The 55,789-nt window shown below is 65.0% G+C and carries 59 protein-coding genes, 1 tRNA gene and 1 riboswitch (2 of these 61 only partly in view); of the genes, 36 read left to right on the forward strand and 24 right to left on the reverse strand.

Annotated elements, in window-relative coordinates:
- From RBB31_RS09700 to RBB31_RS09740, 9 genes are all read left to right on the forward strand, one after another.
- Positions 1–498, forward strand: partial view of a haloacid dehalogenase type II gene (locus RBB31_RS09700; protein ID WP_306129086.1) — the 3' portion only. It extends 186 nt beyond the left edge of the window; the window shows 498 of its 684 coding nt (coding positions 187–684); its start codon lies beyond the left edge, outside the window; it ends in the stop codon at positions 496–498.
- Positions 498–1,343: an alpha/beta fold hydrolase gene (locus RBB31_RS09705; RefSeq protein ID WP_306129087.1), complete on the forward strand. Its 846-nt coding sequence runs from the start codon at positions 498–500 to the stop codon at positions 1,341–1,343. The genes RBB31_RS09700 and RBB31_RS09705 overlap by 1 nt, the downstream gene beginning before the upstream one ends.
- Entirely contained in the window at positions 1,340–2,326 is a 987-nt protein-coding gene (locus RBB31_RS09710; protein ID WP_306129088.1) for a threonine/serine dehydratase, read from the forward strand. Before RBB31_RS09705 ends, RBB31_RS09710 begins: the two co-directional genes overlap by 4 nt.
- A complete protein-coding gene (locus RBB31_RS09715; RefSeq protein ID WP_306129089.1) occupies positions 2,323–2,787 on the forward strand; it encodes a macro domain-containing protein in 465 nt (154 codons plus the stop codon). Before RBB31_RS09710 ends, RBB31_RS09715 begins: the two co-directional genes overlap by 4 nt.
- A gap of 129 nt (positions 2,788–2,916) precedes the next feature.
- The gene (locus RBB31_RS09720; RefSeq protein ID WP_306129090.1) at positions 2,917–4,122 is read left to right on the forward strand and encodes an endonuclease/exonuclease/phosphatase family protein; all 1,206 of its coding nucleotides are present in this window, start codon (positions 2,917–2,919) and stop codon (positions 4,120–4,122) included.
- An 8-nt stretch (positions 4,123–4,130) separates the two neighbouring features.
- Positions 4,131–4,919 carry a 3-oxoadipate enol-lactonase gene (gene pcaD, locus RBB31_RS09725; RefSeq protein ID WP_306129091.1) on the forward strand — a complete coding sequence of 263 codons (789 nt, stop codon included), beginning with the start codon at positions 4,131–4,133 and terminating at the stop codon, positions 4,917–4,919.
- A gap of 79 nt (positions 4,920–4,998) precedes the next feature.
- Positions 4,999–6,237 (forward strand): TCR/Tet family MFS transporter, encoded by a 1,239-nt coding sequence (locus RBB31_RS09730; protein ID WP_306129092.1) that lies wholly within the window; start codon positions 4,999–5,001, stop codon positions 6,235–6,237.
- Between the two features lie 53 nt (positions 6,238–6,290).
- On the forward strand, positions 6,291–7,376 hold the full coding sequence (locus tag RBB31_RS09735) for a zinc-binding dehydrogenase (RefSeq protein WP_306129093.1): 1,086 nt from the start codon (positions 6,291–6,293) through the stop codon (positions 7,374–7,376).
- Positions 7,377–7,632: 256 nt separating this feature from the next.
- Entirely contained in the window at positions 7,633–8,865 is a 1,233-nt protein-coding gene (locus RBB31_RS09740; protein ID WP_306129094.1) for a mandelate racemase/muconate lactonizing enzyme family protein, read from the forward strand.
- A gap of 78 nt (positions 8,866–8,943) precedes the next feature.
- Here the strand turns inward: RBB31_RS09740 and RBB31_RS09745 are convergent, their stop codons facing one another.
- The 10 genes from RBB31_RS09745 to RBB31_RS09790 all read right to left on the reverse strand — a co-directional run bounded on the left by RBB31_RS09745 (position 8,944) and on the right by RBB31_RS09790 (position 17,994).
- Positions 8,944–10,236, reverse strand: coding sequence for a S8 family serine peptidase (locus tag RBB31_RS09745; RefSeq protein ID WP_306129095.1), 1,293 nt, complete (start codon positions 10,234–10,236; stop codon positions 8,944–8,946).
- 1 nt (position 10,237) lies between these two features.
- On the reverse strand, positions 10,238–10,864 hold the full coding sequence (locus tag RBB31_RS09750; protein WP_306129096.1) for a hypothetical protein: 627 nt from the start codon (positions 10,862–10,864) through the stop codon (positions 10,238–10,240).
- A complete protein-coding gene (locus RBB31_RS09755; RefSeq protein ID WP_306129097.1) occupies positions 10,861–11,412 on the reverse strand; it encodes an RNA polymerase sigma factor in 552 nt (183 codons plus the stop codon). Before RBB31_RS09755 ends, RBB31_RS09750 begins: the two co-directional genes overlap by 4 nt.
- Before the next feature lie 137 nt (positions 11,413–11,549).
- A complete protein-coding gene (locus RBB31_RS09760; protein ID WP_306129098.1) occupies positions 11,550–12,479 on the reverse strand; it encodes an AEC family transporter in 930 nt (309 codons plus the stop codon).
- A 4-nt stretch (positions 12,480–12,483) separates the two neighbouring features.
- Complete coding sequence (locus RBB31_RS09765) at positions 12,484–13,281, reverse strand: MBL fold metallo-hydrolase (protein ID WP_306129160.1); 798 nt, start codon at positions 13,279–13,281, stop codon at positions 12,484–12,486.
- Positions 13,281–14,087 (reverse strand): TatD family hydrolase, encoded by an 807-nt coding sequence (locus tag RBB31_RS09770; RefSeq protein ID WP_306129099.1) that lies wholly within the window; start codon positions 14,085–14,087, stop codon positions 13,281–13,283. The genes RBB31_RS09765 and RBB31_RS09770 overlap by 1 nt, the downstream gene beginning before the upstream one ends.
- A 22-nt stretch (positions 14,088–14,109) precedes the next feature.
- Positions 14,110–15,267: a DNA polymerase III subunit delta' gene (locus tag RBB31_RS09775; RefSeq protein WP_306129161.1), complete on the reverse strand. Its 1,158-nt coding sequence runs from the start codon at positions 15,265–15,267 to the stop codon at positions 14,110–14,112.
- Entirely contained in the window at positions 15,267–15,878 is a 612-nt protein-coding gene (gene tmk, locus RBB31_RS09780; protein WP_306129100.1) for a dTMP kinase, read from the reverse strand. The genes RBB31_RS09775 and tmk overlap by 1 nt, the downstream gene beginning before the upstream one ends.
- Complete coding sequence (locus RBB31_RS09785; protein WP_306129101.1) at positions 15,875–17,041, reverse strand: D-alanyl-D-alanine carboxypeptidase family protein; 1,167 nt, start codon at positions 17,039–17,041, stop codon at positions 15,875–15,877. The genes tmk and RBB31_RS09785 overlap by 4 nt, the downstream gene beginning before the upstream one ends.
- 14 nt (positions 17,042–17,055) lie before the next feature.
- On the reverse strand, positions 17,056–17,994 hold the full coding sequence (locus RBB31_RS09790; RefSeq protein ID WP_306129102.1) for an SPOR domain-containing protein: 939 nt from the start codon (positions 17,992–17,994) through the stop codon (positions 17,056–17,058).
- A 202-nt stretch (positions 17,995–18,196) separates the two neighbouring features.
- Between RBB31_RS09790 and RBB31_RS09795 the strand changes: the two genes are divergently transcribed.
- Positions 18,197–18,286: transfer RNA gene (locus RBB31_RS09795), tRNA-Ser, on the forward strand.
- A 122-nt stretch (positions 18,287–18,408) separates the two neighbouring features.
- Here the strand turns inward: RBB31_RS09795 and RBB31_RS09800 are convergent.
- The 7 genes from RBB31_RS09800 to RBB31_RS09830 all read right to left on the reverse strand — a co-directional run bounded on the left by RBB31_RS09800 (position 18,409) and on the right by RBB31_RS09830 (position 25,861).
- Positions 18,409–19,482, reverse strand: coding sequence for a c-type cytochrome (locus tag RBB31_RS09800; protein WP_306129103.1), 1,074 nt, complete (start codon positions 19,480–19,482; stop codon positions 18,409–18,411).
- On the reverse strand, positions 19,479–20,045 hold the full coding sequence (locus tag RBB31_RS09805) for a cytochrome c oxidase assembly protein (protein ID WP_306129104.1): 567 nt from the start codon (positions 20,043–20,045) through the stop codon (positions 19,479–19,481). The genes RBB31_RS09800 and RBB31_RS09805 overlap by 4 nt, the downstream gene beginning before the upstream one ends.
- Positions 20,042–20,413 carry a hypothetical protein gene (locus tag RBB31_RS09810; protein ID WP_306129105.1) on the reverse strand — a complete coding sequence of 124 codons (372 nt, stop codon included), beginning with the start codon at positions 20,411–20,413 and terminating at the stop codon, positions 20,042–20,044. Before RBB31_RS09810 ends, RBB31_RS09805 begins: the two co-directional genes overlap by 4 nt.
- Before the next feature lie 10 nt (positions 20,414–20,423).
- Complete coding sequence (gene ctaD, locus RBB31_RS09815; RefSeq protein ID WP_306129162.1) at positions 20,424–22,934, reverse strand: cytochrome c oxidase subunit I; 2,511 nt, start codon at positions 22,932–22,934, stop codon at positions 20,424–20,426.
- 95 nt (positions 22,935–23,029) lie between these two features.
- Entirely contained in the window at positions 23,030–24,007 is a 978-nt protein-coding gene (coxB, locus tag RBB31_RS09820) for a cytochrome c oxidase subunit II (protein ID WP_306129106.1), read from the reverse strand.
- Complete coding sequence (locus RBB31_RS09825; protein ID WP_306129107.1) at positions 24,004–24,600, reverse strand: exopolysaccharide biosynthesis protein; 597 nt, start codon at positions 24,598–24,600, stop codon at positions 24,004–24,006. Before RBB31_RS09825 ends, coxB begins: the two co-directional genes overlap by 4 nt.
- 247 nt (positions 24,601–24,847) lie before the next feature.
- Positions 24,848–25,861 carry a peptidoglycan-binding protein gene (locus RBB31_RS09830; protein ID WP_306129108.1) on the reverse strand — a complete coding sequence of 338 codons (1,014 nt, stop codon included), beginning with the start codon at positions 25,859–25,861 and terminating at the stop codon, positions 24,848–24,850.
- 241 nt (positions 25,862–26,102) lie between these two features.
- A riboswitch (TPP riboswitch) is annotated at positions 26,103–26,203 on the forward strand.
- A 96-nt stretch (positions 26,204–26,299) separates the two neighbouring features.
- Between RBB31_RS09830 and RBB31_RS09835 the strand changes: the two genes are divergently transcribed.
- The 10 genes from RBB31_RS09835 (at position 26,300) to RBB31_RS09880 (ending at position 35,157) form a co-directional block, all read left to right on the forward strand.
- Complete coding sequence (locus tag RBB31_RS09835; protein ID WP_306129109.1) at positions 26,300–27,295, forward strand: FAD-dependent oxidoreductase; 996 nt, start codon at positions 26,300–26,302, stop codon at positions 27,293–27,295.
- Complete coding sequence (thiS, locus tag RBB31_RS09840; RefSeq protein WP_306129110.1) at positions 27,279–27,476, forward strand: sulfur carrier protein ThiS; 198 nt, start codon at positions 27,279–27,281, stop codon at positions 27,474–27,476. Before RBB31_RS09835 ends, thiS begins: the two co-directional genes overlap by 17 nt.
- A 3-nt stretch (positions 27,477–27,479) precedes the next feature.
- On the forward strand, positions 27,480–28,253 hold the full coding sequence (locus tag RBB31_RS09845) for a thiazole synthase (protein ID WP_306129111.1): 774 nt from the start codon (positions 27,480–27,482) through the stop codon (positions 28,251–28,253).
- The gene (locus tag RBB31_RS09850; protein WP_306129112.1) at positions 28,250–28,846 is read left to right on the forward strand and encodes a thiamine phosphate synthase; all 597 of its coding nucleotides are present in this window, start codon (positions 28,250–28,252) and stop codon (positions 28,844–28,846) included. The genes RBB31_RS09845 and RBB31_RS09850 overlap by 4 nt, the downstream gene beginning before the upstream one ends.
- Positions 28,843–29,826: a HesA/MoeB/ThiF family protein gene (locus RBB31_RS09855; RefSeq protein ID WP_306129113.1), complete on the forward strand. Its 984-nt coding sequence runs from the start codon at positions 28,843–28,845 to the stop codon at positions 29,824–29,826. The genes RBB31_RS09850 and RBB31_RS09855 overlap by 4 nt, the downstream gene beginning before the upstream one ends.
- 144 nt (positions 29,827–29,970) lie before the next feature.
- Entirely contained in the window at positions 29,971–30,927 is a 957-nt protein-coding gene (locus RBB31_RS09860) for a PleD family two-component system response regulator (RefSeq protein WP_306129114.1), read from the forward strand.
- Positions 30,924–31,292: an Hpt domain-containing protein gene (locus RBB31_RS09865; protein ID WP_306129115.1), complete on the forward strand. Its 369-nt coding sequence runs from the start codon at positions 30,924–30,926 to the stop codon at positions 31,290–31,292. The genes RBB31_RS09860 and RBB31_RS09865 overlap by 4 nt, the downstream gene beginning before the upstream one ends.
- 129 nt (positions 31,293–31,421) lie before the next feature.
- Positions 31,422–33,431 carry an ATP-binding protein gene (locus tag RBB31_RS09870; protein ID WP_306129116.1) on the forward strand — a complete coding sequence of 670 codons (2,010 nt, stop codon included), beginning with the start codon at positions 31,422–31,424 and terminating at the stop codon, positions 33,429–33,431.
- A 125-nt stretch (positions 33,432–33,556) separates the two neighbouring features.
- On the forward strand, positions 33,557–34,711 hold the full coding sequence (locus RBB31_RS09875; RefSeq protein ID WP_306129117.1) for a cell wall metabolism sensor histidine kinase WalK: 1,155 nt from the start codon (positions 33,557–33,559) through the stop codon (positions 34,709–34,711).
- A gap of 2 nt (positions 34,712–34,713) precedes the next feature.
- Positions 34,714–35,157 carry a response regulator gene (locus RBB31_RS09880; protein ID WP_306129118.1) on the forward strand — a complete coding sequence of 148 codons (444 nt, stop codon included), beginning with the start codon at positions 34,714–34,716 and terminating at the stop codon, positions 35,155–35,157.
- A gap of 42 nt (positions 35,158–35,199) precedes the next feature.
- On the opposite strand, the gene RBB31_RS09885 is transcribed toward RBB31_RS09880, so the two are convergent.
- Complete coding sequence (locus RBB31_RS09885; RefSeq protein ID WP_306129119.1) at positions 35,200–35,682, reverse strand: MarR family winged helix-turn-helix transcriptional regulator; 483 nt, start codon at positions 35,680–35,682, stop codon at positions 35,200–35,202.
- A 246-nt stretch (positions 35,683–35,928) separates the two neighbouring features.
- On the opposite strand from RBB31_RS09885, the gene ectA reads away from it, so the two are divergent.
- From ectA to RBB31_RS09905, 4 genes are read left to right on the forward strand one after another with little or no spacing between them, the layout of a single operon-like run.
- A complete protein-coding gene (ectA, locus tag RBB31_RS09890; protein WP_306129120.1) occupies positions 35,929–36,453 on the forward strand; it encodes a diaminobutyrate acetyltransferase in 525 nt (174 codons plus the stop codon).
- Between the two features lie 54 nt (positions 36,454–36,507).
- The gene (gene ectB / locus RBB31_RS09895) at positions 36,508–37,797 is read left to right on the forward strand and encodes a diaminobutyrate--2-oxoglutarate transaminase (protein ID WP_306129121.1); all 1,290 of its coding nucleotides are present in this window, start codon (positions 36,508–36,510) and stop codon (positions 37,795–37,797) included.
- A 5-nt stretch (positions 37,798–37,802) separates the two neighbouring features.
- Positions 37,803–38,204, forward strand: a complete 402-nt coding sequence (locus RBB31_RS09900; RefSeq protein WP_306129122.1) for an ectoine synthase — start codon at positions 37,803–37,805, stop codon at positions 38,202–38,204.
- Between the two features lie 4 nt (positions 38,205–38,208).
- Positions 38,209–39,642: an aspartate kinase gene (locus RBB31_RS09905; RefSeq protein WP_306129123.1), complete on the forward strand. Its 1,434-nt coding sequence runs from the start codon at positions 38,209–38,211 to the stop codon at positions 39,640–39,642.
- Positions 39,643–39,724: 82 nt separating this feature from the next.
- Here RBB31_RS09905 and RBB31_RS09910 read toward each other — a convergent pair whose 3' ends face one another.
- Positions 39,725–40,534 carry a quinoprotein dehydrogenase-associated SoxYZ-like carrier gene (locus RBB31_RS09910; protein WP_306129124.1) on the reverse strand — a complete coding sequence of 270 codons (810 nt, stop codon included), beginning with the start codon at positions 40,532–40,534 and terminating at the stop codon, positions 39,725–39,727.
- A gap of 106 nt (positions 40,535–40,640) precedes the next feature.
- On the opposite strand from RBB31_RS09910, the gene RBB31_RS09915 reads away from it, so the two are divergent.
- Complete coding sequence (locus RBB31_RS09915; protein WP_306129125.1) at positions 40,641–41,672, forward strand: quinoprotein relay system zinc metallohydrolase 2; 1,032 nt, start codon at positions 40,641–40,643, stop codon at positions 41,670–41,672.
- 3 nt (positions 41,673–41,675) lie between these two features.
- Here the strand turns inward: RBB31_RS09915 and RBB31_RS09920 are convergent, their stop codons facing one another.
- Positions 41,676–42,290, reverse strand: a complete 615-nt coding sequence (locus RBB31_RS09920) for a hypothetical protein (protein ID WP_306129126.1) — start codon at positions 42,288–42,290, stop codon at positions 41,676–41,678.
- Between the two features lie 165 nt (positions 42,291–42,455).
- Between RBB31_RS09920 and RBB31_RS09925 the strand changes: the two genes are divergently transcribed.
- The 8 genes from RBB31_RS09925 to RBB31_RS09960 all read left to right on the forward strand — a co-directional run bounded on the left by RBB31_RS09925 (position 42,456) and on the right by RBB31_RS09960 (position 50,449).
- A complete protein-coding gene (locus RBB31_RS09925; RefSeq protein ID WP_306129127.1) occupies positions 42,456–43,583 on the forward strand; it encodes an S-(hydroxymethyl)glutathione dehydrogenase/class III alcohol dehydrogenase in 1,128 nt (375 codons plus the stop codon).
- Between the two features lies 1 nt (position 43,584).
- Positions 43,585–44,418 carry an S-formylglutathione hydrolase gene (gene fghA / locus RBB31_RS09930; protein WP_306129128.1) on the forward strand — a complete coding sequence of 278 codons (834 nt, stop codon included), beginning with the start codon at positions 43,585–43,587 and terminating at the stop codon, positions 44,416–44,418.
- Positions 44,419–44,455: 37 nt separating this feature from the next.
- Positions 44,456–44,848: a cytochrome c family protein gene (locus tag RBB31_RS09935; protein WP_169189896.1), complete on the forward strand. Its 393-nt coding sequence runs from the start codon at positions 44,456–44,458 to the stop codon at positions 44,846–44,848.
- Between the two features lie 120 nt (positions 44,849–44,968).
- Complete coding sequence (locus RBB31_RS09940) at positions 44,969–46,768, forward strand: methanol/ethanol family PQQ-dependent dehydrogenase (protein WP_306129129.1); 1,800 nt, start codon at positions 44,969–44,971, stop codon at positions 46,766–46,768.
- A 107-nt stretch (positions 46,769–46,875) separates the two neighbouring features.
- Entirely contained in the window at positions 46,876–47,403 is a 528-nt protein-coding gene (locus tag RBB31_RS09945) for a c-type cytochrome, methanol metabolism-related (RefSeq protein WP_306129130.1), read from the forward strand.
- Complete coding sequence (locus RBB31_RS09950; RefSeq protein WP_371931314.1) at positions 47,387–48,256, forward strand: substrate-binding domain-containing protein; 870 nt, start codon at positions 47,387–47,389, stop codon at positions 48,254–48,256. Before RBB31_RS09945 ends, RBB31_RS09950 begins: the two co-directional genes overlap by 17 nt.
- Entirely contained in the window at positions 48,253–48,798 is a 546-nt protein-coding gene (locus tag RBB31_RS09955) for a PQQ-dependent catabolism-associated CXXCW motif protein (RefSeq protein ID WP_371931315.1), read from the forward strand. The genes RBB31_RS09950 and RBB31_RS09955 overlap by 4 nt, the downstream gene beginning before the upstream one ends.
- 100 nt (positions 48,799–48,898) lie before the next feature.
- Entirely contained in the window at positions 48,899–50,449 is a 1,551-nt protein-coding gene (locus tag RBB31_RS09960) for a hypothetical protein (RefSeq protein WP_306129131.1), read from the forward strand.
- 46 nt (positions 50,450–50,495) lie between these two features.
- On the opposite strand, the gene RBB31_RS09965 is transcribed toward RBB31_RS09960, so the two are convergent.
- The 4 genes from RBB31_RS09965 to RBB31_RS09980 are packed head-to-tail and all read right to left on the reverse strand — an operon-like array spanning position 50,496 to position 53,263.
- Positions 50,496–51,305 (reverse strand): quinoprotein dehydrogenase-associated SoxYZ-like carrier, encoded by an 810-nt coding sequence (locus tag RBB31_RS09965; protein ID WP_306129132.1) that lies wholly within the window; start codon positions 51,303–51,305, stop codon positions 50,496–50,498.
- Positions 51,302–52,234 carry a beta-propeller fold lactonase family protein gene (locus RBB31_RS09970; RefSeq protein WP_371931316.1) on the reverse strand — a complete coding sequence of 311 codons (933 nt, stop codon included), beginning with the start codon at positions 52,232–52,234 and terminating at the stop codon, positions 51,302–51,304. Before RBB31_RS09970 ends, RBB31_RS09965 begins: the two co-directional genes overlap by 4 nt.
- Positions 52,218–52,760, reverse strand: a complete 543-nt coding sequence (locus tag RBB31_RS09975; protein ID WP_306129133.1) for an SRPBCC family protein — start codon at positions 52,758–52,760, stop codon at positions 52,218–52,220. The genes RBB31_RS09970 and RBB31_RS09975 overlap by 17 nt, the downstream gene beginning before the upstream one ends.
- Entirely contained in the window at positions 52,757–53,263 is a 507-nt protein-coding gene (locus RBB31_RS09980) for a DUF3280 domain-containing protein (protein WP_306129134.1), read from the reverse strand. Before RBB31_RS09980 ends, RBB31_RS09975 begins: the two co-directional genes overlap by 4 nt.
- 121 nt (positions 53,264–53,384) lie before the next feature.
- Between RBB31_RS09980 and RBB31_RS09985 the strand changes: the two genes are divergently transcribed.
- The 3 genes in view from RBB31_RS09985 to RBB31_RS09995 are tightly spaced (at most 17 nt apart) and all read left to right on the forward strand, a layout consistent with a single transcriptional unit that may run on beyond the window.
- Positions 53,385–54,590, forward strand: a complete 1,206-nt coding sequence (locus tag RBB31_RS09985) for an ABC transporter substrate-binding protein (protein WP_371931317.1) — start codon at positions 53,385–53,387, stop codon at positions 54,588–54,590.
- 9 nt (positions 54,591–54,599) lie between these two features.
- Entirely contained in the window at positions 54,600–55,574 is a 975-nt protein-coding gene (locus tag RBB31_RS09990; protein WP_306129135.1) for a YVTN family beta-propeller repeat protein, read from the forward strand.
- Between the two features lie 17 nt (positions 55,575–55,591).
- On the forward strand, positions 55,592–55,789 hold the beginning of the coding sequence (locus RBB31_RS09995) for a hypothetical protein (RefSeq protein WP_103764963.1). It continues 252 nt past the right edge of the window; 198 of the gene's 450 nt are visible here — the first part of the coding sequence; its start codon is at positions 55,592–55,594; the stop codon falls past the right edge of the window.

Below are 55,789 nucleotides of genomic sequence, written 5' to 3' on the forward strand. Positions count from 1 at the left end.
GATTTCTGGACAGTCACGCAAGACGGCCTCGACTGGGCGCTCGAGGCCGAGGGGCTGTCGGGCGACGCCGACCTGCGCGAGCGCCTCCTGCAACTCTACTGGGAGCTTGAAGCCTACCCGGAAGTCCCCGCCATGCTCCACGCGCTCAAATCCAAGGGCATGAGCACCGCGATCCTGTCCAACGGCTCGCCCGACATGCTGGACGGCGCGGTGAAATCGGCGGGCATCGGCGATGTGCTCGATGACGTGCTCTCGGTCGAAAGCGTCGGCATCTTCAAACCCCACGCCAGCGTCTACGACCTCGTAGGCGACCGCTTCGGCTGCGCCCGGTCCGAGGTCCTTTTCGTCTCCTCCAACGGCTGGGACGCCGCGGCCGCGGCGGGCTACGGCTTCACCACCGCCTGGGTCAACCGCGCCGGCGCCCCGATGGACCGCCTGCCCGCCACCCCGGGCCACGTGCTGACAGACCTCACCGGCATCCCGGAGCTTGCCCGATAATGCCGCACTTCACCACCTCCGACGGCCTCTCGCTGCACTACACCGACAAGGGCCCGGAAAAGCAAACGGGCACGCCGATCCTCTGCCTCGCTGGTCTCACGCGCAACGTCACCGACTTCACCTACCTCGTGCCGCACCTGTCGGATCACCGCGTCATCCGCCTCGACTATCGCGGGCGCGGCCTGTCGGACCATGCCGAGGATTTCATGACCTACAACATCCTGCGTGAAGGCCAGGATGCCATCGAACTCCTCGACCACCTGGGCATCGAGCGGACAATCCTCATCGGCACCTCGCGCGGCGGCCTCATCGCCATGGCCCTCTCGCACAGCCATCCCGACCGCCTCGCCGGCGTAGTGCTGAACGATATCGGGCCGGAGGTGGCCCCAATCGGCATCGAACGCATCATGGATTACGTCGGCAAGACGCCGCCCTTCGACACCCTCGACGCCGCCGCCGACGCGCTGGCCGCAGGCCACGCACGGGATTTCCCCGACATCCCGCTCTCCCGCTGGCGCGAACAGGCCGAGTTCATGTGGCAGGACGCCCCCTCGGGCGGCATCACCCTGCGCTACGACCCCCGCCTGCGCGACGCGCTGGTGGGCCAGGCCGGCGCGGGCGAGGCCGTGGACCTCTGGGCGCTTTTCGACGGGCTGAAACCCATCCCAACCGCCTCGATCCGGGGCGAGAACTCCGACCTCTTCACCGCCGAGACGCAAGCCCAGATGCAAACCCGCCATCCCAACATGATCACCGCCGTCGTGCCCAACCGCGGCCACGTCCCATTCCTCGACGAGCCGCAATCGCTGGCCGCCATCCGCCAACTTCTGGAGGCCGCGGCATGACCGACATCACCCTCATCCGCGCCGCCGCCGAGCGCCTCAAGGGCCACGCCCGGCGCACGCCGCTGCTGTCCTCGCCCTTCCTTGATGAGATCGCAGGCCGCCGCATCCTCGTCAAACCCGAATGCCTGCAACACACCGGCAGCTTCAAGTATCGCGGCGGCCGCTCCGCCGTCTCCGCGCTCGACGCCGAAACCCGCGCCAAGGGCGTCATCGCCTTTTCCTCCGGCAACCACGCGCAAGGCGTGGCACTGGCCGCCCGCGAACTGGGCGCCCCCGCCGTCATCATCATGCCCGCCGACGCGCCCGCATTGAAGATCGCCAACACCCGCGCCCTCGGCGCCGAGGTCGTTCTCTACGACCGCGCCGCCGGCGAAAGCCGCGAGGAACTGGGCGAGTCACTCCAGGCCGAGCGCGACCTCACCCTGATCCGCCCCTATGACGAACCGCAGGTCATCGCGGGCCAGGGCACCTGTGGCTTGGAAATCGCGGAACAAGCGGCAGAGCTCGGCATCCATGAAGCCGAAATGCTGGTCTGCTGCGGCGGCGGCGGCTTCACCTCGGGCATCGCGCTGGCGCTCGAGGCCGACTCTCCCGGCTTCACCGTTCGCCCAGTGGAACCCGAAGGCTTCGACGACGTCACCCGCTCGCTCGCCTCGGGGCAGATCGAGACCAACGCAGCCCCCTCCGGCAATATCTGCGACGCCATCCTCACCCCCGCGCCGGGCAAAATCACCTTCCCTATCCTCAAGCGCCTCTGCGGCCCCGGCATCGCGGTCTCCGAGGATGACTGCCTGCGCACCATGGCCCACGCCTTCCAGCGCCTGAAACTGGTGGCCGAACCCGGCGGCGCCGCCGCGCTCGCGGCCGCGCTCTATCACGGCGACCGGCTAAACGCCGACACGGTCATCTGCACGATTTCCGGCGGCAACGTCGACGCGCCCATGTTCGCCCGCGCCCTCGAAACGCTTGGAGACACACCATGAAAAAAGTCGAAGGAGACCTGATCGCCCTGGCCAAATCCGGACAGTTCGACGTGCTCGTGCACGGCTGCAACTGCTTTCACGCCATGGGCGCCGGTATCGCCAGGATCATCGCCAAGGAATTTCCCGCCGCCGCGCAGGCCGACATGGAAACGCCCAAGGGCGACCGCGCCAAGCTGGGCACCATCTCTCATGCCACGGTCGAGTGCGACGGCCACAGCCTGACCATCGTCAACGCGTACACCCAGTTCGATCACAGCGGGCACGGGCAAAAGGTCAATTACGACGCGCTGCAATCGGCGTTCGAGGCCGTGGCCCGCGAGTTTCCCGACGCCCGCATCGGCTATCCCCTGATCGGCGCGGGCCTCGCGGGTGGCGACTGGGACGAGATCGCCCCGCGCATCGACACCGACCTCGACGGGATGGAACACGCCCTCGTGGTCCTGCCCGACGCGGGACGCTAGGCGCATGCCGCGCCCGTCGCGCCCCCGGAATTTGCGCAAATTCCGGGATAGAAAATGCGCATTTTCTATCCCGTTTTCCGCGCGGAAAACGCCCCCGACCCGCCCCGGCGCAACACCAGAAGGCCCGTCATGACCGACTTCACCATCGCCAGCTTCAACGCCAAGAACCTGATCGGCCCCGACCGGGAATACTACGAGTTCCAAAGCTACACGCCCGAGGAATACGCCTGGAAACTCGACTGGATGGCCGACCAGATCCTGACGCTCGACGCCGACGTGATCTGCTTTCAGGAAATCTTCGAGAAAGACGCCCTGCACGCCGTCATCGACGAGGCTTCCATCCGCGCCCGCGCGCTCAACGACGCGTCCATTCCCGACCGCTCCAAGCGCTATCACCGCAAGGCGATCTTCCGCAAACTGGCCGTCACCCCCTATGACAACGCCACGCTCGCCTTCGCCCCCAACGCCGCCGACACCGGCGCGCCGGGCAAACGCCGCCCCGGCGTCGCGATCCTGTCGCGGCTGGGCTTTGACGGCACGCCCGAAATCATCCAGGACCTCGAAGAGCCGCTCACCATCCCTTTCCAGCCCCTGCGCGGCATGGAGGGCGCGCAAGATGCCGGCCACTACGTGCTGCGCCGCCTCTCGCGCCCCGTCATCAAGGCCCGCATCCCCGTGGGCGGACAGGTCGTCACGGTCTTCAACTGCCACCTGAAATCCAAGCTGGGCGAATACATCACGCCCGAAGGCGCCGACTATGCCCCCGAAGAAAACCTGACCCGTTACGATCCCATCGGCCGCGCCATGGGGTCCCTGCGGGCCGCCCTGCGCCGCATGGCCGAGGCATGGGTGCTGCGCCGCGAAGTGGTGCGCGAGATCGAGGCCGGCCACCCGGTCATGGTGCTGGGCGATTTCAACGATGGCGAACACGCGGTGTCGTCCGAGATCATCACCGGCGAGGCGCCCTTCAGGAACTATTCCTGGATGCTGCGACACGACGCGCAGGACCGCTCCGACCGCTATTCCGAAGAGGAAAACCGCCAGATCACCGAGGATGTCGAGCGCGTGCGCCTCCACTCGGCGGAAAAGATGTTCGTGCGCAAATCCCTGCGCGACATGGTCTATACCTCCGCCTTCGGCGGCATCTTCGAGAGCATCGACCAGATCTTCATGTCCCGCCACTTCCACCCCGACAATCCCGACCGCGCGGGCGACATGACCTATTTCAGCGTCTTCAACGACCACATCACCGACGGCTCGCACCCCGAGGCACCGTACAACAAGCTCGCCTCCGACCACGGCCAGATCATGGCCCACCTGCGCATGAAAGGCTGAGCGCACTCATGCCCCACGCCACGCTGAACGGCATCGAAATCCACTACCTCGACGAAGGCGACCCCGATGGCGCGCCCCTCGTCTTCGCCAACTCGCTCGGCACCGACCTGCACCTGTGGGACGCGCTCCTGCCCCACCTGCCCGCCGGCTTGCGCCTCATCCGCTATGACAAGCGCGGCCACGGCCAGACCAGCGTGCCGCCCGCGCCCTACGCAATGGGCGCGCTCGTGCGCGACGCCGAAGCGCTGCTGGACCATCTGAACGTCCGTGACTGCGTCTTCGTCGGCCTGTCGATCGGCGGCCTGATCGCGCAAGGTCTGGCGGTCAAGCGCCTCGACCTCGTCCGGTGCATGGTCCTGTCCAATACAGCCGCCAGGATCGGCAACCAACAGATCTGGCAGGACCGTATCGACACCGTCCGCTCGGGCGGGATCGAGGCGCTGGCCGACGCCACCATGCAACGCTGGTTCTCCCGCGACTTCCTTGCCGGTCCGGACCTGCAAACCTGGCGCGATATGCTCACCAGCCAGCCGGCCGAAGGCTATATCGGCTGCTCCGCCGCGATCTCCGGCACCGATTTCTACACGCCCACCAGCGGCCTGCGCCTGCCCACCCTTGGCATCGCGGGGTCCGAGGACGGCGCCACCCCGCCCGATCTGATACGCGAAACGATGGATCTGATCCCAGGGTCCGAATTCCACCTGATGCGCCGCGCGGGCCACCTGCCCTGCGTCGAGGCGCCCGAGGCCTATGCCGCCCGCCTGGCGCAGTTCCTGTCGGATACGGGCCACATCTGAGCCGGGCACGCGCACCGCGCCCTTTCCGCCTTGCCCGGCCCCGGCTACAGTCGCCCCACAGATCCGGACCGGAGCCTCGATGTCGTCCCGCCTGCCCACCGCGTTCATCCTGATCACCGTCATGATCGACGCCATGGGCATCGGCATCATCATCCCGGTGATGCCCGAGCTCATCATGGATATCGACGGCGGCACGCTCGCCTCGGCGTCGCTCTGGGGCGGCGTGCTGACCTCGCTCTTTGCCGTCATGCAGTTCCTCTTCGGGCCGATGATCGGCAACCTGTCGGACCGTTTCGGACGTCGCCCGATCCTGCTGAGCTCGCTCCTGATCCTGGCGCTCGACTACCTGGTGATGGCCGTGGCCCACGCCATGTGGCTCCTGGTGCTGGGGCGGCTGGTGGGCGGCATCATGGCCGCCACGCAGTCAACGGCGGCTGCCTTCATGGCCGACACCTCGCCACCGGAAAAGCGCGGCGCGGGCTTCGGCCTCGTGTCGGCGGCCTTCGGCATGGGCTTCGTGCTCGGCCCCGTGATCGGCGGTTTCCTGGGCGATCTCGGGCCCCGCGCCCCTTTCCATGCCGCCGCAACCCTCGCCTTCGCCAACTTCCTCTTCGGCTGGGCGGTCCTGCCCGAGACCATCACGCCCGACCGCGCCCGTCCCTTCGTCTGGGCCCGCGCCAACCCGTTCGGCGCGTTGAGACAGATCCGCGCCCTGCCCGGCCTCGGGCGTCTGCTGGTCGTCCTGCTGCTCTATCAACTGGCATTCAACGTCTACCCCGCCGTCTGGTCCTACTTCACCACCGCCGCCTTCGGCTGGGACCCGTCGATGATCGGCCTCTCGCTCGGCATTTTCGGCATCTCGATCTTCGCCGTGCAGGCGGGGCTGATCGGCCTTGCCATCTCGCGGCTGGGCGAGGCCGGGACCGTGGTGCTGGCGCTCGGCTTCGCCATCCTCAGCTTCGCGGTGCTGGGCGTGATCTCCAATGGCTGGCTGGCGCTCGCCCTCACCCCCGTCTCGGCGCTGGCGGCGATGTGCGTGCCCGCGCTGCAAGCCATCATGTCCCGCCGCACGCCACACGATGCCCAAGGCGAGCTTCAGGGCATCTTCACCTCGGTGGGCGCACTGGCCATGATCATCTCGCCGCTGATGATGACCAACATCTTCGCCGCCTTCACCCACCCCGACGCCCCCCTCACCCTGCCCGGCGCGCCCTTCCTCGCCGCGCTCGTGCTGGTGGCCCTCGGCCTAGTGCTCTTTCTCACCCGCAAGCGCCACGCATCCGCCGATTACGTCGCGACAGGTCGCAATCGGCCTTGAAACCGCTTGGAAAAACCGATCAGGCTGGCGGTCAGCGAACTTCGGGAGGGATCATGAAAACCATCAAAGCCGCCGTGTGTCACGAATTCGGCAAACCCCTCGTGGTCGAGGACGTGCGCCTGCGCGCGCCCCAGTCGGGCGAAGTCGAGGTCGCGCTGGAAACTGTGGCGATCTGCCATTCCGACATCTCCTATGCCGATGGCGCCTGGGGCGGGTCCCTGCCTGCGGTCTACGGCCACGAGGCCGCGGGCCGCATCTCGGCCATGGGCGACGGCGTGACCGGCCTTGCCGTGGGCGACCCGGTGGTGGTGACCCTCATTCGCGCCTGCGGGCAATGCCCCAGCTGCGGCGCGGGCCGTCCCACGGGCTGCGAAACGCCGTTCGACGGCGACCACGGCGCGCTGAGCACGGCCGACGGCGGCAAACTGCACCAGGCCATGGCCTGCGGCGCCTTCGCCACGGACGTGGTCGTGCACCACTCCCAGGTCGTGAAGATCCCCGAGGGCATGGCCATGGACGCGGCCGCGCTCCTGGCCTGCGGCGTGGTCACCGGCGTCGGCGCGGTGGTCAACGCGGCCCAGCTGCGCGCCGGTCAGGACGTGGTCGTGATCGGCGCGGGCGGCGTCGGCCTCAACGCCATTCAGGGCGCCCGCATCGCCGGCGCCCGCCGCATCGTCGCCGTCGACATGACCGAGGACAAGCTGGCCGACGCCAAGGCCTTCGGCGCCACCGACGGCGTGCTGGCCAGCCAGGACAAACCCTGGCGCGCCGCGAAACAGGCCATGGGCCGCGGCGCCGACGCCGTGCTGGTCACCGTGGGCGCCGCCCGCGCCTATGACGAGGCCCCCCGCTACATCGCGGGCGGCGGCAAGGTCATCATGGTCGGCATGCCCGCCTCGGGCGCGGAATCGACATACGAGGCCGCCAACTTCGCCGCCGCCGGGCAGAGCATGGTCGGCTCGAAAATGGGCGACGTGGTGATCCGCCGCGACATTCCCTGGATGATCGACCTCTACGGCCAGGGCCGGTTGAAACTGGACGAGCTGATCTCCAACCGCTGGACCCTCGACCAGATCAACGACGCCATCGCGGACACCAAGACCGGCAACGCCCGGCGCAACGTCATAATGCTGCGCTAGGCCGCCGCCGGAGGCGGCATTTTCTGCGCAGAAAATGCCCCGGAAAATGCGCATTTGCCGGTCCCCGCCGTGCGGCCTGTTGAAACATGGGGCCGCGAGGCGCGCACCGTCGCGATACCACCCGGATACCGACGTGATACCGACACGGATTTCTGGCTTTCGCCGCCGTTAACCCTTTGCCCCGAATCGCACCGATTTCCGGCTTGCCCCGTCGCGCCTCTCGGGCCACCGTGACACCGAAAGCAGGGAGAGCTTCATGAAACTCAAGGACCTCGACATCCTCGTCACCGCGCCCCCCGCCCCGGGCTGGGGCGGGCAGTACTGGATCCTGGTGAAACTGACCACGGATAACGGCATCACGGGCTGGGGCGAATGCTATGCCAGCAGCGTCGGCCCCGACGCCATGACCGCCGTCATCAGCGATGTCTTCTCTCGCCACATGCAGGGCGAAAACCCTGAAAACATTGAATTCATGTTCCGCCGCGCCTATTCCTCGGGCTTCACCCAGCGCCCCGATCTGACCGTGATGGGGGCATTTTCCGGGCTGGAAATCGCCTGCTGGGACATCCTCGGCAAGGCCCGCGAGCGCCCGGTCTGGGCCCTGCTCGGCGGGCGCATGAACGACCGCATCCGCGCCTACACTTATCTCTACCCCCTGCCGCAGCACGCAATCGCCGAGTTCTGGACCTCGCCCGAGATGGCTGCCGCCTCCGCGCTCGACCTGCTAAGCCGTGGATATACCGCGGTAAAGTTCGATCCCGCCGGGCCCTACACTATGCGCGGAGGCCACATGCCGGCCGGCACCGACATCTCGCTCTCGGCCGCCTTCTGCAAGGCCGTCCGAGAGGCCGTGGGCGACCGTGCCGACCTACTCTTCGGCACGCATGGCCAGTTCACCACGGCGGGCGCCATCCGTCTCGCCAAGGCGATCGAGCCCTACGATCCGCTCTGGTACGAAGAGCCGGTACCCCCTGATAACGTTGCGGAAATGGCCAAGGTCGCCGCCGCCACCCGGGTCCCCGTCGCCACCGGCGAGCGCCTGACCACCAAGGCCGAATTCGCGCCTGTCCTCCGCTCCGGCGCGGCGTCGATCCTGCAACCGGCCCTGGGTCGCGCGGGCGGCATCTGGGAGGTCAAGAAGATCGCCGCCATGGCCGAGGTCTACAACGCGCAAATGGCCCCGCACCTTTATGCCGGGCCGGTGGAATGGGCGGCGAACATCCACCTCGCGGCCTCCATCCCCAATATCCTGATGGCCGAAACTATCGAGACGGAGTTCCATAACAAGCTGATAAAGAACACCATTCAGATCGAGGACGGCTTCATCATCCCGCCCGAAACCCCCGGCCTGGGGATCGAGGTGGACGAGGATCTGGCCCGCGCGCACCCCTTCACCGGCGACGGTCTGCACCTGCAAATGCAGGACGCGCCCTGCGATTACGTGAATGGCAATTCTTTCGCCGGCGGCGCGCCGGTCAAGACCGGCTGAACCCCGGTCGCGGCGCAATGCGCCGACGCCTTAAGACATGCTTAACCGCTTCATGGTCTGATCTCGGAGAACAAACGCTCAGCAGCCACCCGACTGCACCAGGCCGTAGCCGTAATGCGTGTCACGCCCGCCGGGCCCCAGGTCCTTGGCCGAACTGCGCAGGAACGCCCGCGCGCCATCGAGCGATAGCCCCCCGCGCGACGCCCGCCGCGCCAGGATCGCGGTCACCACCGGCGCGGCAAAGGATGTGCCCGAACGATAGCTGCCCCCGTTGCCCCAGGCCACGTAAAGGTCCACGCCGGGGGCCGCGAACTCGATGTGATTGCCGTAATTGGCCCGACCGTACAGCCGCCCGCCGGCATCCACCGCCGTCACTGCGATGGTGCTGGGCGACGCGGCGGGATAGACCGGTGCCCCGGAGCGGTCATTGCCCGCCGCGGCCACGATCACCACGCCCTTGTTCTGCGCCAGCGCCAGCAGCTTGGCGAACACCTGGTTGCTGGCCCCGGCAAAGGACATGTTGACCAACCGCACGCCACTGCCGACCACCCAGTCCAGCCCGGCCGCCACGGCCTCCAACCGCCCGCCATCGCTGCTTTTTTCAAGGCCGAACGCCTCGGCGGCATAGACCTGCACCCCCGGCGCCAGGCCCGCCAGGGGCCCCGCCCCGCTGGACCCCGCGATCAGGCCCGAAACGGCGGTGCCATGGCTGGCCCCGGTGCGGCGCGCGCCCTCGCGCAGAAAGCTCTGCCGCACGATCCGGACCCCGCCAAAGGCCGGGTGGCCCGTATTGACCGCACCGTCGATCACGCCCACGCGGATGCTGCGCCCGACGCGGCAACTCTGGCCCGGCGCGTCGCCAACCATAAGGGCGTGGTAAACCCGCGGACCCGCCGAGCGGAAATAGATCTTGTGCAAATCCAGCACCGCCGACTGTGTCCGCCCTGCCAGCAGCGCCCGACCCTGTTCCAGCGTCAAGGTGCGCGGAAAGGCGAAGAAATACATCTGCTGCCCGAATTGCGGCAGCGGCCGTTCCCGCAACAGAGTGGCGCCCGCGGTGACCAGCGCCTGCACCGCGCCCGCCGCCTGCCCCCGGTTGACCAGCAGCACGTATTCCGGCGAGCCATCGGTGGCCTGCACCTCATCCCGTGCCGCCCGTCGCAGCCCACCGGTCGGTTTCTTGCGCGGGTTGTTGCCCGCGTCCCCGCCCCGGCCGCCGGTGCCCTGCTGCACTTGGAAAAGGCCGGGAACACCGCACGCCCCGGCGCACGCAGGCTCGGCCACCGCCACCGCCGCGCGCGCGCCCTGCGGCATCAAGGCCAACACCAGACACAGCGTTGCAACGGCAGTCAGGAAGCGAAGGAAATTCATGTCATTCAGCGCTTTCAACAATATCGTCCCGCGCCATCAATGCCGTCACGGCCTCGGCGCGCGCCGCGTCATCAGGGGCAGCCAGCGTGTAAAGCCCGATCGCCGACGGCCCGTCCACGATCACCAGCCCCTGCTCCAGCAGCAGCGCCCGGATCTCCGCCTCCGCGGCATCCTCGGCAAAGGCCACGCGGATCGTGAACTCCGCGCTCGCCGCCGGGCTTTCACCACCGGCCAGTTCAAAATCTGTACCGCCATCATACCCGATATACGCGGTTTGCGCCACAACCAGACCGAATAACACAACCGCCGCGATCTTCCAGAAGCTGCCGGGCGCCGTCGGCAGGTTCGCCGCCTCCGGCAGACCGGCCTGCGGCACCACCGGGCTTACCGCCTCGGCGTCGATCTCGCGCATCAGCCGGGCCAGGCCCATCTCGCCAGGCGATTGCACCTCTTTGGCCTGCATCTCGCTGCGCATGGCCTTCAGCGCTTCCAGCTCTCCGGCCAGTTGCGGGTCGGCGGCCACGGCGGCCTCGACGGCGGCGCGTTCCTCGCCTTCCAACGTGTCATTGGCCAGAAAAACCAGCAGGGCCTCGATCTCGTCGCGAGACAAATCCATTCTGTCGGTCATGACCGCACCTCCATCCGCCCCGAAAGGCAATGCAGCAGCAGTTTCTTGGCGTGAAAGACCCGTGTCTTGATCGTGCCTTCGGGCACCTCGGCCACGGTGGCGATCTCGCCGTAGCTCATGTCCTGGTAGAAGGCCAGTTCCACCGCCGCCCGGTGCTGCGGCTTGAGCTGATCCATGCAGTAACGCAGATGCTCCGCCTCCTGCGCAGAGGCCAGGCAGGCTGCCGCGTCGGGGCTGTCATCGACCCGCTCGTCGACCTCGTCGGTCAGGTCGACCCGTTTGTGTTTGCGAAAATGATCCATCGTTTTCCTGTAGGCTATGCCGAATACCCATGTTTTCACCGTCGACCGACCCTCAAAGCGCCCTGCCGAGCGCCAGATGTCCATGAAGACGTCATGCTGTATGTCGGCCGCCTCATGCGGATCGTTCATTTTCGATACGATGAACCGGAAAACCGGCTTTTCCAGCTCCTTGTAGAAGGCGGCAAAGGCGGTCCGGTCGCCATCGGCCATGCGCTTCAGAAGATCTGCCAGGTCCTTGTTCTGCATGCTGCACCGTCGCTTGCCCCTGCGCGCCATCGCAGGCGCCACCCGCCACAGGATGCAATGGGATCGCCCGCGCGGTCAAAGCCTAACATGCAAACTGCGTCCTGCCGGGGTCCGTCACACGCGACCAAAACGCGAATTCAGGGCAATTGACCCAGCCAAAGCCAGATCGTCAGCCCGGACAGGGCCGTCGCCACCAGCACTGTCGTCGCCGCCACCCGCATTGCCCGGCCATACATGCTGGCAAAGATATAGGCATTGATCCCCGGCGCCATCGCCGCCGTCAGCACCGCCGAGCGTGTCGCCTCGACCGGCAGGGCAAAGGCAAGGCCCAGACCCCGCGTGATCAGCGGATGTACCACCAGACCGATCAGGCACAGGTACAGCACCAGCCGCAGATCGCCTTCGGGCCGGTAGCTGGCCAGAACCCCGCCCAATCCGAAGAGCGCCGCGGGAAGGGCCGAGCGCACCAGCAAATCCAGCGCATCGTTCACCGTTCCAGGCAAAGGCAGACCGCTCAGGTTGACGACAAAGCCCAGCAGGATGCCGAGGATCAGCGTATTGGAAAACATCGCCTTCGCCACCCGCATCGCAAAGCCCGCACCGGCCTGTCCCTTGGCGCGGACGATCTCCATCGTCGTGATCCCGACGCCATAGCAGAAGGGCGAGTGCATCGCGATGATCGCATAGTTCGCCTCCAGCGCGTCGGGGCCGTAGGCGCGTTCGGTCAGCGGCAGCCCCAGCAGGAGCGAGTTCGAGAACAGGCAGCAAAAGCCGATGGCGACGCAATCCTCCCACGGGCGCCCGAACAGGAACCGGCCGCCAAGCATTCCCAGCGCGAACCCGGACAATGCCCCGGCATAGAAACTCAGCAGCACCCGCCAGTTGAAATGCTGTCCGAGATCAAGCCGCGCGATAGCCACGAACAGCAGGCAGGGGATCGCAAAGCTCTGGGTGAACTTCATCAGCCCGTCGACGCCGCTCTGGCTGAACCAGCCGCGCCAGACCGCCACGTAGCCGAACCCGATGACCATGAAGACCGGCAGGATGACGTCCAGCAGGGCCTGCAACGGATTAGTCCCTGTAGGTGATCACCATGCCGTCAAAAGCCGGGGTGATATGGTCGGGGGTTTCGTCGACAAGAGTCTGGTAGTCCATGTCGATATGCATGTTGGTCAGCACGCCGCGGCGCGGGGCGGCGCGCGCCAACCACTCCAGCGATTGCTCCAGATGGGCATGTGTCGGATGCGGCGTGCGTCGCAGCGCGTCGAGAACCCAGCAATCCAGCCCTTTCAGGATGTCCCAGCTTTCGTCGGGGATCGCTGCCACGTCCGGCAGATAAGCGAGGTCGCCAACCCGGAACCCCAGCGCGTCGATCGAGCCGTGGTTGACCTCGAAGGGCCGCAGGGTAATGGGCCCGCCCTGCCCCTCGATCACCACGTCGCCCTTGATCGTGTGCATGTCGAGTATCGGCGGGTAGGGGCTGTCCTCTGGCTGGATGAAGGCATAACCGAAGCGCGCGTACAGAGCATTCTGCGTGTCGCCATCGGCCCAGACCGGCAGGCGCTGACGCATGTTGAAGACGATCATCCGCAGATCGTCCAGCCCGTGCACGTGGTCGGCATGGGCATGGGTATAGACCACCGCGTCAAGCGTCCCCACACCGGCATCCAGAAGCTGCGCGCGCAGGTCGGGCGAGGTGTCGATCAGCACGCGCGTGATGCCGTCCTCGCCCTCGCGCTCGATCAGCATCGAGCAGCGGCGGCGATAGTTCCTGGGGTTCTCGGGATCGCAATCGCCCCAATGTCCGCCAAGGCGCGGCACGCCGCCGGACGACCCGCAGCCCAGGATGGTGAACCGCGTCTCTCCCATCAGGCGGCGGCTTTCCATTGGGCGGCCTTCCAGAACAGCCGGTCGAAATTGCCCTGCGTCTGTGCGGCGAAGTCGGGCCAGTCCATGCCGAAAACCTCTGCCCCCACCTTGGCCGTGTGCACGGTATAGGCAGGCTCGTTGCGCTTGCCGCGATAGGGCGGCGGGGCCAGATAGGGCGCGTCGGTTTCCACCAATATGCGGTCCACCGGAGCGGTTGCGAATATGTCGCGCAACTCCTGGCTCTTGGGAAAGGCCGAGATGCCCGACATCGACAGGTAGAAGCCGAGCTCGAGCGCCGTCCTGGCCAGCGCCGCGCCGGACGAAAAGCAATGCATCACGCAGCTGTATGCGCCGGCCCTGTGCTCTTCGGTCAGGATACGCGCCATGTCCTCGTCGGCATCCCGCGCGTGGATGATCAGCGGCAGGCCGGTCTGACGTGCCGCCTCGATATGCAGGCGCAGACTCTTCTGCTGTGCATCCGCACTCTCGGCGGTATAGTGGTAATCCAGCCCCGTCTCGCCGATACCCACGAATTTGGGATGCGTCGCCAGTGCCACCAGTTCGTCCACCGTGGCCATCGGCTCGTCCGCCACGCTCATCGGATGGGTCCCGGCCGCATAGAAGACCTCGTCATGCGCCTCGGCAATCGCCCGCACCTGCGGCTCCAGCCGCAGCTTGGTGCAAATCGTGACCATGCGGGTGACGCCAGCCTCGACCGCGCGGGCAATGACGTCGTCACGCTCTTCGTCGAAGGTCTCGAAATCAAGATGGCAATGGCTGTCGGTGATCTGGACTTGGTCGGTCATGGGGCCTTGGATGTGACGGTGCTCAGAGGGATGTAGCGGTCTGCTGCAATTTGAACACCGTATCAAGCACGAGGGCCGCAGGGTCAAGGTTGACCGCCCGCCCGTGACGCGCCCGTGCGCCGACCTCTTGCGCGCAATCGGCCCAGGCCCGTGCCTGAACCGGGTTGCCCGCCAGCTTGCCGATCGCCTCGGCCTCGCCCGACACGGCCTCGGGCGGCAGGATGCCCGTGGCCCCCGCCCGCGCAACGCGGGCCAGGAACATGTCCATCAGCGCCAGCAGCAGGTCCAGCTTCTGCTCGGCGCCGCGCTGCGCCGTTGCCTCGGCCAGCTTGATCGCGCGCGGCCGGTCCAGCATCGGCAGGCTTGCCGCCAGACCCACGATCTCGGCATAGATCTTCAGCCCGTCAAGGTTGTAAAGCCGCACCGCCTCGCCGGCCGAGCCGCCGGAAAGCTCCGCCAGTCCCGGTGCCTGGCCACCGGGGTCGATCCCCGCCTGGTCCAGCGCCGCGATCACGTCCTCGGGGCTCAGCCGGTCCAGTCGCAACTCGCGGCAGCGCGAACGGATCGTCGGCAACAGCCGCGCAGGCTGATGCGCGATCAGCAGCAGCGTGGTGCGCGCCGGCGGCTCCTCCAGCATCTTCAACAGCGCGTTCGCCGCCGAGGTGTTCATCTCGTCGGCGGCGTCGATGATGACCACCCGCCGCCCGCCATCTATTGCGCTCAGGTTCACGAAATCGGCCAGCTCGCGCACCTCGTCCACCCGAATCTCGCGCGAGAACTTGCCCTCCTCGAAATTCTTCTGACGGTCATTGTCGCTGGTGCCCTGCCCGCCGCGCCGCACAAGGTGCAGCCCCGGCTCGGACCCCGCCAGCACGCGCCGCGTCACCGGGTGGTCGTCCGCAATCTCCAGGCTGTCGGGCGCGGGCAGCGCATCGCCGAAAAGCCCCCCGCCATCCGCCTCGGGGTCCGGTGTGGCCAGCAGGAACCGCGCGATCCGCCAGGCCAGCGTTGCCTTGCCCACGCCGCGAGGCCCATGGATCAGCCAGCCGTGATGCAACCGCCCCGTGTTGAACGCCTGCAAAAATGCGCCCTGCGCGGCCTCCTGCCCGTAAAGGCGAGCGGTCTCGGCCGGGTGCGGCGCGCCTTCGACGCGGTCGGGAAGCGGGATGTCACGGTCCATCATGTCAGGCGCGGTTCTACCGCAGCCCGCACATCCGCCGCAATCGCTTCGATCCCACGGTTGCCGTCGACCACAACGAAGCGGTCTGAAAATTCGTCCGCAAGGTCCAGGAACCCCTGCCGCATCTGCGCCTGCAGGCTGGCGCCAAAGCTCTCGAACCGCTCTTCGCTGCCGCCGCGCGACAAAGCGCGCTCCAGCCCAGTGCCCGGGTCCATGTCGATCAGGACAGTCAGGTCCGGCTCACGCCCGATCATCAGCTCGTGCAGCGCATCGACCTTTTGGCGCAAATCGCCCCGGCTCAGCCCCTGGTACATGCGCGTGCTGTCGGCGAAACGGTCACAGATCACCATTTTCCCGGCCGCCAGCGCAGGCTCGATCAGCCGTTCAAGGTGGTCCCGCCGCGCCGCGGTGAACAGAAGCAATTCGGTCTCGGCCGCGCCTTCCAGCACCAGCTTGCGGATTTCCTCGGCGCCCTCGCTGCCGCCCGGCTCGCGCGTCAGGATCACCTCGCGGCCCGTGCCTTGCAGATGCTCTGCCAATAGGCGGGCCTGCGTGGACTTGCCCGACCCGTCGATTCCTTCAAAGGTGACGAAGCGGCCCTTCCCGCTCAAAGCGCACCCTCGGGCCCCTGCTGCAAGCGTTTCAACAGCACACCGGCGACGGTCTTCAGCCGCACGGCAAAGCCGCCCACGGCAACGCTTTCGGCAGCCACGAGCGGCACGCGCATTTCAGGCAGCCCCTCGGGCGTGAACACCAGCTCGCCCAGTTCGTCGCCCTGCGCGATGGGCGCGCTCACGGGGCCTTCATAGACCACCTCGGCCTTCATGTTGTCCGAGCCCAGCACCGGGACCAGCGTCGTCAGGTCTTTGGCAGGGGTCAGCCCTACGGTTGCCGTGCTTCCCATCCAGACGTTGGCGCGCGAGACTTCGCTGCCGGCCTTGACGATCTCTTTTTCGGCAAATTGGCGAAAGGACCAGTTCACAAGGGCTTCCGCCTCTTGTGCTCTTTGGGCAGCCGTTTCCAGTCCCGACAGCACGAACACCACGCGGCGCCCGCCCTGTTCGGCCGAGCCGGTAAGCCCATAGCCGGCGGCTTCGGTATGCCCGGTCTTAAGGCCGTCCGCCCCGATCCCCAGCTTCAGCAGGGGGTTGCGGTTCTGCGTGTTCTGCGGCGCGCGGCCGTCGAATTCGTACTCGGTTTCGGCGAACATCGGATAGAAGTTCGGGAAATCCACGATCAGCCGCTCGGCCAGGATCGCAAGGTCGCGCATGCTCATCCGGTGTCCTGCGGCGGGCCAGCCGTTCGAGTTGGCGAAGGTCGAGTTCGTCATGCCCATGTCCCGCGCCTTCTGGGTCATGAACCGGGCGAACCCGGCCTCCGTGCCGTCAGGGCTCAGCGCCTCGGCAATCACCGCGCAGGCGTCGTTGCCCGACAGCACGATGATCCCGCGCAACAGATCCTCGACGCTCACCCGGTCGGTGGTGTCAAGGAACATGGTCGAGCCGCCATAGCTCATCGCATGCTGCGACACCGGCAGCTTTTCCTGCAGGGAAAGCCGCCCGTCGCGAATGGCCTCGAACGCCACGTATAGCGTCATCAGCTTGGACATCGAGGCCGGCGGCAAAGGCTCGTCGGCGTTCCGGCTGAGCAGGACGGTCCCGGTTCCCAGATCCTTCACATACGCGGCCTTGGCGCTGGTGTCGAAAGCCTGCGCCGGCAAGGAAAGCGCAATCACCGCGACACAGGCGGTCAGAAGTCGTGCAAGAAGGGTCATGGGGAGGTTCCGTATCAGTTTGTTACAGCGTATGCATCATCAAAACCGACGTCCTTGACCTTTTTCAACAGGACAGATTGTTCCGACGCACTCTGCGCGGGTCCCACGATCACCCGCCAGAAGGTCTTGCCCTGCGAGCTCTGTTTTTTAACGGTCGGCACCATGCCCTCCTGCCGCATGGCGGTGGCGGTATTCCGCGCATTCTGCTCGACCGAGAAGATGCCGATCTGCAGATAGGGCTTGGACAGGGACGAGCCCGCCTGCACCGGCGTCGCCGCGGCGGGGGTCGCTTGCGGGGCCGGTTCGGTGGCCACGGCGGGCGTCGTACCCGCGGTCTGGGTCGCCGGGCTCACCGGATCGATGGCCTCGGCGCTTTCGATCGCGGCGGCAGCCCCGGCCAGCGGGTCCAGAGTGGTCTGTTCGACCGTAGCAGGGGCCAGCGAGCCAGTCTCACCTTCGGTCTCGGCGGCGGCCAGCGCTTCGGGGTCCGGCGCAGACTCCCGGCGCAGGGCGGTCACGTTCAACTGCGACGGCGCACCGGCCAGCATGCCCAGAGCATCGGCGGCATCGGACGAGACCTGAAAGATCGGCCCCGGATTGCTGCGTTCCCGGCGGAAGAGCGCGCCGATCACGAACTTGTCGTTCTTGGTGTTGCGGATGATGACGCGCTCGGGCTCCTGCACGTCGGGGTGCGCGACCCACACGCCACCCAGCGACGGGCGGCCGTCCCACAGGCCCTTGTCGGTCACCTGGAAGACATCCGGCGCTTCCACGTCCCGCTCGATCAGTTTGACCGAGTTGTCCGCCGAGGTCACCTCGTCGGTCTCATTGGCTTGCGATTTGAAAAGGCCGAATTCTCCGCCCTCGGTGCAACCGCTCAGAACCAGCGCAATCACGCTGGAGGCGGTGATCAGGCGCACGCGCGCACCTTTGCCCGTCCATTGAAATATCATGTTTCGTCCCTTGCCTGTCATGCACCGTTTTGGGTGCGGGTGCCGGTTTTCCGGCGTTTGCTCGAGCGCGCAGTTGCCTGCGCCTGCATACAGAATAACCGCTCCGGGCCGTTCTGAAAAGTCTGCAAAGCGATTCCAGCCAAAATCCACGACAACTGATGCCTTTAAGAATCGCCGAAGCCACAGTAACACGTCCCAATGCGGAGGTTTGGCAGAGTGGTCGAATGCACCGGTCTTGAAAACCGGCGGGCGTGAAAGCGTCCCCAGGGTTCGAATCCCTGAGCCTCCGCCACATGCTCGGCACGCAGACGAGCAAGCCGTTAAACTCACTTTCATTTCACGTTTCAGCCCGGAAAGCGTCATGAATACCGTGGGTTTCGCCAGACACGCAGCTCCAGCGACTATTCCCCAACCCTAGTCCGCCGTGTCGTCGAGCTTGGCAGGCTCAAGACTCGCATAATAGGCCGCCAGCGCCTCGATTTCACGGTCGGTCAGGTCCTTCGAGGCCTTGAACATGAGCTCCGCCGCCCGTCCGCCACCGCGATTGCCTTCGCGCCACAGCGTCAGCTGCTGCGCAAGGTAGGGTGCGTGCTGCCCCGCCAGCGACGGGAAGGCCGGGTTGATCGGCACGGGCCATGGCCCGTGACAGGCGCGGCACGCCGGCACGCTTTGCGAGCCACCCTTGGCAAAGGCCAGAGCCCGGCCCTGCTCGGCCAGTTCCGACGGCTCAATCGCCGTGCCCTCGGGCGAGACATCCGCAAACGTCCGGGCCAGCCGCTCGACCGATGCGGCCGGAAGCTGGCTCATCACCTCGTACATGATCCCGCTGTCACGCGTGCCGTCGCGATACGCGGCCAGGCTTTGGGCGATATACTCTTCCGACAGGATATCCAGCCGAGGCACCTGCACGTTCTCGCTGACGCCGTTCCGTCCATGGCATACCGCACAACCGCCCTCGGTGTCGTCCGTGATTGCCTGCCATGTGTCCGGCGTCATCCCCTTCTGCGCCCGCAGGAAAGCGACCAGCGGCCAGACGTCATCCTTCCGGTCGGCAGGCCAGCCGGGCATCCCGCTCATCTTGATGCCGTTATGAATGATCCAGTGCATCTCGGGCGCATTCCAGTGGTCGGCCACCAACGCCAGCGAGGGCGGTTCCGGCAGCATCTGCTGCACCGTGGCGCTGCGCGGAACGCCCGGCGCGCCGTGGCATTCCATGCAGGCCGATTTGTAATGCCCTGCCCCCAGCGCCACCATGTCCGGCGTATCGAGATTGTCCGGCACCGCACTTTTCGGCGGCGCCCGGAACGCGACCGAGCTTTCGAACGTGGTGTGCATGGCCCAGGTCACGCCCGGCCAGTGTCCGTGCCGCGCCGAAACGTTGAACAGGCCCACGCCGACGATCAGCACCGCCGCCGCGAGCCCCAGCACGGCGGCGGCGCCCGCGATGGCGATCATCGTCCTGCCGTGCAGTTCCCGCAACAACCTCACGCCGTCTCCTCCCTTACCACGCGCGCCGCCAGCACCAGCGCCCCGATTAGATAGACCGGCGTGCCGATGGCCAGCATCAGGATGCCGCCCAACTGCTGCCCCGACAGGTCCGGCGCCCGACCGCAGATCTCGGCATAAAGGTCGCCGGGCGCGAGGACCAGCAAGGCGCCGAGCAACGTCATGTGCATCGACGTCAGGAACAGCCCCCCTGCCCCCACCAGGGGCTGACGCGCGTAGAGCGCCCCGGACCAGACCGCCAACCCCGCGGACAGGAACGCCGCCTGTTCCAGTACCCGCCCGCCGAAGGTCAACTGCGCGAAACCGTGCAGCTGCGGCAGGTGCCACGCCCAGACGATGATGAATTCGACGACCGCCGCCAGCATCACCGGCACGGCAAAGCGCCGCGCGGCACCCGGCCAGGCAAGCACCGCCAGCGGCGCCACGCCCGCCACCAGCCCCATATGCCGCAGCATGTGCGCCGGGAAAGGCCCAAGCCACGCCTCCCACGGGGGCATGTACAGTCCAGCCAGCAACGCCAGCGCAGAGATCCTTGCCAACCTCACAGGCAGGTCTCGATGAAAAGCGCCGGCATCGCCACGAAAATAACCCCGATGGCCGACGCGATGCTCAACAGGAACCCCGCATGGCCCAGAAACTCGCGCCGGGCCTCGACAGTGGGCTTGTCATGCACGTAATCCTGATCGTCGAGGTAATCCCATTGCACCCACGCCCTCCACGCGATCCAGCAGATCAGCGCCAGCGCCAGCACGGTCAGCCCCAGGATCGATAGCCGCGCCAGATCGGGCGTGCCGATCTTGCTGCATTCCACGGCTGTGATCGCGTAGATGATCGCGAAATGCAGCGTCCAGACGGTGGGTGCCGCGATCATGTGCCAAATGCTCTCGTGCCGGAACGGGGTTTCCTCGGTCATCTTTTCCGCCTCACATCAGCCTCGGGGCCACGCCGACCAGCAGCGTGGTGATCACGCCGCTAAGGCACATGAAATGCCAGAACAGCGTCGTGTTGCGCAGATCGGCATCATACAGCTGCGTCAGCTTGCCGAGCACGCTGCCCGCCAGGCAATAGAGCAGCATCACGATCGCCAGCACGCAATGCGCCGAGGTCCAAACCGTCAGCGCGTACATCACCGCCGGGAAGGCGTGCGTCTCGGGTTGCAGCCCCGGCATCACAATCGCCAGCCACATGCCGCCCAGCGCCGCGCAGGTCGCCAGCACGGCACCGACGATACACCAGCGTGCCACGCCCTGTCGCCCGCCCCGGTTCAGTTCTCGCGCCGCCACCGTCGCGCCCCACGCAACCACGTAGGCCAACATGGCCGACAGCGCCCACATCATGTCGGGCAGCGCCGCGCCCTCGGGCGGGAAATCCGGCCGCGCGGTCCAGAAAAAGAACACGCCGAAGACAAGGCTGGCAAAAGCCGTCGCATCACCCAGCATGGTGATGAACACCGCCCACCACCCCGGCGCCTTGGGCCCGGTCACGTAGACCGGCAGGCGAAGGCCCAGGCCCGCGTCCCGCATCGGGTCTTTCGGCACCTGCGCGGTCGAGGTCCACAGCCAGTAGATCACGCAGGCCACCGCACAGGCGCCGGAAAAGGCCGACAGCCAGTAGAACTTGAAGACCGGCAGAATGAACGCCCCGCCGGTGAACGCCGCCGCCCACAGCGTGACCCAGGCCGGCCCGGTGACCTGCACCACCGCCTGCGGCACCGCATCCACCGCCGAGGTCACGATTGTCTCGCGCCTCCCCTCCGGCGCGTCGGCGATGTAGAACTTGCCGTCATCGAAACGCTCCAGGAACTTCGGTTGCTCCCACAGCGGATAGCGCGAGGCGATATAAGGCACCGACCGCACGCCCCACGCCTCCTCGGGGACGTCATGCGACCATTCCAGCGTGCCCGCGTTCCACGGGTTTCGCTCGGTCAGCGGCTGCTTGCTCTTGGGGCGCAAAAGGTCCCACGCAAAGACGAGGATGCCCGCCGCCAAGATGAAGCTGCCCAGTGTCGACACCATGTTCAGCACGTCCCACCCGGCGGATTCCGGATAGGTGAACACCCGCCTCGGCATCCCCTGCAAGCCGGTCAGGTGCATCGGCAGGAAGCAGATATTGAAGCCCGAGAAGGTCAGCCAGAAGGCCCATTTGCTCAGCCGGTCCGACATTTTTTTCTTGGTGATGAACGGATAGAAGTAATAGATCCCTCCGATGATCGGAAAGACCATGCCGCCAAAGAGCGTGTAATGCAGGTGCGCCACGACGAAATACGTGTCATGCACCTGCCAGTCGAAGGGCGCGATGGCCACCATCACCCCGGTCAACCCGCCTGCCGTGAAGATCGCCAGCGCCCCCGCGATCCACAGCATCGGCTGGCTCATCGTCACCCGGCCCACCATCAGTGTGGCGACGAAGGCGAAGATCTGCACACCGGTCGGGATCACAACCGCCTCGGACGCCGCCGAGAAGAAGCCCAGCGACAGAGACGGCAGCCCGGTGGTGAACATGTGGTGTACCCACAGGCCGAAGCTCAGGAACCCAACGCCCACCGCCGACAGCACGATCCACGAATACCCCACCATGGGCCGCTGCGCCGCCGTGGGCACGATCATCGCGGCGATGGCGATGGACGGCAGGAAGACGATGTAAACCTCCGGATGCCCGAAGATCCAGAACAGGTGCTGCCACAAGAGGGGGTCGCCGCCCCGGTCGGGATCGAAGAACGGCCAGTCCATCGAGCGTTGCAGCTCGAACAGAAAATCCCCCGCGATGAGCGGCGGAAAGGCGAAGAGGATCATCACGCCCACGACCAAGACGTACCACGCGTAAAGCGGCATCAGGTTGATGCGCATTCCCGGCGGGCGGCACTTGATCGTTCCCACGATCAGCTCCACCGCCGCCGCGATGGACGCGACCTCGATGAAGGACAGTCCCAACAGCCAGATGTCCGGCCCGATGCCCTCCTGCTCGGTGGCCAGCGGCGGATACATGAACCAGCCCGAACTGGGCGCGACATTGAACAGGATCGAGCCCAGCACGAAGATTCCGCCGATCAGGAACGACCAGTAGCCATAGGCCGACAGACGCGGAAACGGCATGTCCCGCGCCCCCAGGAACGCGGGCAGGATCAGGATCGAAACCGCCTCGAACATCGGCACGGCGAAAAGGAACATCATCGCCGAGCCGTGCATGGTGAAGAACTGGTTGAAACGGTCGGCGCTCAGGAAATCGTTGTCCGGCACTGCCAGCTGGATGCGCATCAAGAGCGCCAATACACCTGCGCAGAGCATGAAGAAGAAGGCCGTCAGCGAATACCAGACCCCCACTTCGGTATTGTTCACCGCCGACCAGTAGCGCCAGCCCTTCGGCGTCTCCCAGGCTTTGCGAAGCTCGGCCTCGCGCCTTGCTTTCACCTCCGGGTCGACCGGCGCGTCCAGCATCTCCTCGGTCGGCGGATAGGTGCCCTCGGGTCCGGCGTCGAAAACCTTGCCGCCATCGCCATGTCGCGCGGAATCTCGGAGGGTGTTCGTCTCGCTCATTCCAGTCCCCCAAGATAGGCCGCCATCGACGACAGTTCGTCCTCCGACAGGTGGTCATATCCCGGCATCTCGACACCGGGCTTGAACTCTGCCGGATCACGCACCCAGTTGCGCAGCGCGTCTTCGGTCATCGGCAGGATGCCCGCCGCCAGCGATACCCGCGACGCAAGGTGGGTCAGGTCCGGACCCACCTGCCCTTCGGCCGCTGTTCCCCTGACGGCGTGACAACCGCCACAACCCTCCGACAGGAACAACGCCGCACCGCGCCGCGCTTTCTCGGTCGCCGGCTCGACCGCCGGCGCCGCCTCCCGCTCCAACCACTCCTCGAACGCCTCGGGCTCCATCACCACCGCGCCGAACGCCATGTACGCATGACTTTCGCCGCAGAACTCGGTGCATTGCCCGCGGTATTCACCCGGTCTCGTCGGCTCCAGCGACATCCGCGTCTCGCGCCCGGGGATCATGTCGGTCTTGCCCCCCAGTGCGGGTATCCAGAACGAGTGTATCACCCGCTCGGCGTTCAGCGTGATCTCGCTGCGCTGACCTGTTGGCAGCCGCACCTCGTTGGCCGTCACGATAGGCGTCTCCGCGCCTTCCGGCCAATAGGCCACGCGCCACCAGAACTGATGGCCCGTCACCTCCACGCGCAGCCCCTCGCCCTTGTCTCTTTGTCTGGGCATATCGTTCAGCGCATAAGCCAGAAGGATCGACAGCAAGATCACCGGCACCACCACGCCGCCGCCGATGATCAGCGCCTCGGCGGCGCGGGCGTTCAGCGGGCGCGGCGCAATCCTGGTCACGAAATGGATCAGCCCGTTCAGCGCCACCCACAACACCACCGCTCCGGCCAGCATCACCCAGAACAGCGTCGCCAGCACTTCGGCATCGCGCCCCGCCGGGTCCAGCACCGATTGCGGCCCGTCACAGGAACACAGCACGAAAAGCGGCAGCAGGACGACGGCCGGCCCCCTCACAGCAGGAACCGCACCAGAAGCCACGCGCCCACCGCGTAGGGCAGCAGCGCCAGCACGAAGACCACACCGTCGCGGGTAAGCATCGCCATCACCAGCAGACACACGCCCGTGGCCGCGACCGACCCCGAAAAGGGGATGAATTCCAGAAACGGCATGGCCATCCCGCTCAGCAGGCAAATCCCCTGCGGCACCCACAGCAGCGGGCGGTGAAACAGGAAGGACAGGCGCTGGCCGGTATGGCGCTCGATCCATTGCATCACCGGCGTGATCCGCTTCATGGCGTGATCAAGCTTGTCCCCGTCGATGGTCTTTCGCTTCAAGCGGTCCGGCAGGTAGAATTCCTTCATCCCCAGAATCAACTCGGCGGAGAACAGCGCGATCAGCACGCCGCACACCATCGAGACACCCGGAATCCCAGAAAGCGGCGTCGCCGCGATCAGCGCCGGCACGAAAATCAGCGGCAGCACCCCGGCCTGGCCCGCGGCCTCCAGGATCGTACCGACAGAAACCTCGGGCCGGTCCGCCACGGACCGAATTCGGCTTATCACGTCAGTCAGTGGATGGTTGGTCGGAGTCTGAAGGCTGCGGCTCACGGAACATGCCTTCGCAAACGGCCTTGCGCACGATCCACGCCACACGACCCGCGGGGCACGACCGGAGTAGAAGAACTTGCAGATTGTCGGTGATGCATCTTCGGCCTTTTTGTATCGCAGATACAACGCCGGTGCTCACGATAGGTTCCCGCCCCGGGCAACGCGCCTGCTGCTTTTTCCAGCGCGCTTGCGCGCCGCACGGCTTTGGTCCCGCTTCCCGGGCGTCGGATGCCTCGACCGCTAGCTCCTAGCGCCAGACAAAGCGGCAATCGTAAAGCACCCCGAACACACCGCGCTTGCAGACCCGCACGCGCTCGGCATTCCGCTCGGGCTCGCTCCTCGGCTCGGGCTGGGTTTCCAAAAACGCCTGGTACTCGGTTTCGCTCTGCTCGCGCAGGGCGGACAATTGCACATCGTCGAGATACCCGCTGGCCGGAAACCCGCGTTCCGTCTGCCACGACGAAATCGCCGTGCGGGTATTCGGCCCAAAGACACCGTCCGCCCCGCCCGGATCATGCGCCACCAGGCGCAGGCGGTTCTGGACCTCCCGGCGCTCACCGCGCGACAGATCCAGCGCGTCTTCGATCTCCTCGGTCGCAACCGCCGACGGGTTCGCGCGCGCGGTTCCCATCACCTCCGGCTCCGTCACCAACGGTGCCGAGTCGACGATGTTGACCGCGGAAACGGTTCCGGGCGTGAACATCGCCTCATAGGTCGTCTTGGACCCGCTGACGGAATAGGGCGCGCACTCTTCCAGCGCCACCACGGCATCGAGAAACAGCCGCCGTTGCACCGCCGACTGCGCTTCGTCGCCGACATGGTTGGGAATGCCCAAAAGCAGGCCCGCACTGTCCAGAACGAAGCTGATGGTGACGCTCTCTCCGCCCGACGCCTCCGCATCGCCCGGGTAACAGGTTGCGATCTGGTCCCGAAGCGGAGGCGCAGGTTCGGACCGCGTGACCATCGGCGCCGGCAGCACGTCTGCGTCAGCCGACGGCGCTGCGGTTTCGCGGTCCTCGCTCTCCGCGGCCCCCGTCGCGTCCGGGTCGGTGCGGTCCGCCTCGATGCCGGCGTCGCCTTGCGCCGCGCCTGCGTCGTCCAGCGGCGTGGCGGTCGTTGCGGGCGGCTCCGGCAAAGGCTCGGGCAGCGGATCGGTCCCTTGCGTCTGGCCCGCTGCACCACCCGCCCCAAGCAGCAGAACTGCGCAGACCCGGGCGATGGTCCCGGGTCGAAGACTGTAAAAACCGCGTGCACCTGTCACGACATCACCCTCCATGAAACCTCTTGCAGAATAACGCCCCCAACGGACCGAACGTCAAGGCTGGGGGCGGAAATCGGCCGGCCCGGCGGCGGCGCAATGCCACCAGCCGCCACGCGACCACCGGCCTGCAACCCACCGAATGCAGTTGGCCTTTGCATCAGGCGTTGCAGCAGGCGTGCAGCCGAATTATGTATGTGGCAAACACGACGCGCCACGTGCCATCCCGGCCCGGCGCTGCAAAATTCATCCGTCGGGGGGCCCGCAAGGGCTGAGAGGTGCATGCGCCGACCCGTCGAACCTGATCCGGGCAATACCGGCGTAGGGAACGGGTAGAGTGTGCGACCATAGCACAGGCTCATTCTCGCGTTGGCACGCCCCCAGACCTGGAGACGCGCCAGTGATAATACCCGTGACCGCACGCGCATCGGACGCCCCGGCATGACGCCCGTGACCGTCATAGGCGCCGGTGTCGCCGGCCTCTGCGTGGCCCGCACCCTGCTGGATCGCGGCGCGGCGGTGACCCTGATCGACCGCCACGCCGCGCCGGGCCCCCACGCCTGTTCCTGGTGGGCGGGTGGCATGCTGGCCCCTTATTGCGAAGGTGAAAGCGCCGAAGAACCCGTCATCCGCCTCGGCGCCGAAGCCGCCGACTGGTGGCAGGCGCAGACAGGAAGCGTGCAACAGCACGGCTCGCTGGTGGTCTCGCCCGGCCGCGACAAGGCCGACCTCGCCCGGTTTGCCCGGCTGACGACAGGCCACCGCTCCGTCACGGGGCCAGAGATCGCCGCGCTGGAACCCGACCTCGGTACCCGCTTCACCCGCGGGCTCTATTTCGAGACCGAAGCGCATCTGGCCCCCCGCGCCGCACTGATCCGCCTGCACGAAAGCCTTGTCGCCGATGGCGCCACTTTCCGGCAGGACGAGGCCGATCCCGACGCCTGCGCCATGCACGGCCTGACCATCGACTGCCGCGGCTTTGCCGCCCGCGACACGCTGCCGGACCTGCGCGGTGTCAAGGGCGAGATGCTGATCCTGTCGTGTCCCGACGTCACGCTCTCGCGCCCCATCCGCATGCTGCACCCCCGCGTGCCGATCTACATCGTGCCGCGCGGCGACGGGATGTTCATGCTGGGCGCCACGATGGTCGAGGGCCGCGCCGGTCGCCACGTCACCGCCCGCGCCATGCTGGAACTGCTCAGCACCGCCTACGCGCTCAACCCGGCCTTCGGCGAGGCAGAGGTGGTCGAGATCGGCGTCGACAACCGCCCCGCCTTTCCCGACAACCTGCCGCGCATCCGCCGCGACGGCAACCTGATCCGGGCCAACGGGCTTTATCGTCACGGCTTCCTGCTCGCCCCCGCGCTGGCGCGGATGGTCACGGACCTGATCCTTTACGACAAGACACCGGAGGTTTCCGATGAGATTGCAGCTTAACGGCACGCAAGTTGACGCCGAGGTCGCCACACTTGCCGAGCTTCTGACGGCACAGGGCTACGGCGACGCCAAGGTGGCCACCGCCGTCAACGGCACCTTCGTGCCCGCGACCCTGCGCCCCGCCCATGCCCTTGCCGACGGCGACAGCATCGAGGTTCTGGCCCCGATGCAGGGCGGCTGAGCGATGCGCGACTTCTACGGCACCCCGCTCGCCAACGGTTTCATGTTGGGTACCGCGCAATACCCCTCGCCGGCCATCCTGGCCGAGGCGTTCCGGCGCAGCGGCGCCAGCGTGGCCACCGTATCGCTGCGCCGCGAAAGCGGGCAGGACCGCGCCGGACAGGACTTCTGGAACCTGATCCGCGAGTTGGGCGTGCATATCCTGCCCAATACCGCCGGGTGTCACAGCGTGAAGGAGGCCGTGACCACCGCGCACATGGCCCGCGAAGTGTTCGAGACGCCCTGGATCAAGCTCGAGGTCATCGGCGAGGAAGACACCCTGCAACCCGATGTCTTCGGCCTGGTCGAGGCCGCGCGCATCCTGACCGAGGACGGCTTTCAGGTCTTTCCCTACACCACCGAGGATCTCGTCGTCGCCGACCGCCTGCTGCATGTGGGCTGCGAGGTGCTGATGCCCTGGGGCTCGCCCATTGGCTCGGGGCTGGGCCTGAACAACATCTTCGGCCTGCGCGCGCTACGGGCGCACTTCCCGAACGTGCCGCTGGTGATCGACGCAGGGCTTGGCCTGCCCTCGCAGGCCGCGGCGGCGATGGAACTGGGCTATGACGCGATCCTGCTCAACACCGCTGTCGCCAAGGCGGGCGACCCGGCGGCGATGGCCGAAGCCTTCGCCCTGGCCCTCAAGGCCGGCAAACTCGCCCGATCCGCCGACCCGATGGAGCCGCGCGACATGGCCGCTCCCTCGACCCCCGTGATCGGCAAGGCCTTCCTCGAATGACGCTCGACCGTTTCTATCCCATATTCGACGGCGCCGACTGGATCGAACGGCTGGTCCCGCTGGGAATCAAGCTGGTGCAGCTGCGCGTGAAGGACGCAGCCCCCGACATACTGCGCGATCATATCCTGCGCTCCAAGGCGGTCTGCGATGCGCACGACTGCACCCTGATCGTCAACGATCACTGGCAAGAGGCCATCCAGACCAGCTGCGCCTACATCCACCTCGGGCAGGAAGATCTTGATACCGCCGACATATCGGAGATCCGCAAGGCCGGCCTGCGCCTCGGCATCAGCACCCACGACAAGGCGGAACTCGAACGCGCCCTGGCGCTGACGCCCGACTACATCGCCCTGGGCCCGATCTATCCGACCATCCTGAAAAAGATGAAATGGCATGAACAGGGGCTCGACCGGCTGACGCAATGGCGTGGCCTGATCGGAGACCTGCCGCTCATCGCCATCGGCGGCATGTCGGTGGATCGCGCGGCCGGCGCCTTCGCGGCAGGCGCCGACGTGGTCGCCGCCGTCACCGACATCACCCTCAACGACAGCCCCGAGACCCGCGTCCGCGAATGGCTGAAGGCAATCCGATGAACCGCTACGCTCGCCAGACCTGCCTGCCCGCGATGGGCGAGCCCGGACAGGCCGCGATCCGTAACGCGCATGTGCTGGTTGTCGGCGCGGGCGGGCTCGCAGCGCCGGCGCTGCAATACCTTGTCGGCGCGGGCATCGGACGGCTGACACTCGTGGATGGCGATTTCGTGTCGCTGTCGAACCTGCATCGCCAGACGCTCTTCCGCGAAGCCGACATCGACTGCCCCAAGGTCGAGGCCGCCGCCGAAACCCTGCGCGCCCTCAACGCCGACTGCACCATCGAAAGTGTCGTCGCCCCCCTCGACCCGGCCAATGCTCCAAAGCTCGTGGCGCACTCCACGCTGGTCCTGGACTGCGCCGACAGTTTCGCCGTCAGCTACATCCTGTCCGACGCCTGTCTGGCCGCGGGCGTGCCGCTGATCAGCGCCTCGGTGCTGGGCGTGGCGGGCTACACGGGCGGGTTCTGCGGCACCGCGCCCTCGCTGCGCGCCGTCTTCCCCGATTTGCCCGACCGCGCCGCCAGCTGCGCCACGGCGGGCGTGATGGGGCCGGTCGTGGGCATGATCGGCGCGGCGCAGGCGCAGATGGCGCTGGCCTGCCTGACCGGCCAGTCCCCCTCGCCGCTGGGCCAGGTCCTGACGATCGACATGCAGACCTATCGCAGCAGCAGCTTTCGCTTCGACGCGGCGCCTGAGCCCGCCGCCGATCTGCGTTTCATCGCCGCCAGCCAGATCACCGCCAGCGATCTCGTGGTCGACCTGCGCGCTGCGGACGAGGCGCCCGTACCGATCTCGTCCCACGCGCGGCGCATCGGTCTCGACGCATTCAGAAACGGACCCGGCCTCATGCCACCCGACGGGGCCCGCGCCGTCTTCGCCTGCCGCTCCGGCCTGCGCGCCTGGCAGGCGGCGACCCATCTGCGCCAGAGCTGGACCGGCGAAATCGCGCTCGTCGCGGCGGGCGACACGCCCGGGATGTGAACCGCGGACAGGTGAGTCCTATACGCCACTTAAACGCGAAAAGTTTAAGAAAAATCATCTTTCTCCGTGAATGTGCCAAACTTTTGCCCGAATTGGTTAGGAACAATCGGAACGCGAGCAGACAACGACTGGGAATGAGTGACAATGCGTATTCTTGCGATAGATGACGAGCCGATCTTCTGCGATCTGCTGAAGACGCGGCTAGACCAGCTCGGCTATACAAACGTCGATACCGCCTTCACCGGTCAGGACGCCCTCGATATCGCAGCTTCCCGGACCAGACCGGTCGAATGCTTCATCGTCGATATTCGCATGATGCCGATGGACGGCATCGAACTGGTCCGCCGCCTGCGCGCTCTTCCGCATCATCAGGCAACGCCCATCGTGATGCTCTCGGCCCTGACCGACAAGGCGTCGATCGACGCCGCCTTCATGGCAGGTGCGAACGACTACATCACCAAGCCGCTGGAGATGGTCGAACTCAAGATCCGTCTCGAGATGGCCCGCAACATACTGGCCGAACGTGCGCAGGCCCGCCTGCTACACGAACATGTGCTGAAACAGGAGGCGATCCTGTTCCCCTCCGCCGATTTCGGCGGCGAGATCATTCTCGAAGATGTCCCCGGCGCCGTCAGCTTGATGTCGATGGAGAACTTCCTTCTCAAGCAGGGCAACATCCGTCTGCGCCAATCCTCCGCGATCGGCTTTAGCCTGCCGCAGGCCGAGCGGTATTTCCACAAGATGGACCCGACCTACTACGCCGTGCTGATCGGCGACATGGCGCAGGCCATATCGCGGGCTCTGTCGGCCTATCCGCACATGCTGACCTGTCCCGGCAACGGAGATATCGTGGCGCTTCTGATCGACCGGCCGCATGTCGACACGGCCCTGATCGAGGAAAATCTCGCGCACGAAATCGAAGCCCTGCGCCTGCGCTTTTCGGCCATCGACATGACGCTGCCGCAAATCGATATCGGCGCCCCTGTCCGCACCGGCCTCTTCCGCACGCAGTGCCCGACTACCCTCATCGCGCGCGCTCGCCGCGCCGCCCGCGCGCCCGAACGGGCCGGTGAGGCGGGCCAGTTGCGGGCAATCGCATGACCGCGCCGGCCCGTTCCACGCCGGGCAGCCACGTCGCGCGGTCCACAATCGAAGATGCCCTCGAGGGGATGCGCCGAGATTTCTGCGCCGGCCTCGATGCGCGTATCTGCCGGATCGAGTCCGCCCGCCTGGATGTCGCCTCCGACACGCGGGCGGCGCTCGAAAGCCTGAAATTCGAAGCACACCGCATATGCGGCGTCGCCGGAAGTCTGGGTCTCAACGCCGTCTCGGCGCAGGCCCGCGCCCTGGAAGAGCATGTGGGCAGGATCGAAGGCCGGCCATTGTCACCGGACGAACAAAAGGAACTGAACCGCCGGGTCGAGGACTTTCTCGACCTGCTCGAAGATCACCTGACCGACGACTGATTGAGCAGCACAGCCACAGGGTACCCCAGGGCCCTGCAGGCGCGCACAACCACCGAAGAAGGGGCACTTGGAGTGGCTGGAAGACTCGAAAAACTCAGAAGTTTCTGCAAACGTCGCGTGACCGCGATCGTGGCAAGTCTCACGGTCGTGCTTGTTCTCGCGCTGACCTCCCTTTTGGCCACCAAGATCAATGAGAACCTGCTGAACATGGCCCGGCAAGCCGTCCAGGAGGAAGCGCACGGGGACGCAGATGCCATCGCAAGCGCCTTGCAGCGCGAACTGACCAAGGTCGACGTCATCGCCCGCGCCATCCGCCATGCGCTCGAACAAAGGCCCGATATCACCCAGAAGGAATTCGGCGCCCTGGTCGCGCCGCTCATATCGACGACCCCTTCGATCCTCCTGGTCGGGCGCTCGCGCGGCTACATCCTGGAACAGGTCTATCCCGTCTCCGGCAACGAAACGGCGATCGGTCTGGATTATCGCCTGGTGCCGCGCCAATTCATCGGCGTCGACAGGACTCTGCGCTCCGGCGAGACGTCGCTGCAGGGGCCGGTCAATCTGGTTCAGGGCGGGCAGGCCTTCGTCCAGAGAAGCCCGTATTACGCGCCGACCACCAACGATATGTCGCAGATTGCAACGGGTATCGTCTCAATCGTCGTCGACCGGGACCGCCTGCTGAAGGAGATTGCTCAAAGCCACGGCATGATGTCCTACCATATCGCGATACGCAGCCTGGGCGATGACCTGAACCCCGTCAAAATGCTGTACGGTTCGGCAGGAACTTTCGACCATCAGCCTGTCTTGCGTCAGGTTCCCACCGATGGCAGCACCTGGCAAATCGGCCTTGTTCCGGCAACGGGCTGGCCCGTAACGGTCCGGGTCGGCAACCTTGTTTGGGCGCTCAGCTTTCTTTCAATCGGCTTTCTGGGCGCGATGTTCCTGGCGCTCTGGATGATGTACCGCTCCAAGCGTGCCGCCGAAAGCCAGCTGCGCTCGGCCATCAACTCGATTGAGGACGGGTTCGCCTTGTTCGACCCGCTCGACCGTCTGGTGTTCGCCAATGAAAAATACCTGTCCTACTACGAGCTTTCGCGCGATGCGATCTACCCCGGCAACACTTTCGAGAACATCCTCAAGGAAGGTCTGAAAAAAGGCCAGTACAAGGATGCCATCGGCCGCGAGGACGCCTGGCTGGAGGAACGGCTTGCCAAGCATTTCAACCCGACCGAACCGATCGAGCAGAAGTTGGGTGACGGCCGCTGGCTCAAGGTGGCCGAAACGCGCTCGCCCGATGGCAACACCGTGGGGTTCCGCGTCGACATCACCGAACTCAAACAGGCCCGCGAACGCGCCGAGGCCGCGAACCGGGCCAAGAACAATTTCCTCAACATCATCAGCCACGAACTCCGCACACCGCTGACTTCGGTCATCGGTTATGCACGGTTCCTGGAAAACGTCGATATTCTGCCCGGCTTCAAGGCGCTGGATAATGCCGTGCGCACCGGTGCCGATCGGGACGAATGCACCCGGGCGCTCTCTACGCTCCGCAGCGACGTCGCCAACATGTCCGGCCGGATCACCACCGCCAGCGATCACCTTCTGGGGCTAATCAACGACGTCCTCGACCGGGCCAAGCTCGAGGCCAACACCGTCGAACTTTGCATCGCGCCAGTCGATCTCGGAGACATGGTCAACACGGTGACCTCCGACCTTGGAATCAGGGCAGCCGAAAAGGGGATCACCCTGACCTCGGATGTCGTTCCCCTTTCGGTCAACGCCGATGCCAAGCGTCTGCGCCAAGTGCTGATCAATATCGTCGGCAACGCCGTCAAGTTCACCGAGACCGGCGGCGTCCACCTGTCTTCTGACCATGACGAAACCAATGTGCGGATCATCGTGCGCGACACCGGCTGCGGCATTCCCGCCGATCAGCTTGACCTTATCTTCAAGCAGTTCGTACAGGTCGACACCTCGGTCACGCGGCGCAATTCGGGCACCGGACTGGGGCTGGCGATTGCACGCCAACTCGTTGAACTGCATGGCGGCACGATTTCGGTCGAAAGCGAACAGGGCCGCGGCAGCTGCTTTACCATCACTCTTCCCCTCCACGCCCGAAACCTCGAGCTGGCCGCGTGACGCGCCTGGCCCGTTCGGAGTTAACGAAATTGCCTAAAGTTTTCCATTATCCAGCCCAATGAACACCACCCCCGCGATCTACGGTTTCCTGGGCTGGCTCTCTTGCACGGTATGAAAGGGCATCAATGCAACCAATTGCACACCCTCAGAAAGGCGACAACATTGGCGCGCCGCGTCCCGACGAGGCCGCAATGACCAACCTGTCGTTTCTCGAAACGATCCTCGAAAGCCTGCAGGACGGTGTCTACGTCTATGCCAGCGACACCCTTCGCATCCGCTACATGAACGAGGCCGCCCGCGCCCGCCACGGCTGGACCCGCCAGGAGACCCGCAAGAAACGCATCAGCGATACCGCCGCGACATTCAACACCAAATCCTTTTTCCGCGCGGCCGCCCCCCTCCTCAGTGGCGAGCAAAGCGTCATCACCCTGGAACTGGTACATTTCACCGGACCGATCGAAGTGTCCACACGGATGGTGCGCACCGCCGACGAAGGCGACTTCTTCGTCTCAATCCTGCGCGACATCTCCGACCGTAAATGCTCTCAGTTCGAAAAAGTGCAGACCGTCTCGACCGTCAGCCATGAATTGCGCACGCCGCTCACCTCGATCCACGGCGCGCTTCGACTGCTCAAGGCCGGCGCTGTGGCAGAGCTGGACCCCAAGACGCAAAACGTGGTCGACATCGCCGCGCGCAACACCGACCGCCTGCTCTCGATCGTCAACGACATCCTCGACCTCGAAAAGATCAACAGCAACAAGATGGACTTTTCCATCGCGGAAATGGACGTCGTGAGCTGCGTGAACGACACTGTCGAGATGATCGCCGGCGCGGCTTTGGAAAACGACGTGCGGCTTGACGTCGGTTCCGATCTGCGAAACGCCATGGTGCTAGGCAACCCCGAGCGTATCTCGCAGGTCATAACCAACTTCACCTCGAACGCGATCAAGTATTCGCCCAAGGGCGCGCCGGTGCGAATAGGCATCACCCAGACCGAAGACGGCATCGTCATTTCCGTAACCGACCATGGCCCCGGCATTTCCGAAGATCAGAACCGAATGCTTTTCAAACCGTTCTCGCAGGCCCGCGCCGGCGACGGCAGCAAACGTCCGGGCACCGGGCTTGGCCTTGCCATCGTGGCCGCGATCGCCGAACGCCTCGATTATCCGGTCGATTTCCGATCTGTCGTCGGCCAGGGCAGCACTTTTCAGTTCCGTATACCGTCGCACCTTGTACTCTGGACCGATCCGCACGACACTGCGGACGCAGCAGCGGGCTAGGCATGACCGAGATCTTGAGCTTTCCTAGCCGCTTTAAGAAGGAGACAGGCGTGACGTCACAGCCACTGAAAACGATTCTGCATGTGGATGACGACGACGACATCCGCGTAATCATCAAGATGGCTCTGGAAACCGTCGGGTCCTTCGAGGTGCACCAGTTTTCCAGCGGACAGGCGGCCGTGTCGAACGCCGCCGCGGTCAGTCCTCAGATGCTGTTACTGGATGTGATGATGCCCGACATGTCGGGCGAAGACGTCTGGCGCGCGGTCACGGCCCAGCCTGGCCTGGACGATATTCCCACGGTTTTCCTGACCGCGAAAGCCGAGGATTCCTTTTCCAAGCAGCTACGCGACAAGGGCGCCCTTTCCGTCATCACCAAGCCGGTTGATCCGATGATGTTGGCCACGCAGATCGAGCAGATTTGGGAAACCGCCAACCGGACCTAATTGGTCTGCCGCGCGGGTTCGGCGACACCGCAATCCGGCGAGTCAGCCGTCGCCCAAGTGCTTGAAATCGCCCGAATCCAGCACCGGCGCGAGGTCGAACTCGTCCGCGTCCAGCATCGCCGCCACGCGCTCCAGGCTCGACACCAGCATCGCCTGTTCCCAGTCTTCCATGACCGAGAACTTGCGCACGAACCGCTGTTGCAGCGGGTCCGGCGCCTTGGCGAGCGTCTCGCGCCCTTTCGCGGTCAGGTGGATATTGGTCTGGCGCCGGTCCTGCGTCGACTTCTCGCGCAGCACCATGCCTTCGCCCACCAGCTTGTCCACCAGCGAGGTGACGGTCGCTTGCGTCACACGCATTCGCGATGATATCGCGGTCGCCGTAGCCTGCCCGGTCTCGCCTATGATCTGCAAGACCCGGAACTGGGCCGGGGTCACCCCGGCGGATTGCTTGACCTCACGGCCGAACAGTTCGGTCGCGCGGAGAATGCGTCTCAATGCGACTAATGAAGTATCGATGCGGTCCATTCCTACCTTTGGCGTTTCGTTTGGATAGCTAAACATATACCCTGAACTCCCACTTGTGAAGCCCTTAGTCCTTAGCTAGACCAAGCAGGCGCCTTCCCCCACGCCACACGTGGCGAAGTTTTTTCATTATTTTTTCAAGGGGTTTAGGCTTAAATTAGTTAGCCTAACAAAAAATTTGCTTAGCCTCTTGAAGCTCCCCCCTGCCAGTGCTACTTTGTTTGCCAAAGCAAATCGGAGAAAAAATCTATGCCCCGCGACCTTGCAAAAGAAACGATCCCCACCCTTCGAGAGCCGGAGGCGACCGACGGCTCCGAGATCTGGGAGTTGGTGCGTGCCTGCAAGCCGCTCGACGAAAACTCGATGTACTGCAACCTGATCCAGTGCGACCATTTCGCAGAAACCTGCGTATTGGCCGAAATCGACGGCAAGCCGGTCGGTTGGGTGTCGGGCCACGTCATTCCCAGCGACCCTGAAACGCTGTTTATCTGGCAGGTGGCCGTGTCCGAGGACGCCCGCGGCATGGGCCTCGGCTCGCTGATGCTCAAAGAGGCGCTGCAACGCGATGCCTGTCAGGACGTGAACAAGATCCAGACGACGATTACTTCGGACAACAAGGCATCCTGGGCGCTCTTCCGGAAATTTGCCGAAGAGTTCGGAACCGACCTGTCGGCTGAGGCGTATTATGAAAAGGACGAGCACTTCAACGGTCAAAGCAAGACGGAGAACCTCGTAACCATCAAGCTGGCTGAAGAGCTGGCCAAGGCGGCCTGACCCCGGGGCCGCCACCCCTTTCCCCTCAAATTCTGTCATTGAAAGAGAGGTCGTATGTCTACGAATACCTCGCATAAACCTGTTTTCGAGCGCCGTGAATCCGAGGCTCGCAGCTACTGCCGCGGGTTCGACACGGTCTTCACCTCCGCATCCGGCGCCGAAATGACCGATGTGGACGGTCGCACCTATATCGACTTTTTGGCCGGCTGTTCCTCGTTGAACTACGGTCACAACGATCCCGACATGAAGGCGGCCCTGCTCGAGCACATCTCGAATGACGGCATCGCGCACGGGCTCGACATGATGTCCGACACCAAGGCGCAGTTCCTCGAGACCTTCGAAAAACTGATCCTCGAGCCGCGCGGCATGGACCACAAAATCATGATGACCGGCCCGACCGGCACTAACGCCGTCGAGTCCGCGCTGAAGCTCGCGCGCAAGGTCACAGGCCGCCGGGACATCGTCGCCTTCACCAACGGCTTTCACGGCATGACCATGGGCGCCCTCGCCGCGACCGGCAACGCCGGCAAGCGCGGTGGTGCCGGGGGCGTGTCGCTTCCCGACGTGAACCGAATGCCCTACGAAGGCGCGTTCGGCGATGATGTCGACACGATCGCCCAGATGGAGATGATGCTCGACAATCCTTCATCGGGCGTCGTCGCACCCGCCGCGTTCCTGGTGGAACTGGTGCAGGGCGAAGGCGGGCTCAACGCCGCGTCGAAGGAATGGGTCGAACGCCTGGGCCGCCTGGCCAAGAAGCACGGAAGCCTGCTGATCGTCGATGACATTCAGGCCGGCATCGGCCGCGCCGGAAGTTTCTTCAGCTTCGACGACATGGATGTCGAACCCGACATGATCCCGCTGGCGAAATCACTGTCCGGCTTCGGCCTGCCCTTCGCCGCGCTCTTGATCCGCCGCGACCTCGACATCTGGAAACCGGCCGAGCACAACGGGACCTTCCGTGGCAACACGCACGCTTTTGTCACGGCGCGCGTGGCGCTCGAAAAATTCTGGTCGGACGACTCGTTCAAAAACGAGATCGCCGAGAAAGCCAAGATCCTCGAGACCCGCCTGCAACGCATCGCCGACATGGTGCCGGGCGCCAAGCTCAAGGGCCGCGGCATGATGCGCGGCGTCGATGTCGGCTCGGGCGAACTGGCCGAGCAGATCTGCGGCGAAGCGTTCCGCAACGGTCTCATCATCGAGACCTCGGGGAGCTTCGACGAGGTGGTCAAGGTGCTCGCACCGCTGACCATTCCGGTCGAGCTGTTCGAAAAGGGCCTCGACATCCTCGAAAAAGCCGCCTCGACCTGCGTCGAAGGCCACAACATCGCTGCGGAGTAACCGAAATGATTGTCAGAGATTTCAACGAGATCACCCAGAACGAACCCGACCGTGTCGTGTCGGACGCCAACTGGACCAGCGTGCGCATGCTGCTGGCCGACGACAATATGGGTTTTTCGTTCCACATCACATTTCTCGAGGCAGGTTCCGAACACACGTTCGAGTACAAGAACCACTTCGAGAGCGTCTATTGCGTCCAAGGCACCGGCTCGATCACCGACATCGCCACCGGCGAGACGCACGAGATCAAGCCCGGCGTCATGTACGCGCTGGACAAGCACGACCGCCACATCCTGCGCGCCACCGAAGAGCTGGTGATGGCCTGCTGCTTCAACCCGCCGGTCACCGGCAACGAGGTCCATCAGGAAGATGGCTCTTACGCGGCGCCCGAAATCGTCGAGGCGTAAGACAATGACCCACACAGTGGAAAAAATCGGCGGGACGTCCATGTCCCGCCTGCACGAACTGCGCGACACGCTGTTCATCAAGAAGGGCGAGCCGCAATATGGCCGAATCTTCGTGGTTTCGGCCTTCGGCGGCATCACCGACATGTTGCTGGAACACAAGAAGACGGGCGAGGACGGCGCCTATGCCGCCTTTGCCGACGCCGAGGACGATCACGGCTGGCACGATGCCCTGACCAGGGCATGCCGCGCAATGATCAAGGCGCACGAGGATGTCCTCGAGCACCCCGGCGACATTTCCGACGCCACAGCATTCGTGAACGAGCGGATCGAGGGCGCACGCAACTGCCTGATCGACCTGCAGCGCCTGTGCTCCTACGGCCATTTCCGCCTGAACGCGCACCTGATGCACATCCGCGAACTGCTGTCGGGCTTGGGCGAGGCGCACAGCGCCCATGTGGCCGCGCTGCTCCTGAAGCGGGCCGGTGTCAACGCCCGCGCCGTGGATCTGACCGGGTGGCGCGAAGATGGCGAAGTCACGCTCGACGAGCGCATCAACAACGCCATGGCCAGCGTCGATGCGGCAACCGAGATGCCCATCGTCACCGGCTATGCCCAATGCCGCGAGGGCCTGATGAAGGAATTCGACCGCGGCTATTCCGAGGTCACCTTCTCGCAGATGGCCGCCCTCACCGGCGCGCGCGAGGCGATCATCCACAAGGAATTTCACCTCTCCTCTGCCGACCCCAAGCTGGTCGGCGCCGAGAACGTGCGCACCTTGGGGCACACCAACTATGACGTGGCCGACCAGATGGCGAACCTCGGGATGGAGGCGATCCACCCCTCCGCCGCCAAGACACTGCGCCAGGCCGGCGTGCCCCTGCGCGTCACCAACGCGTTCGAGCCGGACGAACCCGGCACGATCATCGACGACCAGCCCGCCGACGCACCGGCGGTCGAGATGGTCACGGGCCTCGACATCATCGCGCTGGAAGTGTTCGAACAGGACATGGTCGGCGTCAAAGGGTATGACGCGGCGATCCTCGACGCGTTGACGCGCCACGACGTGCGCATCGTGTCGAAAGCGTCGAACGCCAACACGATCACGCACTATGTCGACGCATCGGTCAAAGCCATGCGCAAGGTGGCCGACGACCTGGCGGAGAAATACCCGCAGTCCGAGATCCGCAACCGCAAGCTTGCGCTGGTCTCCGTCATTGGACGCGATCTCGACGGGCTCAGCACGCTGCAACGCGGGCTGCAGGCCTTGGCCGACAACGGCATGGCCTCGCTCGGCGCCACCCAGGGCCCGCGCCACGTCGACACGCAGTTCATCCTCGAACGAGAGGACCGCGATCCAGCGATCAAGGCGCTGCACGACATGTTTTTCGGCAAGGCGTCTAGCCCGGCAAAAAAGCCGGAGATCACGATCGCTGCCTGACAGCGCCCTCGCCCTAGCTGACATGAAAAAGCGCGCGCCGTTCCGCCGGTGCGCGCTTTTTAATTCCGGACTGCGTGGCCGCTCAGCCGTCCAGCGATTTCGGCAAGGTGCTTTCAAACACGTTGCCCTCGGTATCCGTCGCCTTCACCGTCAGGTCGGTCGAGCCGTTGTCATTATAGAAAAACCGGAATGACGGGTTTTCCGAAATCGAAATCCCCCCTGTCATCGAGAACAGCATCTCGTCGCCCTGCCGCACCTCGATCGTGTCGATGAAATGCGCCGGGATGAACAGCTGCGTGATTTGATCGCGCTGAAGCCCCGAATAATTCGGATGCCGGATCATGATCTGCGCCTCGCGCCGGGGCGTGGACACCGCCGCCGTCTCGCCAAAGCTGCGCAGCTTCATCCGGCCCATGCCCGCCAGCGCCTGCTCGGGGTCTTTCGAGGCCGGGGCCGAACAGCCACCTGATGCCTTCACGAACCGTCCGGTCATGTAAAGACCGTCCTCGGTTTCGGTGATCACCCGCACGTTGGAATATTGGTTCACGCGGACGCGCATCTCGAAATCGATCTGGCCCATTCCGGGGCCGAACGTGAATTCGCCCGCCAAGGGCGCAGGGTTCTCGTCAATCACCACCGTGGCCGACGTGATCTGCGCGTCCGGATCGGTCTGCTTCAGATGCACCGGCACGGTCGCGGCGTCATGCGCACGGTATGGCGCCTCGACGCCAAGCGGGCCCTCCGCCTCCTCCAGCGTGGCCTCGCCCAGCACGTCATAGCGCAGGTCCTGCCAGGTCGGGCTTTCGGTCAAGGGGTTCTTGACCGCCTCCTCGGTCCAACCGGCTGTGGCCATCAGGCCCAGCGCCACAACGGATGCAATCGCATGTCTCATACGGTCTCCTCCCGTAATGCGACCGTTTATGCCACGAAACGGCGGCAGAATCCACTTATACGAAATGGGGCATGGACCTCACAATCGCGTGTGCCATGATCCGCCCATGTTCGAAGTTGTCGTCACCGCCTGTCTATCGCTTGCCGCCCAGGGGGCCGAACCCGCCTGCCGCGACATGCTGCTGGCGGGCTATGAGGCCTCCACACCGGCCCAATGCGAGGCGCAACTGCCCGCTCTGGCGAAAAGCTACGAGTCGCCGCGCTGCGAGCCCGTCGGCCGCGCGCTCGAAACGACCGAGGTCGCCCCCGGAGTTTACGCCCATCTGGGACAGATCGAGGAGCCCGATACGCAAAACCATGGCGACGTCGCCAATCTCGGCTTCATCGTGGGCGCCGACAGCGTCGCGGTGATCGACACCGGCTCGGCCCGCTGGATCGGCGAGGCGCTCTGGCGCGCCATCCGTCAGAATACCGACAAGCCCGTCAGCCACGTGATCCTGACCCACATGCACCCCGACCACGTGTCGGGCACGGATGCGTTCAGCACCACCGGGGCACAGGTCGTGTCCCATGCCGCCCTGCCCCGCGCACTGGCAGACCGGCAGGCCAATTACGCGGAAAGCCTCACGCGCCTCATCGGCCCCGCCTTCGCCGGCTCGACCATGCCCGAGGTCAACATCACCGTGCCGCCGGACGCGCCCATGCAGATCGACCTCGGCGGACGCATCCTCACCCTGCACGCCTGGCCCACCGCCCATACCGGCAACGATCTGACCGTGCTTGACGAGACGACCGGCACGCTCTTCACCGGCGACCTCGTATTTCACATCCACACCCCGGCGCTCGACGGCAGCGTGCTGGGCTGGCTCGACGTTCTGGATCAACTGCAGGAGTGGGATATCGCCCGCATCGTCCCCGGCCACGGCGGCCCGGTGCTGGACTGGCCCGAAGGCGCAAAGGATCAGCGCCGTTATCTCGAAACCCTGCGCGACGACACCCGCGCCGCAATTTCCAACGGCACCCGCCTGGGCGAGGCCGTCACCACCATCGCAGACAGCGAGGCCGACAAGTGGAAGCTTTTCGAGGCCTACAACCCGCGCAACGCCACCGTCGCCTTCACCGAACTGGAATGGGAATAACGCCTAGTCCTTCGCCACGCCTTGCAACATCTGCGCAATGGCAAACAGACGCTTCTCGATCAGTTGCGGGGTCTCGCACAGGTAGGTGATCGACTGCTGCCGGTCGGAATAGATCACCTGGTCCCAGTCCAGCCTCTCTTCCAATTCATCGATCCGGTCGTAATCCGGCTCCTCGGCTTCCAGTGCCGTGTCCATCTCCAGCCGCATCTCGTCGATCTTTTCGGCCAGCGCGATCTGCCCCAGCGAGAAATCCGCGATCCCGTTGATGATCTGCGACCGCCGCGTGTTGAGCGTCTTGAACGTCTGCGCAAAGGCCCGGCCAAGGTTGGCCTCCTTGTCCTCGGGCCAGCGACCGACGAAATCCTCCGCCGCCTGCCGCAGCGCGTCCATCTCCAGCCGCCGCACCGCCAGCGTGCCTGCCAGGTCCCCGATATCCGCCGCCAGCGCGGCATCCTCGACCTCGTTCTCGGGCAGCGCGATTGGCCACATCAGCCCCAGCGACAAGGTTTCGACCTTGCGCTGCACGCAAGGCCATGTCGGATCCGAGAAATCCTCCGCCGTCAGCGGGGCGGGGATACTCAGAAACCCGGCGAATGCCGTAATAATCAGCGTCCTCATATGGTCCTCCCTTGGTCCCATGGGAACACGCCCATCCATCCCTGGCAAGTGTCCACATTGGAATACCAACCAAGGTACTAATTGTGTCGCGCCGCCGCCGCCCCCTACCATCATTCTGGAATCACGCGCCATGTCTGCGGCGCGAACGGGAGGAAATACACTATCATGCGCACGAAAGCTGCCGTGGCCCTCGAGGCCGGCAAACCACTGGAAATCATGGAAGTCGAACTCGAAGGCCCCAAGGCCGGCGAGGTTCTGGTGGAAATCAAGGCGACAGGCCTGTGTCACACCGACGAATTCACCCGCTCGGGCGACGACCCCGAAGGCATCTTCCCGGCCATCCTGGGCCATGAAGGCGCCGGCGTGGTGCTGGAAGTCGGCGAAGGCGTCACCACGCTCAAGCCCGGCGACCACGTGATCCCGCTCTACACGCCCGAATGCCGCGAATGCGCGTCGTGCCTCTCGGGCAAGACCAACCTCTGCACGGCAATCCGCAACACCCAGGGCCAGGGCCTGATGCCAGACGGCACCACGCGGTTCAAGATGCTCGATGGTACCCCGATCCACCACTACATGGGCTGCTCGACCTTCGCCAACCACACGGTTATGCCGGAAATCGCGCTGGCCAAGGTGCGCGAGGACGCGCCCTTCGACAAGATCTGCTATATCGGCTGCGGCGTGACCACCGGCATCGGCGCGGTGATCAACACCGCCGGCGTCGAGATCGGCTCGACCGCCGCGGTCTTCGGCCTGGGCGGCATCGGCCTCAACGTGATCCAGGGCCTGCGCATGGCGGGCTGCGACATGATCATCGGTGTCGATCTCAATGACGACAAGGCCGAGATGGCCCGCAAGTTCGGCATGACCCATTTCGTGAACCCCACCAAGGTCGACAACACGGTCCAGGAGATCGTGAACATGACCAAGAAGGGCAACGACCAGATCGGCGGCGTGGACTATTCCTTCGACGCCACCGGCAACGTCAAGGTGATGCGCGACGCGCTGGAATGCTCGCACCGCGGCTGGGGCTGCTCGGTTATCATCGGCGTGGCCCCCGCGGGCGCCGAGATTTCCACCCGCCCCTTCCAGCTGGTCACCGGCCGGGTCTGGAAAGGCACCGCCTTCGGCGGCGCCAAGGGCCGGACCGATGTGCCGAAATTCGTCGACTGGTACATGGACGGCAAGATCGAGATCGACCCCATGATCACTCACAAGCTCAAGCTGGAAGAGATCAACCACGGGTTCGAACTGATGCACGAAGGCAAATCGATCCGCGCCGTGGTGGAGTTCTGATTTGTCCCACGAGGTCGTCTCACAAAACAGGAGCTTCGGCGGCGAACAGATCGTCTACAAGCACAGTTCCAACACCTGTGCGTGCGAGATGACCTACGCTGTCTACCAGCCTCCGCAGGCCAAGGATGGCCCGGTTCCGGTGCTTTGGTACCTTTCGGGCCTGACCTGCAACCACGAGAACGCCATGACCAAGGGCGGGTTCCAGGAGCACGCGGCGCGCGAAGGCATCGCGCTGGTGTTCCCCGACACCTCGCCCCGTGGCGAGAACGTGGCGGATGACGAGGCGTATGACCTCGGCCAGGGGGCCGGCTTCTACGTGAACGCCACCTGCGACCCGTGGCGGCAGCATTACCGCATGTACGACTACATCGTGAACGAGCTCTATTCGATCATCGCGGAGACCCAGCCGGTGCAGGACCGTCACGGCATCACCGGTCATTCCATGGGCGGGCACGGTGCCATGACCATCGCCATGCGCAACCCCGACAAGTTCGAGTCACTTTCCGCCTTCGCCCCCATCGCCAACCCGACCCGCTCGGATTGGGGCCGCAAGCAGCTCAGCGCCTATCTGGGCGACGACGAAAGCACCTGGGCGCAGCATGATTCCACCCTACTATTGGAGGAACACGGCTGGAAAGGAGACGTTCTGATCGACCAGGGATCGAGCGATCAATTCCTCGACCTGCTCAAACCCGAGGCGCTGGCCGACACCATGGCCAAACGCCGCCAGCCCGGCCAGATCCGCATCCAGCCGGGCTATGACCACTCGTACTTTTTCGTGCAGACTTTCGCCGCCGACCACGTCTTGTGGCATGCCGAACGCCTTCTGCAATGATGTGTGTACTGACACTGTTGACTAGGGAGACATCAACTTGACCATTCGTACCATCCTCGCCGCCGCCATCCTGACCGCAACCCCTGCGCTTGGCTTTGCGCAAGACGTCGAAGGCGACGCCGAAGCCGGCGAGAAGGTGTTCCGCAAATGCATGGCCTGCCACGCCGTCGGCGAAGACGCCAAGAACAAGGTCGGCCCCGTTCTGAACGACATCGTCGGCGCGCCCATCGCGGCGAATGAGGATTTCGACTATTCCGACGTGCTCGCCGAGATGGGCGCCGAGGGCAAGACCTGGACGCCCGAAGAACTGGCAGCCTTCCTTGAAAAACCGCGCGACTACGCCAAGGGCACCAAGATGGCCTTCGCCGGTCTGCGCAAGGAAGAGGAAAGAATGAACGTGATCGCGTACCTCGCCTCCACAGGCGAATAACGCGGCACCTCAGAACGCGGGGGCTCCTTGAAGGAGAGAGCTTGGGACCCCCGCTTTAACGGTCGATAAATCGACCATTCCAATGCGGCGGAAGACCGCTGCTTAAATGGGAGGACTACAATGAAGAAGCTTATGCTCTTAACCTCGGGACTCGCGCTCTGCGCGGGCATGGCCGTCGCCAATGACGACCTTGTCCAGCAGATGGACGACCCGACCCAATGGGCGATCCAGACGGGCGACTACAAGAACCAGCGCTATTCCAAGCTGGACTCGATCAACAAGGAAAACGTCGGTGACCTGCAGGTCGCATGGACCTTCTCGACCGGCGTTCTGCGCGGTCACGAAGGCTCGCCGCTCGTCGTGGGCGACACGATGTATGTCCACACGCCCTTCCCGAACATCGTCTATGCGCTCGATCTGGCCGACGAAGGCAAGATCAAGTGGAAGTACGAGCCCAAGCAGGACCCGGACGTCATTCCGGTGATGTGCTGTGACACCGTGAACCGCGGTGTGGCCTATGCCGACGGCAAGATCTTCCTGCACCAGGCGGACACCAAGGTCGTCGCACTCAATGCCGAAGACGGCTCGGTCGAATGGGAAGTCGTGAACGGCGATCCGTCCATCGGCGAAACCAACACCGCGACCGTTCTTCCGGTCAAGGACAAGGTCATCGTCGGCATCTCGGGCGGCGAGTTCGGCGTGCGTGGTCACGTGACCGCCTACAACATCTCGGACGGCAGCCAGGCCTGGCGCGCCTATTCAATGGGCCCGGACGAGGACATCCTCGTGGACCCCGAGAACACCACTCACCTGGGTGAGCCTGTCGGCGAAAACTCCGGCACCAACACCTGGGAAGGCGACCAGTGGCAAATCGGCGGCGGCACCACCTGGGGCTGGTACTCGGCGGATCTCGACGAGAACCTGATGTACTACGGCACCGGCAACCCGTCGACATGGAACCCCTCGCAACGTCCGGGCGACAACCGCTGGTCCATGACCATCATGGCCCGCGACATCGACACCGGCGAGGCCAAGTGGTTCTACCAGATGACCCCGCATGACGAGTGGGATTACGACGGCGTCAACGAAATGATCCTGACGGAGCAGGAAATTGACGGCGAGGAGCGCAAGCTTCTGACCCACTTCGACCGCAACGGTCTGGCCTACACGATGGACCGTGTATCGGGTGAACTTCTGGTGGCCGAAAAGTACGACCCGGTCGTGAACTGGACCTCCGGCGTCGACATGGACCCCGAGTCCGACACCTACGGTCGTCCGGAAGTGGTGGCACAGTACTCCACCGAGCAGAACGGCGAAGACGTCAACTCCACCGGCATCTGCCCGGCGGCGCTTGGCACCAAGGACCAGCAACCGGCGTCCTATGACCCGGAACTGGAATTGTTCCTCGTTCCCACCAACCACGTCTGCATGGACTACGAACCGTTCCGCGTCAGCTACACCGCAGGTCAGCCCTATGTGGGCGCGACCCTGTCGATGTACCCTGCCCCGGACAGCCATGGCGGCATGGGCAACTTCATCGCCTGGGATAACATCAACGGCGAGATCAAGTGGTCCAACCCCGAGCAGTTCTCGGTCTGGTCCGGTTCTCTGACCACCGCGGGCGGCATCACGTTCTACGGTACGCTCGAAGGCTATCTGAAGGCCGTCGACACCGAGACGGGTGAAGAGCTCTACAAGTTCCGCACCCCCTCGGGCATCATCGGCAACGTGATGACCTACGAGCGCGACGGCAAGCAACATATCGCCGTGCTGTCGGGTGTCGGTGGCTGGGCCGGTATCGGTCTCGCGGCCGGTCTGACCAACCCCAATGACGGTCTGGGTGCCGTGGGTGGCTACGCTGCCCTCAGCGACTACACCGCACTGGGTGGCCAGCTGACCGTGTTCACCCTGCCGGACTAAGCCTTGTGCAACAGCCGGGGCCGGTCCTCCAACGCGGAGGGCCGGCCCCGTGCCCAGAAGAAACGATTGATTATCAGTACAGGAAACAGGAAAGGTATGACCGCATCATGAGCACCGGTATCCGCTTGACACTCGCCTCGGCCCTGGTCGCACTGCCGATCACAGCCTCGGCCCAGAACTGGAGCGATCAGCCGGTCGATCCTGCGAACCACGACGAGGCCGTCGCCTACGAGGAAAACGGACGCTACTTCAACGAGGAAGACGTACCGACCTACAACGTGGCCGAAGACGGAACCGTCGACTGGCTGACCTTCTCGGGCTTCCGCCGCTATCACGCCGAGTGCCACGTGTGCCACGGCCCCGATGGCGAAGGCTCGTCCTACGCCCCCAAAGTCAAGAATTCCGCCGTCCACATGGGCTATTACGACTTCTACGATGTCGTCGTGAACGGCCGTGGCAATGGCAACTCCGTCATGCCCCACTTCGGCGACAACCCGAACGTGATGTGCTATCTCGACGATATCTACGTCTATCTCAAGGCCCGCGGCATGGACGCGATCCCGCGCGGACGCCCCGGCTCGAAAGAGGCCAAATCCGACGCGATTCAAGAGGATGAAGATGCCTGCATGGGCTAAATCCCTCGCAAATCGCGCCGCCGCCCGCATCACCGGATCGGCGGCGCTTTGCCTTTCGGCGATGCTGATTTCGGGTCCGGCAACAGCGCAAACCTCGGATCTCGTCTCGCAGAACGCGTTCCGCGTCTGCGCCGACCCGGCCAACTACCCCATGTCCAACAAAGAGGGCACGGGCTACGAGAACAAGCTGGCGGAACTCATCGCGTCCAAGCTGGAATTGCCGGTACAATACACCTGGTACCCCCAGGCGACTGGCTTCATCCGCAACACGCTCAAGATCAAGCGCTGCGACGTGGTGATGGGCTACGCCCAGGGGCACGAGCTGGTGCTGAACACCAACCACTATTTCAGCTCGGTCTATACGCTGATCGTGCCGCAGGACAGCACCCTCGCCTCGGTCGAGTCGCTCACCGACGACGCCCTGCAAGGCACCCGCATCGGCATCATCGCCGGCACGCCGCCTTCGGCGCATCTCGCGCGGCACGGCCTGATCGGCAAGGCCAAGCCCTACAACCTCGTCGTCGACCGCCGGCACGAGAACCCGGCGACCAACATGCTCGACGACCTCAAGGCCGGCGACATCGACGCCGCCATCCTCTGGGGCCCGCTCGGCGGCCCCCTGGTCAAGGCCGACTATCCCGGCATGAAGGTCATCCCCCTCATAAACGAGGAACTGCCCCCACGCCTCTTCTTCCGCATCACCATGGGTGTGCGCCAAGGTGAAAAGGTCTGGCAGCGCGAGCTCAACTCTCTGATCCGCCGCCATCAGGACGAGATCAACGCACTCCTGGTCGAAGCCGGCGTGCCGCTGGTCAGCGACATGGGCAACGAGATGCTGGAAACCGGCCAGTGAACCGCCTGCTGGTGGCCCTTGCCCTCGCGGCCGGGGCTGCCACCGCAGTCCCCGCCGGGGACGTGACCGAGCCCTCCGACTACCGCATGGACCACTACCGCGCCCCGGTGCCAGCGACGCTCAAGGGCGGCACCGTCATCGACACGGAAGACGCCCACGCCCTCTGGCAGTCTGGCGAAGCCGCCTTCATCGACGTCCTCCCCCGCCCTCCGAAACCCGAAAACCTGCCCGAAGGCACCATCTGGCGCGACAAGCCCCGGGCCAGCATACCCGGCGCGGTCTGGCTGCCCAACGTGGGCTATGGCGCCCTGGCCGACGTCACCGCCGATTATTTCCGCGCCGGGCTCGATCACGCCACTGGCGGCGATCCCGATCGCCCGGTCGTCTTCTTTTGCCTGGCCGAATGCTGGATGAGCTGGAACGCCGCGAAACGCGCGATCGAATGGAACCATTCGCCGGTCTACTGGTTTCCCGATGGTACGGACGGGTGGGCGTTTCAGGACTTTCCGCTAGAGGAAACAGTGCCGTTCCCTACCCCCTGACAGGCGCTGAAGCGCAGTTAATTTGCCGTTTGGCCGGGTCGACCCATATGTTTTGAAAGCGACTCACGCAACGAAAACGCAAAGACCTGGGAGTGGAACATTGAATGACAAGTTGATTTACGGGGTCCTGATCGCGGCCGTGGCCGTACTCCTTGCGGTGGCAGCCCTGCGCCCGAGACCCGAACCGCTGGGCGATCAGACCGCCCAAGCCAACGCCGAAAGCTCCGAGCAAGAGACGGCCGCGGCCGAGGGCGACAGCGAAGCTTCCGAGGAAGACGCTGCCGCCGAGAGCGAAAGCCAAGGTGCCGGGCAGGAAACTGCCGCCGCTGAAGGCGAAAGTGAAGGCTCCGAAGAGCAAGCCGCCGCCGCCGAGAGCGACAGCGAAGACTCCGAAGAGCAGATCGCATTCAACGAGAGCGACACCGAAGGCTCCGAAGAGCAGGCCGCATCCGCCGAGAGCGGCACCGAAGGCTCCGAAGAGCAGACCGCATCCGCCGAGAGCGGCACCGAAGGCTCCGAAGAGCAGACCGCCGCCGAGAGCGGCACCGAAGGCTCCGAAGAGCAAACCGCATCCGCTGAGAGCGGCAGCGAAGGCTCAGAAGAGCAGACCGCCTCCGCTGAGAGCGACACCGAAGGCTCAGAAGAGCAGGCCGCATCCGCCGAAAGCGGCACCGAAGGCTCAGAAGAGCAGACCGCCTCCGCCGAGAGAGGCACCGAAGGCTCCGAAGAGCAGGCCGCCGCCGCCGACAGCGACACCGAAGGCTCTGAAGAGCAGACCACATCCGCCGCGAGCGACACCGAAGGCTCAGAAGAGCAAGCCGCATCCGCCGAGAGCGGCACCGAAGGCTCCGAAGAGCAGACCGCCGCCGCCGAGAGCGGCACCGAAGGCTCCGAAGAGCAAACCGCCTCCGCCGAGAGCGGCACCGAAGGCTCCGAAGAGCAGGCCGCATCCGCCGAAAGCGGCACCGAAGGTTCCGAAGAGCAGGCCGCCGCCGAGAGCGACAGCGAGGGCTCAGAAGAGCAAGCCGCATCCGCCGAAAGCGGCACCGAAGGCTCCGAAGAGCAGACCGCATCCGCCGAAAGCGATAGCGAGGACTCAGAAGAGCAAACCGTATCCGCCGAAAGCGGCACCGAAGGTTCCGAAGAGCAAGCCGCATCCGCCGAGAGCGACAGCGAGGGCTCCGAAGAGCAGACCGCCTCCGCCGAGAGCGATAGCGAGGGCTCAGAAGAGCAGACCGCCTCCGCCGCGAGCGACTCCGAAGGCTCCGAAGAGCAGGCCGCCTCCGCCGAGAGCGGCAGCGAAGGCTCCGACGGCTCGCAATCCAGCGCCGACAAGATCGCAGCGCTCGAAGAACGCGTTGCCGCGCTCGAGGCGCAGCTCAGCCAAGGCGGCTCCGGCAATAACGGCGGCGGCTCTGAGTCGGGCGAAGATACTGAAACCTTCGGCGTCGGCTCCACCGCGATGCTGAACGGTGGCGACATCCGCATCTTCGTCAGTTCCATCGCCGATGACACCGTGCGCTTCGCAGTCAACGGGTTCAACCTGCAATCCGCCGAGTCCGGCTCCGAGGTCGAGCTCGACAACGGCTGCACGCTGACCGTCGAAAGCGTCGAGAACAAAACCGCACGCTTCGCCTCGGCCTGCGAATAATCCAGAGCCGACCCCGGGCGCTTTCCGCGTCCGGGGTCAGCCCTTTTCAGTATCCGGTCAGTTTCTTGTGCGCGTGGGCGACGGTGCCATCGGTATCTGTCATCTTAACGTCGACCGCCTGCGCCCGGCTCGGCACCGACAGCGCCACCTGCGGGTTCTCCGACAGCGAAATCGAGCCAGTCATCTCGACATATCCGGCGCCATCCAGGTCGATCTCGACCGTCTCGACATAGCGCATCGGGATGAACAGCAGCGAAATCTGGTCCATCTGCATCCCCGAATGCGACGGGTGCGAAATGTCCACGTCCATCCGGTTCAGCCGATTGGCCAGCTTGTCCACCGCACTCTGCCCCAGTCCGGTCAAACGCCCGGCCAGTTCGATTTCCATCCGCCCCAGCGTTTCCAGCGCCAGCTTAGGGTCGGTCCCCGGCGGGGCCGCACAGGCCCCCTGTCCCGATGTCTTGACGAAGGCCTCAGAGGCGAACAGCCGCCCGTCGGTCGTCTCCGCCACCACATGCATCGGCGTCGGCCCGTTGATCCGCATGGTCACGTCGAAAAAGAATGCCGGCAACGGGGTATCCAGGTCAAAGACCGCCGAGACCGGCATCGGGTTCTCGTCGATCACCAACGTCACGCTGGCAATCTCGGCCCCCTCCGGCGCCACCACATGCGCCGCCAACTGCGTGCGCGCATCGTTGCCCGTCCGGTACGGCGCGTCGATGGCGATCACCTCGGCGCCATCCAAGAGCACCCGCTCGCCATACATCTCGGCGCTCAGGTCCTCCCAGGTGCCCGCCAGGGCCGGCATCGCCATCAGACACAGCGCCCCCAGCGCGCGCATGGATGTTGCGATCATTCCGTGCCTCCTCCCGACAGGAACATGCCAAAGGCCCGCGGGCCGTCGCATGTCTCCACGTCATATATCACGTCCAGCGTTCGTGCGTCCATCACGGTCACCGTGTTCTCGAACCAGTTGGCAAAGACCACGCGGGTCCCGTCCGCCGTGGCGTCAATCCCTTCGGGATACTCGCCGACGCTGACCTCCTCCACCGCCTCAAGCGTCTCAAGGTCGATCACGCTCAAGGAGTTCGCATACTGGTTGGTCACGAAGGCCCGACCGCCTGCGAAGGCCACGCCATAGGGCCGCTCGCCCACCGGCACCGTGGCCAGCACCGTGCCCACGGACGCATCCACTACGCTTACGTCATTGCTGCCCACGTTGCCCACGAATAGCCGCCCATCCGGCGCGAAGCCGAGCCCATAGGGCCGCACGCCCACATCCACCCGGTGCAAGACCTCCAGGGTCTCGGCATCGAAAACCGACACCCGGTCGGCATCCTTCTCGGCACTGGCCAGGAACCGGCCATCTTCCGACAGAGCGATCCCAGCCGGCTCCGCCCCGGTCTTCAGCTCGGCCAGAACCTCCAGCGTCTCGGCATCCAACACCCAAAGCCGCGCATTGTACCAGTCCGACACGTACAGCCGCCCGCGCGCGGCATCCAGCGCCACGCCGGTCGGCCCGCCATCCAGCACCGTTTTGGTCAAAAGCCTGCCGGTGAGCGTGAAACGCCGCACGGTCTTGGTATCCGGGGAGACGGAATAGACCGCATCGCCGCCAACGGCGACCCCGGCAGGCTTGCCCGCCACGTCCCAGCGTTCGATCTCGGCCCCTTGGGCCACATCGATCACGCTCAACGCATCGGCAGGCTGACAGGTGACAAAGGCCGTCTGCCCGGCCACCGGCGTGGCCAGGCAAACCGCCATCAGTTCAAGAACCCGGCGCACCGAACCGCTCGGTCAGCGCGTCGAGCCCTGCCTGGTAGACGCCGCTCACGGCCGCAATCGCCGCCTCGTCGTTCAGTTCGGGCGGCGGATCGTTGTTCGGATAGCCGCGATAGAACGCCCCGCGCCATTCCACGATAGATCCGCCCCCGTCACGCGGCTTCACCGTCAGGTGAGACGAGTAATTCGTCACCGGCAGCGTCTCGACCGCCACCTCGGTGATCCGATAGGAATACGACATCTTCTCGGCATCGTATTTGTAGAGCACCTCGTCGATGGTCGGCCCACCGTCCTCGCCCAGCGTCAGAACCCGCGTGGCGTCGATCTCGTTGCCGCCCTCGCCTTGGGTCGAATGCACCGCCGGGTGCCAGGACATGTCCTGGAAATTCCCGATCGCCTCCCAGACCTCTGCCGGGTCGGCCGCCACTTCGGTGGCCAGCGTCACCTTCTGCCGTGTCGGCCCGTGTGCCAGCGCAATGCCCGGCAGCATCAACGCCGTCAGGCTTGCCATGAACACTCGTCTTCTCATGTATCTTCCTCCCTGAAGATTCGGTTTTTCAAGATTTGTCGCATCCCCCGCGCCCAGATCTCGTCGGAGCTGCCGCGCACGCTGACGCTGCCGCCCTTCACGATCTCGCCGCTGGCGGCATCCTTCAACTGGACCGCGATGGACACCAGTACGGGCGACACCATGTTGACCTCGCCCACCAGGATGAACTCCGCGCCCAGCGTCTCGGCCATGCGGATGTCACACCCGTAACAGCTTGCCGGGTTGCTCACGCGCTCCAGTTCCTCCGCCACCGGCGCAAGGTCCAAAAGCGTGTAGCCCTCGGCCTCGAATCGCTCCGCCAGCATCCCTTCAAGCATCTCCACCCGCGCCAGATCGGCATTGTCCGGCCCCTCGGCCATCAGCGAAGAAGATTGTGTCGTCTGGTCCGAACTGTCCTCCAGATGCAGCCCGAAAAAGGCCACCTCCCCTTGCGCGTGCGCAGCCGGGGCGAAAGCCAGGAACAGGAACAATATCAATCGCATACAGACGTTCTTAGAAGTTAAGAGTCGCCCTTCATTCTGCGTTGCGTACAGTTATTGCGAAACACGGCAATTGGTATTGGTCGGGCCGCGAGAGGCAATCTGGCGGTAAGGGAGGATAAAAGTGCTGAACCGTTTTGCGACGCTTTTCGCGGCCGCGCTGCTCTGCGCCGCCACGCTGATTTTCACCGCAGGATCTGCCGCCGCGATCGACGTGCGCGCCGCCGTCTTGCGCGTCGATTACCAGGTCCAGCGCCCGATCTCGCGCTTCGACGAGGCGCCCGAGGATCTGGGCTTCGCCGGCGCCGCGCTGGCCGATCAGGACAACAACTCCACCGGCAGCTTCATGGGCCATACCTACGAGACGGTCAAGAAATCCGCCGCGCCCGACACCGCCGATGCCGCCCTTGATGAGATTCTCGCCGAAGGCATCCGCCTGATCGTCGTTCATGCCCGGGAAGAGGACGTTCTGCGCCTTGCCGACCGTGCCGCCGAGGATGGCGCGCTGGTCTTCAACGCCCACGCCGGCGACATGCCGATGCGCAACGAGGAATGCCGCGCCAACCTGCTGCATACCGCCACCAGCTATGCCCAGCAGGCCGACGCCATCGCGCAATTCGCCATCTGGAAAAAGTGGCCCCGCTGGGTGCTCATTTCCGGCTCCAACCCCGCCGATATCGCGCTGGCCGACGCCTATCGCCGCGCCGCCACCAAGTTCGGCGCCGAGATCGTCGAGGAACGCGTGTTCGAGGACACCGGCGGCGCCCGCCGCACAGATTCGGGCCATGCCCAGGTGCAGCGCCAACTGCCCACCTTCATGCAGGGCCTGCCCGAGCATGACGTGGTCATCACCGCCGACGAAACCGATTATTTCGCCGCCTACCTCACCTATCACATGTGGGATCCGCGCCCTGTCATGGGCTCCTCGGGCCTGCGCCCGGTGCAGATGCACGGCGGGCACGAATCCTACGGCGCGACCCAGCTTCAGACCCGCTTCGAGGAACTGGCGGGCCGCTATATCAAGGATGCCGACTACAACGTCTGGATCGCCCTGCGCGCCGTGGGCGAGGCGGTGACCCGCGCCCAGACCGCCGAGCCCGACGGCGTGAAAGAGTACCTCCTGTCCGATCAATTCGAACTGGCCGGCTTCAAGGGGCAGGAAGTCACCTTCCGCGACTGGAACGGCCAGATGCGCCAGCAGGTCATGCTCTATGACGGCCGCATCACTGTCAGCGTCAGCCCGCAGGAAGGGTTCCTGCACCAGAACGCCGTGCAGGACACGCTCGGCCTCGACCGCCCGGAATCGGCCTGCACGGCCTTCAGCAACTAAGGGGAACACATGAAACTCAAGGCACTCCTTCTGACCTCCGCCCTGGCGCTCGCCGCCGGGCCCGCGCTGGCCGGCAAGGCCTTCGTCACCAACGAACGCGGCAACACCATCACCGTGATCGACACCGAAACATGGGAAGTGACCGACGAGTTCTTCGCCGGCAACCGCCCCCGCGGCATCACCGCCAGCCCCGACGGCACCAAGATCTATGTCTGCGCCTCCGACGACAACCTCGTCCGTGTGTTCGATTCGGCAACCTACGAGGAATTACCCTCGCTGCCCTCCGGCCCCGATCCCGAGCTTTTCATCATCGAGCCTTCGGGCAAGCGGCTTTATATCGCCAACGAGGATGACAACCTGGTGACCGTCACCGACACCGAAAGCCGCACCGTGCTGGCCGAGGTCCCCGTGGGCGTCGAGCCCGAAGGGATGGGCATGAGCCCCGACGCCAAGTGGGTGGTGAACACGTCCGAAACCACCAACATGGCGCATTTCATCTCGACCGAGGATTACACGATCAAGCACAACATCCTTGTCGACCAGCGCCCGCGCTACGCCCAGTATACCGCGGACGGCACGCGCCTTTTCGTGACGTCCGAGATCGGCGGCACGGTCAGCGTCATGGACATCGCCGAGGACGGTACGCCCACCCTGATCGAGAAGATCAGCTTCGAGGTTCCCAACATACAGCCCGAGTGGCTGCAACCCGTGGGCGCCAAGGTCACCTCCGACGGCAAGCGCCTTTTCGTGGCGCTCGGCCCGTCGAACCGCGTCGCCGTGGTCGACGCCCAAAGCCTCGAGGTGCTGGACTACATCCTCGTGGGCCAGCGCGTCTGGCAGCTCGATTTCACGCCGGACGAGAAATACCTGCTGACAACCAACGGCAATTCCAACGACATCACCGTCATCGACGTGGCCAAGGAAGAGGCCGTGCGCTCCATCCAGGTTGGCGAACAGCCCTGGGGCGTGGTGACCATCGAATAATGAAGGAGACAGAAAAGATGAAGAAACTGATGATGGCCGCAGCCACCGCCGCCACCTGCCTCACCGGCCCCGCCGCCGCCGCACCGCTCTGCGACGACCTCGGCTTTGCCGGTCTGCTGGCCGCCTGCAACCGCGGTGACGACATCCCGATCACCCTCGCCTCGGGTCAGCCCCTGCACGAAACAGGCTCCGTGAACCTGCAATCGGGCGCCTAT

Source organism: Roseovarius sp. MMSF_3350 (assembly GCF_030733425.1).
GTDB lineage: Bacteria > Pseudomonadota > Alphaproteobacteria > Rhodobacterales > Rhodobacteraceae > Roseovarius.

What these genes read in the sequence shown, in the direction of transcription:
- RBB31_RS09705 (WP_306129087.1), top strand. Translation starts at nt 498, where the DNA reads ATGCCGCACTTCACCACCTCCGACGGCCTCTCGCTGCACTACACCGAC.
- RBB31_RS09710 (WP_306129088.1), top strand. Translation starts at nt 1,340, where the DNA reads ATGACCGACATCACCCTCATCCGCGCCGCCGCCGAGCGCCTCAAGGGC.
- RBB31_RS09715 (WP_306129089.1), top strand. Translation starts at nt 2,323, where the DNA reads ATGAAAAAAGTCGAAGGAGACCTGATCGCCCTGGCCAAATCCGGACAG.
- RBB31_RS09720 (WP_306129090.1), top strand. Translation starts at nt 2,917, where the DNA reads ATGACCGACTTCACCATCGCCAGCTTCAACGCCAAGAACCTGATCGGC.
- pcaD (WP_306129091.1), top strand. Translation starts at nt 4,131, where the DNA reads ATGCCCCACGCCACGCTGAACGGCATCGAAATCCACTACCTCGACGAA.
- RBB31_RS09730 (WP_306129092.1), top strand. Translation starts at nt 4,999, where the DNA reads ATGTCGTCCCGCCTGCCCACCGCGTTCATCCTGATCACCGTCATGATC.
- RBB31_RS09735 (WP_306129093.1), top strand. Translation starts at nt 6,291, where the DNA reads ATGAAAACCATCAAAGCCGCCGTGTGTCACGAATTCGGCAAACCCCTC.
- RBB31_RS09740 (WP_306129094.1), top strand. Translation starts at nt 7,633, where the DNA reads ATGAAACTCAAGGACCTCGACATCCTCGTCACCGCGCCCCCCGCCCCG.
- RBB31_RS09745 (WP_306129095.1), bottom strand. Translation starts at nt 10,236, where the DNA reads ATGAATTTCCTTCGCTTCCTGACTGCCGTTGCAACGCTGTGTCTGGTG.
- RBB31_RS09750 (WP_306129096.1), bottom strand. Translation starts at nt 10,864, where the DNA reads ATGACCGACAGAATGGATTTGTCTCGCGACGAGATCGAGGCCCTGCTG.
- RBB31_RS09755 (WP_306129097.1), bottom strand. Translation starts at nt 11,412, where the DNA reads ATGCAGAACAAGGACCTGGCAGATCTTCTGAAGCGCATGGCCGATGGC.
- RBB31_RS09765 (WP_306129160.1), bottom strand. Translation starts at nt 13,281, where the DNA reads ATGGGAGAGACGCGGTTCACCATCCTGGGCTGCGGGTCGTCCGGCGGC.
- RBB31_RS09770 (WP_306129099.1), bottom strand. Translation starts at nt 14,087, where the DNA reads ATGACCGACCAAGTCCAGATCACCGACAGCCATTGCCATCTTGATTTC.
- RBB31_RS09775 (WP_306129161.1), bottom strand. Translation starts at nt 15,267, where the DNA reads ATGGACCGTGACATCCCGCTTCCCGACCGCGTCGAAGGCGCGCCGCAC.
- RBB31_RS09785 (WP_306129101.1), bottom strand. Translation starts at nt 17,041, where the DNA reads ATGACCCTTCTTGCACGACTTCTGACCGCCTGTGTCGCGGTGATTGCG.
- RBB31_RS09790 (WP_306129102.1), bottom strand. Translation starts at nt 17,994, where the DNA reads ATGATATTTCAATGGACGGGCAAAGGTGCGCGCGTGCGCCTGATCACC.
- RBB31_RS09810 (WP_306129105.1), bottom strand. Translation starts at nt 20,413, where the DNA reads ATGACCGAGGAAACCCCGTTCCGGCACGAGAGCATTTGGCACATGATC.
- ctaD (WP_306129162.1), bottom strand. Translation starts at nt 22,934, where the DNA reads ATGCTGGACGCGCCGGTCGACCCGGAGGTGAAAGCAAGGCGCGAGGCC.
- RBB31_RS09835 (WP_306129109.1), top strand. Translation starts at nt 26,300, where the DNA reads ATGACGCCCGTGACCGTCATAGGCGCCGGTGTCGCCGGCCTCTGCGTG.
- thiS (WP_306129110.1), top strand. Translation starts at nt 27,279, where the DNA reads ATGAGATTGCAGCTTAACGGCACGCAAGTTGACGCCGAGGTCGCCACA.
- RBB31_RS09845 (WP_306129111.1), top strand. Translation starts at nt 27,480, where the DNA reads ATGCGCGACTTCTACGGCACCCCGCTCGCCAACGGTTTCATGTTGGGT.
- RBB31_RS09850 (WP_306129112.1), top strand. Translation starts at nt 28,250, where the DNA reads ATGACGCTCGACCGTTTCTATCCCATATTCGACGGCGCCGACTGGATC.
- RBB31_RS09855 (WP_306129113.1), top strand. Translation starts at nt 28,843, where the DNA reads ATGAACCGCTACGCTCGCCAGACCTGCCTGCCCGCGATGGGCGAGCCC.
- RBB31_RS09860 (WP_306129114.1), top strand. Translation starts at nt 29,971, where the DNA reads ATGCGTATTCTTGCGATAGATGACGAGCCGATCTTCTGCGATCTGCTG.
- RBB31_RS09865 (WP_306129115.1), top strand. Translation starts at nt 30,924, where the DNA reads ATGACCGCGCCGGCCCGTTCCACGCCGGGCAGCCACGTCGCGCGGTCC.
- RBB31_RS09875 (WP_306129117.1), top strand. Translation starts at nt 33,557, where the DNA reads ATGCAACCAATTGCACACCCTCAGAAAGGCGACAACATTGGCGCGCCG.
- RBB31_RS09880 (WP_306129118.1), top strand. Translation starts at nt 34,714, where the DNA reads ATGACCGAGATCTTGAGCTTTCCTAGCCGCTTTAAGAAGGAGACAGGC.
- RBB31_RS09885 (WP_306129119.1), bottom strand. Translation starts at nt 35,682, where the DNA reads ATGGACCGCATCGATACTTCATTAGTCGCATTGAGACGCATTCTCCGC.
- ectA (WP_306129120.1), top strand. Translation starts at nt 35,929, where the DNA reads ATGCCCCGCGACCTTGCAAAAGAAACGATCCCCACCCTTCGAGAGCCG.
- ectB (WP_306129121.1), top strand. Translation starts at nt 36,508, where the DNA reads ATGTCTACGAATACCTCGCATAAACCTGTTTTCGAGCGCCGTGAATCC.
- RBB31_RS09900 (WP_306129122.1), top strand. Translation starts at nt 37,803, where the DNA reads ATGATTGTCAGAGATTTCAACGAGATCACCCAGAACGAACCCGACCGT.
- RBB31_RS09905 (WP_306129123.1), top strand. Translation starts at nt 38,209, where the DNA reads ATGACCCACACAGTGGAAAAAATCGGCGGGACGTCCATGTCCCGCCTG.
- RBB31_RS09910 (WP_306129124.1), bottom strand. Translation starts at nt 40,534, where the DNA reads ATGAGACATGCGATTGCATCCGTTGTGGCGCTGGGCCTGATGGCCACA.
- RBB31_RS09915 (WP_306129125.1), top strand. Translation starts at nt 40,641, where the DNA reads ATGTTCGAAGTTGTCGTCACCGCCTGTCTATCGCTTGCCGCCCAGGGG.
- RBB31_RS09920 (WP_306129126.1), bottom strand. Translation starts at nt 42,290, where the DNA reads ATGAGGACGCTGATTATTACGGCATTCGCCGGGTTTCTGAGTATCCCC.
- RBB31_RS09925 (WP_306129127.1), top strand. Translation starts at nt 42,456, where the DNA reads ATGCGCACGAAAGCTGCCGTGGCCCTCGAGGCCGGCAAACCACTGGAA.
- RBB31_RS09940 (WP_306129129.1), top strand. Translation starts at nt 44,969, where the DNA reads ATGAAGAAGCTTATGCTCTTAACCTCGGGACTCGCGCTCTGCGCGGGC.
- RBB31_RS09945 (WP_306129130.1), top strand. Translation starts at nt 46,876, where the DNA reads ATGAGCACCGGTATCCGCTTGACACTCGCCTCGGCCCTGGTCGCACTG.
- RBB31_RS09950 (WP_371931314.1), top strand. Translation starts at nt 47,387, where the DNA reads ATGCCTGCATGGGCTAAATCCCTCGCAAATCGCGCCGCCGCCCGCATC.
- RBB31_RS09965 (WP_306129132.1), bottom strand. Translation starts at nt 51,305, where the DNA reads ATGATCGCAACATCCATGCGCGCGCTGGGGGCGCTGTGTCTGATGGCG.
- RBB31_RS09975 (WP_306129133.1), bottom strand. Translation starts at nt 52,760, where the DNA reads ATGAGAAGACGAGTGTTCATGGCAAGCCTGACGGCGTTGATGCTGCCG.
- RBB31_RS09980 (WP_306129134.1), bottom strand. Translation starts at nt 53,263, where the DNA reads ATGCGATTGATATTGTTCCTGTTCCTGGCTTTCGCCCCGGCTGCGCAC.
- RBB31_RS09990 (WP_306129135.1), top strand. Translation starts at nt 54,600, where the DNA reads ATGAAACTCAAGGCACTCCTTCTGACCTCCGCCCTGGCGCTCGCCGCC.